At 45.9% G+C, this 54572-nt stretch carries 67 protein-coding genes, 1 pseudogene and 1 riboswitch (2 of these 69 cut by a window edge); of the genes and pseudogenes, 37 read left to right on the forward strand and 31 right to left on the reverse strand.

The window, feature by feature from the left end; genetic code table 11:
* From uvrA to BC343_RS30730, 3 genes are all read right to left on the reverse strand, one after another.
* Positions 1-1155: the beginning of an excinuclease ABC subunit UvrA gene (uvrA, locus tag BC343_RS09930; RefSeq protein ID WP_078347631.1), read on the reverse strand. It extends 1332 nt beyond the left edge of the window; only the first 1155 of its 2487 coding nucleotides appear in the window; the start codon lies at positions 1153-1155; the stop codon falls past the left edge of the window.
* A 30-nt stretch (positions 1156-1185) separates the two neighbouring features.
* The gene (locus BC343_RS09935; RefSeq protein ID WP_078347632.1) at positions 1186-1920 is read right to left on the reverse strand and encodes an SDR family NAD(P)-dependent oxidoreductase; all 735 of its coding nucleotides are present in this window, start codon (positions 1918-1920) and stop codon (positions 1186-1188) included.
* Positions 1921-2046: 126 nt separating this feature from the next.
* Positions 2047-2340: a hypothetical protein gene (locus tag BC343_RS30730; protein WP_143822133.1), complete on the reverse strand. Its 294-nt coding sequence runs from the start codon at positions 2338-2340 to the stop codon at positions 2047-2049.
* Here BC343_RS30730 and BC343_RS09945 point away from each other — a divergent pair.
* Together BC343_RS09945 and BC343_RS09950 are read left to right on the forward strand one after the other, a co-directional pair.
* Complete coding sequence (locus BC343_RS09945) at positions 2331-2687, forward strand: hypothetical protein (RefSeq protein WP_078347634.1); 357 nt, start codon at positions 2331-2333, stop codon at positions 2685-2687. The genes BC343_RS30730 and BC343_RS09945 overlap by 10 nt on opposite strands.
* 115 nt (positions 2688-2802) lie before the next feature.
* Positions 2803-3942 (forward strand): alpha/beta hydrolase, encoded by a 1140-nt coding sequence (locus tag BC343_RS09950; RefSeq protein WP_238381739.1) that lies wholly within the window; start codon positions 2803-2805, stop codon positions 3940-3942.
* A 96-nt stretch (positions 3943-4038) separates the two neighbouring features.
* On the opposite strand, the gene BC343_RS31955 is transcribed toward BC343_RS09950, so the two are convergent.
* The 8 genes from BC343_RS31955 to BC343_RS10000 all read right to left on the reverse strand — a co-directional run bounded on the left by BC343_RS31955 (position 4039) and on the right by BC343_RS10000 (position 12580).
* On the reverse strand, positions 4039-4260 hold the full coding sequence (locus BC343_RS31955; protein ID WP_078347636.1) for a helix-turn-helix domain-containing protein: 222 nt from the start codon (positions 4258-4260) through the stop codon (positions 4039-4041).
* A 1409-nt stretch (positions 4261-5669) separates the two neighbouring features.
* Positions 5670-6023 carry a hypothetical protein gene (locus tag BC343_RS09965; RefSeq protein WP_078347638.1) on the reverse strand — a complete coding sequence of 118 codons (354 nt, stop codon included), beginning with the start codon at positions 6021-6023 and terminating at the stop codon, positions 5670-5672.
* Between the two features lie 707 nt (positions 6024-6730).
* Positions 6731-6952 carry a helix-turn-helix transcriptional regulator gene (locus BC343_RS09975; protein WP_078347640.1) on the reverse strand — a complete coding sequence of 74 codons (222 nt, stop codon included), beginning with the start codon at positions 6950-6952 and terminating at the stop codon, positions 6731-6733.
* A 459-nt stretch (positions 6953-7411) separates the two neighbouring features.
* Entirely contained in the window at positions 7412-8701 is a 1290-nt protein-coding gene (locus BC343_RS09980) for a paraquat-inducible protein A (RefSeq protein ID WP_078347641.1), read from the reverse strand.
* Positions 8702-10006: a paraquat-inducible protein A gene (locus BC343_RS09985; protein WP_238381740.1), complete on the reverse strand. Its 1305-nt coding sequence runs from the start codon at positions 10004-10006 to the stop codon at positions 8702-8704.
* Between the two features lie 50 nt (positions 10007-10056).
* Positions 10057-10338 (reverse strand): hypothetical protein, encoded by a 282-nt coding sequence (locus BC343_RS09990; RefSeq protein WP_078347642.1) that lies wholly within the window; start codon positions 10336-10338, stop codon positions 10057-10059.
* Positions 10339-10351: 13 nt separating this feature from the next.
* Positions 10352-10576 (reverse strand): helix-turn-helix domain-containing protein, encoded by a 225-nt coding sequence (locus BC343_RS09995; RefSeq protein WP_078347643.1) that lies wholly within the window; start codon positions 10574-10576, stop codon positions 10352-10354.
* Positions 10577-10765: 189 nt separating this feature from the next.
* Positions 10766-12580, reverse strand: a complete 1815-nt coding sequence (locus BC343_RS10000) for an alpha-amylase family glycosyl hydrolase (RefSeq protein WP_078347644.1) — start codon at positions 12578-12580, stop codon at positions 10766-10768.
* 114 nt (positions 12581-12694) lie between these two features.
* On the opposite strand from BC343_RS10000, the gene BC343_RS10005 reads away from it, so the two are divergent.
* From BC343_RS10005 to BC343_RS10025, 5 genes are all read left to right on the forward strand, one after another.
* A complete protein-coding gene (locus tag BC343_RS10005) occupies positions 12695-13144 on the forward strand; it encodes a LexA family protein (RefSeq protein ID WP_078347645.1) in 450 nt (149 codons plus the stop codon).
* Positions 13128-14381 (forward strand): Y-family DNA polymerase, encoded by a 1254-nt coding sequence (locus BC343_RS10010; RefSeq protein WP_078347646.1) that lies wholly within the window; start codon positions 13128-13130, stop codon positions 14379-14381. The genes BC343_RS10005 and BC343_RS10010 overlap by 17 nt, the downstream gene beginning before the upstream one ends.
* Complete coding sequence (locus tag BC343_RS10015) at positions 14378-14800, forward strand: hypothetical protein (protein WP_078347647.1); 423 nt, start codon at positions 14378-14380, stop codon at positions 14798-14800. Before BC343_RS10010 ends, BC343_RS10015 begins: the two co-directional genes overlap by 4 nt.
* Positions 14801-14881: 81 nt before the next feature.
* A complete protein-coding gene (locus BC343_RS10020) occupies positions 14882-15496 on the forward strand; it encodes an SOS response-associated peptidase (RefSeq protein WP_078347648.1) in 615 nt (204 codons plus the stop codon).
* Between the two features lie 227 nt (positions 15497-15723).
* Positions 15724-16110 carry an ATP-binding protein gene (locus BC343_RS10025; protein ID WP_078347649.1) on the forward strand — a complete coding sequence of 129 codons (387 nt, stop codon included), beginning with the start codon at positions 15724-15726 and terminating at the stop codon, positions 16108-16110.
* 112 nt (positions 16111-16222) lie between these two features.
* On the opposite strand, the gene BC343_RS10030 is transcribed toward BC343_RS10025, so the two are convergent.
* Positions 16223-16459 (reverse strand): hypothetical protein, encoded by a 237-nt coding sequence (locus tag BC343_RS10030; RefSeq protein WP_078347650.1) that lies wholly within the window; start codon positions 16457-16459, stop codon positions 16223-16225.
* A gap of 189 nt (positions 16460-16648) precedes the next feature.
* Between BC343_RS10030 and BC343_RS31960 the strand changes: the two genes are divergently transcribed.
* Positions 16649-16867, forward strand: coding sequence for a helix-turn-helix domain-containing protein (locus BC343_RS31960; RefSeq protein WP_143822134.1), 219 nt, complete (start codon positions 16649-16651; stop codon positions 16865-16867).
* Between the two features lie 137 nt (positions 16868-17004).
* On the opposite strand, the gene BC343_RS10040 is transcribed toward BC343_RS31960, so the two are convergent.
* On the reverse strand, positions 17005-17514 hold the full coding sequence (locus BC343_RS10040) for a DUF892 family protein (RefSeq protein ID WP_078347652.1): 510 nt from the start codon (positions 17512-17514) through the stop codon (positions 17005-17007).
* A gap of 271 nt (positions 17515-17785) precedes the next feature.
* On the reverse strand, positions 17786-19477 hold the full coding sequence (locus tag BC343_RS10045) for an FAD/NAD(P)-binding protein (RefSeq protein WP_078347653.1): 1692 nt from the start codon (positions 19475-19477) through the stop codon (positions 17786-17788).
* Positions 19478-20013: 536 nt separating this feature from the next.
* Positions 20014-20114, forward strand: a riboswitch (TPP riboswitch).
* A gap of 101 nt (positions 20115-20215) precedes the next feature.
* Between BC343_RS10045 and BC343_RS10050 the strand changes: the two genes are divergently transcribed.
* From BC343_RS10050 to BC343_RS10065, 4 genes are read left to right on the forward strand one after another with little or no spacing between them, the layout of a single operon-like run.
* Positions 20216-20935 carry a class I SAM-dependent methyltransferase gene (locus BC343_RS10050; RefSeq protein WP_078347654.1) on the forward strand — a complete coding sequence of 240 codons (720 nt, stop codon included), beginning with the start codon at positions 20216-20218 and terminating at the stop codon, positions 20933-20935.
* Positions 20936-20945: 10 nt separating this feature from the next.
* Positions 20946-21989 (forward strand): AIR synthase-related protein, encoded by a 1044-nt coding sequence (locus BC343_RS10055; protein ID WP_078347655.1) that lies wholly within the window; start codon positions 20946-20948, stop codon positions 21987-21989.
* Positions 21986-22633: a thiamine phosphate synthase gene (locus tag BC343_RS10060; RefSeq protein ID WP_078347725.1), complete on the forward strand. Its 648-nt coding sequence runs from the start codon at positions 21986-21988 to the stop codon at positions 22631-22633. The genes BC343_RS10055 and BC343_RS10060 overlap by 4 nt, the downstream gene beginning before the upstream one ends.
* 2 nt (positions 22634-22635) lie before the next feature.
* Positions 22636-22896 carry a Trm112 family protein gene (locus tag BC343_RS10065; protein WP_078347656.1) on the forward strand — a complete coding sequence of 87 codons (261 nt, stop codon included), beginning with the start codon at positions 22636-22638 and terminating at the stop codon, positions 22894-22896.
* A gap of 516 nt (positions 22897-23412) precedes the next feature.
* On the opposite strand, the gene BC343_RS10070 is transcribed toward BC343_RS10065, so the two are convergent.
* The 3 genes from BC343_RS10070 to BC343_RS10080 all read right to left on the reverse strand — a co-directional run bounded on the left by BC343_RS10070 (position 23413) and on the right by BC343_RS10080 (position 27311).
* Positions 23413-25581: a sensor histidine kinase gene (locus BC343_RS10070; protein ID WP_078347657.1), complete on the reverse strand. Its 2169-nt coding sequence runs from the start codon at positions 25579-25581 to the stop codon at positions 23413-23415.
* 275 nt (positions 25582-25856) lie between these two features.
* Positions 25857-26828, reverse strand: coding sequence for a HEPN domain-containing protein (locus BC343_RS10075; protein ID WP_078347658.1), 972 nt, complete (start codon positions 26826-26828; stop codon positions 25857-25859).
* A gap of 177 nt (positions 26829-27005) precedes the next feature.
* Positions 27006-27311 (reverse strand): hypothetical protein, encoded by a 306-nt coding sequence (locus BC343_RS10080; protein WP_078347659.1) that lies wholly within the window; start codon positions 27309-27311, stop codon positions 27006-27008.
* A 140-nt stretch (positions 27312-27451) separates the two neighbouring features.
* On the opposite strand from BC343_RS10080, the gene BC343_RS10085 reads away from it, so the two are divergent.
* The 3 genes from BC343_RS10085 to BC343_RS10095 all read left to right on the forward strand — a co-directional run bounded on the left by BC343_RS10085 (position 27452) and on the right by BC343_RS10095 (position 31218).
* Entirely contained in the window at positions 27452-27838 is a 387-nt protein-coding gene (locus tag BC343_RS10085) for a helix-turn-helix domain-containing protein (protein WP_078347660.1), read from the forward strand.
* Between the two features lie 216 nt (positions 27839-28054).
* Positions 28055-28954, forward strand: coding sequence for a HamA C-terminal domain-containing protein (locus BC343_RS10090; RefSeq protein ID WP_078347661.1), 900 nt, complete (start codon positions 28055-28057; stop codon positions 28952-28954).
* Entirely contained in the window at positions 28921-31218 is a 2298-nt protein-coding gene (locus BC343_RS10095) for a helicase-related protein (RefSeq protein ID WP_078347662.1), read from the forward strand. Before BC343_RS10090 ends, BC343_RS10095 begins: the two co-directional genes overlap by 34 nt.
* An 87-nt stretch (positions 31219-31305) precedes the next feature.
* Here the strand turns inward: BC343_RS10095 and BC343_RS10100 are convergent, their stop codons facing one another.
* Both BC343_RS10100 and BC343_RS31205 read right to left on the reverse strand, forming a co-directional pair.
* Positions 31306-31737 (reverse strand): transaldolase family protein, encoded by a 432-nt coding sequence (locus BC343_RS10100; RefSeq protein ID WP_078347663.1) that lies wholly within the window; start codon positions 31735-31737, stop codon positions 31306-31308.
* Between the two features lie 77 nt (positions 31738-31814).
* Positions 31815-31958: a hypothetical protein gene (locus tag BC343_RS31205; protein ID WP_162276848.1), complete on the reverse strand. Its 144-nt coding sequence runs from the start codon at positions 31956-31958 to the stop codon at positions 31815-31817.
* A 76-nt stretch (positions 31959-32034) separates the two neighbouring features.
* Here BC343_RS31205 and BC343_RS10105 point away from each other — a divergent pair, with 76 nt between their 5' ends.
* Positions 32035-32463, forward strand: coding sequence for an energy transducer TonB (locus tag BC343_RS10105; RefSeq protein ID WP_162276849.1), 429 nt, complete (start codon positions 32035-32037; stop codon positions 32461-32463).
* A 197-nt stretch (positions 32464-32660) separates the two neighbouring features.
* Here the strand turns inward: BC343_RS10105 and BC343_RS31800 are convergent, their stop codons facing one another.
* Genes BC343_RS31800 through BC343_RS30985 form a run of 3 tightly spaced genes read right to left on the reverse strand, consistent with a single transcriptional unit; the run spans position 32661 to position 33408 of the window.
* On the reverse strand, positions 32661-32786 hold the full coding sequence (locus BC343_RS31800) for a hypothetical protein (RefSeq protein ID WP_262493372.1): 126 nt from the start codon (positions 32784-32786) through the stop codon (positions 32661-32663).
* 43 nt (positions 32787-32829) lie between these two features.
* Positions 32830-33195 carry a helix-turn-helix domain-containing protein gene (locus BC343_RS10110; protein WP_078347665.1) on the reverse strand — a complete coding sequence of 122 codons (366 nt, stop codon included), beginning with the start codon at positions 33193-33195 and terminating at the stop codon, positions 32830-32832.
* Between the two features lie 48 nt (positions 33196-33243).
* Positions 33244-33408, reverse strand: a complete 165-nt coding sequence (locus BC343_RS30985; protein ID WP_156088746.1) for a hypothetical protein — start codon at positions 33406-33408, stop codon at positions 33244-33246.
* Positions 33409-33584: 176 nt separating this feature from the next.
* Here BC343_RS30985 and BC343_RS10115 point away from each other — a divergent pair, with 176 nt between their 5' ends.
* The 4 genes from BC343_RS10115 (at position 33585) to BC343_RS10130 (ending at position 38410) form a co-directional block, all read left to right on the forward strand.
* Complete coding sequence (locus BC343_RS10115) at positions 33585-34373, forward strand: 2Fe-2S iron-sulfur cluster-binding protein (protein WP_078347666.1); 789 nt, start codon at positions 33585-33587, stop codon at positions 34371-34373.
* Positions 34360-35451, forward strand: a complete 1092-nt coding sequence (locus BC343_RS10120) for an FAD binding domain-containing protein (RefSeq protein WP_238381741.1) — start codon at positions 34360-34362, stop codon at positions 35449-35451. Before BC343_RS10115 ends, BC343_RS10120 begins: the two co-directional genes overlap by 14 nt.
* A 4-nt stretch (positions 35452-35455) precedes the next feature.
* A complete protein-coding gene (locus tag BC343_RS10125; protein ID WP_078347668.1) occupies positions 35456-37744 on the forward strand; it encodes a xanthine dehydrogenase family protein molybdopterin-binding subunit in 2289 nt (762 codons plus the stop codon).
* A gap of 111 nt (positions 37745-37855) precedes the next feature.
* Entirely contained in the window at positions 37856-38410 is a 555-nt protein-coding gene (locus BC343_RS10130; RefSeq protein WP_078347669.1) for a lipocalin family protein, read from the forward strand.
* 64 nt (positions 38411-38474) lie between these two features.
* On the opposite strand, the gene BC343_RS10135 is transcribed toward BC343_RS10130, so the two are convergent.
* Positions 38475-38732, reverse strand: a complete 258-nt coding sequence (locus BC343_RS10135) for an SDR family NAD(P)-dependent oxidoreductase (RefSeq protein ID WP_202909763.1) — start codon at positions 38730-38732, stop codon at positions 38475-38477.
* 23 nt (positions 38733-38755) lie between these two features.
* A pseudogene (locus BC343_RS31965) lies at positions 38756-39594 on the reverse strand (bestrophin family protein).
* 178 nt (positions 39595-39772) lie between these two features.
* Between BC343_RS31965 and BC343_RS10145 the strand changes: the two are divergent.
* Together BC343_RS10145 and BC343_RS10150 are read left to right on the forward strand one after the other, a co-directional pair.
* Complete coding sequence (locus tag BC343_RS10145) at positions 39773-40129, forward strand: DUF1330 domain-containing protein (RefSeq protein WP_078347672.1); 357 nt, start codon at positions 39773-39775, stop codon at positions 40127-40129.
* A gap of 394 nt (positions 40130-40523) precedes the next feature.
* Positions 40524-42134 carry a glycoside hydrolase family 76 protein gene (locus BC343_RS10150; protein ID WP_162276850.1) on the forward strand — a complete coding sequence of 537 codons (1611 nt, stop codon included), beginning with the start codon at positions 40524-40526 and terminating at the stop codon, positions 42132-42134.
* Positions 42135-42249: 115 nt separating this feature from the next.
* Here BC343_RS10150 and BC343_RS10155 read toward each other — a convergent pair whose 3' ends face one another.
* Entirely contained in the window at positions 42250-42672 is a 423-nt protein-coding gene (locus BC343_RS10155) for a winged helix-turn-helix transcriptional regulator (protein ID WP_078347674.1), read from the reverse strand.
* A 150-nt stretch (positions 42673-42822) separates the two neighbouring features.
* Between BC343_RS10155 and BC343_RS10160 the strand changes: the two genes are divergently transcribed.
* From BC343_RS10160 to BC343_RS10180, 5 genes are all read left to right on the forward strand, one after another.
* A complete protein-coding gene (locus BC343_RS10160) occupies positions 42823-43866 on the forward strand; it encodes an NADP-dependent oxidoreductase (protein ID WP_202909764.1) in 1044 nt (347 codons plus the stop codon).
* Between the two features lie 2 nt (positions 43867-43868).
* Positions 43869-44309 carry a nuclear transport factor 2 family protein gene (locus BC343_RS10165; protein ID WP_078347675.1) on the forward strand — a complete coding sequence of 147 codons (441 nt, stop codon included), beginning with the start codon at positions 43869-43871 and terminating at the stop codon, positions 44307-44309.
* Between the two features lie 516 nt (positions 44310-44825).
* Positions 44826-45269: an Hsp20/alpha crystallin family protein gene (locus tag BC343_RS10170; protein WP_078347676.1), complete on the forward strand. Its 444-nt coding sequence runs from the start codon at positions 44826-44828 to the stop codon at positions 45267-45269.
* A gap of 5 nt (positions 45270-45274) precedes the next feature.
* Positions 45275-45571: a hypothetical protein gene (locus BC343_RS10175; protein ID WP_078347677.1), complete on the forward strand. Its 297-nt coding sequence runs from the start codon at positions 45275-45277 to the stop codon at positions 45569-45571.
* Positions 45572-45638: 67 nt separating this feature from the next.
* Positions 45639-45872, forward strand: coding sequence for a helix-turn-helix domain-containing protein (locus BC343_RS10180; RefSeq protein ID WP_078347678.1), 234 nt, complete (start codon positions 45639-45641; stop codon positions 45870-45872).
* Between the two features lie 675 nt (positions 45873-46547).
* Here the strand turns inward: BC343_RS10180 and BC343_RS31970 are convergent.
* The 3 genes from BC343_RS31970 to BC343_RS31365 form a co-directional block, all read right to left on the reverse strand.
* Entirely contained in the window at positions 46548-46772 is a 225-nt protein-coding gene (locus BC343_RS31970) for a helix-turn-helix domain-containing protein (protein ID WP_078347679.1), read from the reverse strand.
* Positions 46773-46909: 137 nt separating this feature from the next.
* Complete coding sequence (locus tag BC343_RS31360) at positions 46910-47182, reverse strand: cyclic nucleotide-binding domain-containing protein (RefSeq protein WP_202909765.1); 273 nt, start codon at positions 47180-47182, stop codon at positions 46910-46912.
* On the reverse strand, positions 47176-47490 hold the full coding sequence (locus tag BC343_RS31365; RefSeq protein ID WP_202909766.1) for a Crp/Fnr family transcriptional regulator: 315 nt from the start codon (positions 47488-47490) through the stop codon (positions 47176-47178). The genes BC343_RS31360 and BC343_RS31365 overlap by 7 nt, the downstream gene beginning before the upstream one ends.
* A 232-nt stretch (positions 47491-47722) precedes the next feature.
* Here BC343_RS31365 and BC343_RS10195 point away from each other — a divergent pair, with 232 nt between their 5' ends.
* Together BC343_RS10195 and BC343_RS10200 are read left to right on the forward strand one after the other, a co-directional pair.
* Positions 47723-48328 (forward strand): SDR family oxidoreductase, encoded by a 606-nt coding sequence (locus BC343_RS10195; RefSeq protein WP_078347680.1) that lies wholly within the window; start codon positions 47723-47725, stop codon positions 48326-48328.
* 50 nt (positions 48329-48378) lie between these two features.
* Entirely contained in the window at positions 48379-48585 is a 207-nt protein-coding gene (locus tag BC343_RS10200) for a hypothetical protein (RefSeq protein WP_078347681.1), read from the forward strand.
* A gap of 110 nt (positions 48586-48695) precedes the next feature.
* Here the strand turns inward: BC343_RS10200 and BC343_RS10205 are convergent, their stop codons facing one another.
* Positions 48696-49514, reverse strand: coding sequence for an SDR family oxidoreductase (locus BC343_RS10205; RefSeq protein WP_202909767.1), 819 nt, complete (start codon positions 49512-49514; stop codon positions 48696-48698).
* Positions 49515-49626: 112 nt separating this feature from the next.
* Here BC343_RS10205 and BC343_RS10210 point away from each other — a divergent pair, with 112 nt between their 5' ends.
* The 5 genes from BC343_RS10210 to BC343_RS31560 all read left to right on the forward strand — a co-directional run bounded on the left by BC343_RS10210 (position 49627) and on the right by BC343_RS31560 (position 51698).
* Entirely contained in the window at positions 49627-49923 is a 297-nt protein-coding gene (locus BC343_RS10210) for a winged helix-turn-helix transcriptional regulator (RefSeq protein WP_238381742.1), read from the forward strand.
* A gap of 400 nt (positions 49924-50323) precedes the next feature.
* Complete coding sequence (locus BC343_RS10215; RefSeq protein WP_078347684.1) at positions 50324-50524, forward strand: hypothetical protein; 201 nt, start codon at positions 50324-50326, stop codon at positions 50522-50524.
* Positions 50525-50820: 296 nt separating this feature from the next.
* The gene (locus BC343_RS10220) at positions 50821-51060 is read left to right on the forward strand and encodes a hypothetical protein (protein ID WP_162276851.1); all 240 of its coding nucleotides are present in this window, start codon (positions 50821-50823) and stop codon (positions 51058-51060) included.
* 183 nt (positions 51061-51243) lie between these two features.
* Positions 51244-51588 (forward strand): DUF2383 domain-containing protein, encoded by a 345-nt coding sequence (locus BC343_RS10225; protein WP_238381743.1) that lies wholly within the window; start codon positions 51244-51246, stop codon positions 51586-51588.
* The gene (locus tag BC343_RS31560; RefSeq protein WP_238381748.1) at positions 51561-51698 is read left to right on the forward strand and encodes a ferritin family protein; all 138 of its coding nucleotides are present in this window, start codon (positions 51561-51563) and stop codon (positions 51696-51698) included. Before BC343_RS10225 ends, BC343_RS31560 begins: the two co-directional genes overlap by 28 nt.
* 57 nt (positions 51699-51755) lie before the next feature.
* Here BC343_RS31560 and BC343_RS10230 read toward each other — a convergent pair whose 3' ends face one another.
* Positions 51756-52037, reverse strand: a complete 282-nt coding sequence (locus BC343_RS10230) for a hypothetical protein (protein WP_078347686.1) — start codon at positions 52035-52037, stop codon at positions 51756-51758.
* An 837-nt stretch (positions 52038-52874) separates the two neighbouring features.
* Between BC343_RS10230 and BC343_RS10235 the strand changes: the two genes are divergently transcribed.
* From BC343_RS10235 to ssb, 3 genes are all read left to right on the forward strand, one after another.
* On the forward strand, positions 52875-53180 hold the full coding sequence (locus tag BC343_RS10235; protein WP_078347687.1) for an ATP-binding protein: 306 nt from the start codon (positions 52875-52877) through the stop codon (positions 53178-53180).
* 214 nt (positions 53181-53394) lie between these two features.
* Positions 53395-53748, forward strand: coding sequence for a helix-turn-helix domain-containing protein (locus BC343_RS10240; RefSeq protein ID WP_078347688.1), 354 nt, complete (start codon positions 53395-53397; stop codon positions 53746-53748).
* A 146-nt stretch (positions 53749-53894) separates the two neighbouring features.
* On the forward strand, positions 53895-54245 hold the full coding sequence (ssb, locus tag BC343_RS10245; protein WP_078347689.1) for a single-stranded DNA-binding protein: 351 nt from the start codon (positions 53895-53897) through the stop codon (positions 54243-54245).
* A gap of 96 nt (positions 54246-54341) precedes the next feature.
* Here the strand turns inward: ssb and BC343_RS10250 are convergent, their stop codons facing one another.
* Positions 54342-54572, reverse strand: partial view of a hypothetical protein gene (locus BC343_RS10250; protein WP_078347690.1) — the 3' portion only. 54 nt of this gene lie beyond the right edge of the window; only the last 231 of its 285 coding nucleotides appear in the window; the start codon falls outside the window, past its right edge; it ends in the stop codon at positions 54342-54344.

Genomic DNA, 54572 nt, shown 5'->3' on the forward strand with positions numbered 1-54572 from the left:
TCCGAACAAATTCGACCGCACCTGCGTGGCTAAGCGTAAGCGCTGCAATTCGCCGGGAGATAGGGTAGGCGTGCTGCGTTCAAGGGTTAAATATCCCAACCCTAAGTCGAGCATTACATTCACCCGGCCTAGAAAGTCAGCAGCGATCCTTTGCGTAACTATCGCTTTTTCGGGATGTGCCTGATCCGGAATAAGCGTGGCGTAGGGCTCAAAAATATTTTTTAATTGTGATAACGAGAGCCGCGCGAAATCGGCAATGTCGTACCCCGCAAATTTAACAGACAATGATTCGCGTTTCAACCGTTTGCCATGGCAAAGCGGGCATTCGCTGCTGAGCATATATTGCGATACGCGCTTCTTCATGAGCTGGCTTTGTGTATTGGCGAACGTATGCCGCACATATCGCCGGGCACCTGTAAACGTCCCCATATAATCGGGCTGTCTATTATCTTTAATAAAGCGCTGCACTTCCTCCCGGTTATAACCGGCGTAAACGGGTACGGATGGCGTTTCCTCGGTAAAAAGTATCCAGTCGCGGTCTTTTTTAGGTATATCCCTCCAGGGGATATCAATATCGTACCCCATGGTGGTGAGTATATCCCGCTGGTTTTGCCCTTGCCAGGCAGAAGGCCAGGCCGCAATGGCTTTCTGCCTGATGGTTAAGGAATCATCGGGCACCATGCTCTGTTCCGTAACTTCGTAAACACGTCCCAGCCCGTGGCATTCAGGACAAGCACCCTCCGGCGTGTTAGGGGAGAAGGCTTCTGCGTAGATGATATTTTGCCCTTTAGGGTAATCTCCGGCGCGGGAATAAAGCATGCGCAACAGGTTAGACAGTGTAGTTACGCTGCCCACCGAAGAACGCGTGGAGGTAGCACCCCGCTGCTGTTGCAATGCTACAGCGGGAGGTAGGCCCTCTATCTCGTCCACTTCAGGAATAGCCATTTGGTTGAATAAACGCCTTGCGTAGGGCGATACCGATTCGAGGTAGCGCCGTTGGGCTTCGCCGAACAGCGTGCCAAATGCCAGCGAAGATTTACCCGAACCCGATACGCCGGTGAAAACAACAAAAGCATCCCGCGGTATATCCAGGTCTACATTCTTTAAATTATGTTCACGTGCACCCCTCACTTTTACAAAACCACTGAATTTCATGATAGCGCAACAGCAGAAGCTGGGAACTGTTTAGGTGGTGGGCAAACTTAGGCCGGTAATATCCGCGCACGAGCGCAGAAATAACTCTTGTATATCCACATCGTCTGCTTTCAGTTGATAGTCGGCCTCCCGCTGGTGATGGAAGTACTTGCCGCTCACCAATGCTTTTGGGTCATCACTTACAGCCAGCCAAACCTGCGTTAGGTAGCCTTTTCTTAAATTATCAGGTGCGCCTTTTCCACCCATTTTGGTCGGCACCCAACCGGGATCCACCGAGTTGGCATAAACTTGCGGCCATTTTCGCGCTACGGCCTTGGCCAGGATGAGGTCGTGGAGTTTGGAGTCAGAGTAAGAAACAATTGGCGGGGCCGCTCGCAAGCCACCCATGGAAGTATCGCCGCCGGTATGCATACCCGAACTCAAATAAACCAAACGTTTTGGCGGGCGAATGAGGCAAGTAAGTATGTATGGCGCAATGGTGTTTACATTCAGTATTTGCCCGGGTGCCTGGTAAACACCGGCGTTGTGAATAATGGCATCAAAGGCACCCATTTTGTTCACCTCGCCCGCGAGGCGTTTTGTTTCGCTGATATCTGATAGGTCGGCGATCAGTACCGTGCCCGCCTTCGGGACTTTGGCTAATGCTTCTCTTGCACGTTGTTCGTTGCGGGCGTGTAATACTACCTGATGCCCTTGTTCAATAAGTTCAATTGCTGCAAGCTGACCCAGGCCATCTGCCGAGCCGGTGATAAATATTTTTGCCATTTATATTATATGCGTAACAAACCATGCAAGACGCTTTTTTGTTAGTTTCGCCGCATGAAAAATTTTGTGTTAGAGGTGGAGGGGACGACATTTCAGTTTATTTCGATGAACAGGCGGCGGGTGCAGTTATTCCAGGTACATGGGGTAGTTGACGATAAGGCCATACGTTTTCACATGCAGATAAACGAAGCGAGCGGAGATCTCAAGATCACGGAACCATCGCAATGCCCGGAACAATACCGTGGTGCGGAAAAGCTTTTTAGTGATGCCATCAAGATACATGGTAAAACGGAAAAGATACCTACCTGATAAATTGGCGGCCAGGATTTGGCTGACGATCTTGTTTTTGGCCGTCGATAAACCGCCCGGCCAGAAAAAAACTTTACCGTTTTTTTCCTGTTCATTTTTTAATGGCTTCATTTCACTACCGCCCCGAAACTTCATATTTGCTTGATGTACTTCAGTTAGCTGATGAAGCTACAGCAATATATACCGGCGAAGAGCTTACGATCCAATTTGCTAATGCAGCTATGCTGCAAAAGAATGGATGCCATTTGGTACTTAACGACAACGCCCATGTTAAAGGGAACTGGTCGGAGGCTTCCGGCCGGGGAGCAGAAGCCGGCCTTAAAAAATTCGCCTGGATATACTCGCCAAGTACTTTTAACCGCATTGCAGCAAACAAAAGTTTACCATCGGTATATGATGCTGTTCAGGTAGCATTTTTCAATGACCGAGAAGAGGCATTAAACTGGCTTCGCCAATAGTCTCATCCATTCATTCGATTATCGAATAATAATTATTAATAAAAATACTTAACTAAGATAACAAATACTTTTAGGGGGTGTTGCTTCAACAAGAAAACATATAACACTCCTACAAATGAAAAAGAGATCAATTACCTATGCGGCGCTATTTTGCATGATGGGCGCCGTAGCTTGTAAAAGCAGCTCATCTTCGTCCACGTCGGATAGCCTGGCTACAGATACCACCCAAATGGCGCCAAGCGCCGATACCGCCAAAAGTGCCGGGATAAAACCAAAAGGGCCGGCTCCTGCCTGGGCACCGGATATCAAACCTGAGATGCAGGCCGTAATAGAAAAATTAGCCAGCTATGGCGATAAACCGATACCACAGCTAAAGGCGGTTGAAGCCCGCAAGAACCATACGCCAACCGATGCGGTGATGGACCTGATGAAGGAAAATAACGTGCCAAAGCCGGTATTTAACGTTGATACGGTTGGTAAAGATATTACAGTACCCGGCGGCAGCATACACGCCCGTGTTTATATCCCCAAAACCGGTAAAAGCGCGTACCCGGTAATTGTATACTACCACGGTGGTGGCTTTGTAATTGCCAATCTGGATGTTTACGATGCCTCGGCAAATGTATTGGCCGATAAAACGGATGCGATCGTAGTATCGGTTGCTTACCGGCTGGCACCCGAGCGTAAATTCCCTACAGCGCATAACGATGCTTTTGACGCCTATAAATGGGTGTTGGCCAACGCTGCCTCGTGGCAGGGCGATCCTAAAAAGGTTGCTGTAGTTGGCGAAAGTGCGGGAGGTAATCTGGCCGTAAACACTGCTATCAAAGCCCGCGATACCAAAGTAATGCTTCCTGCCGCAATTGTTGCCGTTTACCCGGTAGCCGGGTCGGATATGACAACGGCATCATACGTAAAAAACGCTGCTGCAAAGCCTTTGGATAAACCTATGATGGAGTGGTTCGTGAAGAATTACCTGAACAGCATGGCCGAAGGAAAAGATCCGCGTATCAATTTAGTTGCTGCTAACCTGAAAGGCTTGCCGCCAACAACTGTTATCACTGCTGAGATAGACCCGCTGCAAAGCGATGGGATGATGCTGGTTGATAAACTAAAGGCCGCCGGTGTAACCGTGGATAGCAAGAATTGGGACGGCGTGACCCACGAGTTTTTTGGTATGGGAGCCATTGTACCACAAGCTAAAGAAGCAGAGATGTATGCAGTGGATGCTCTGAAAAAAGCGTTCGGGATATAAATTTGTTGTTGAATTTCTGGAAGGGACGGCCGCCTGCGAGGGTGGCCGTTTTTGTTTATGAAATTTCCGTAAAATTAATTGATCAGCAAAAAATATTTACGCCGACTTTATCGCGGGCTGTAAAAGATCATACAGATCGGTTTCCATGATAGTTGATAACTGAACCAACCTGTTTACGGAAACAACCGTTTGCCCTAACTCAAGTTTGCTGTAAGCATTTTGCGACATATTTAACCGGAACGCGATATATTCCTGCGTATAATTAAGATGAAGCCGCCTGGCCCTGATAGCCATTGCTAATGCTTTTGCGTTGAACATTTAGCGTGAGTTTATAATTGAAAATATTATGATATTTTATATCAAAGGTTTGGCGGACGGAAACCTTGAGGACCGTGATGATTCTATCTGTCATTTAATCAATTCATCGCAAATTTGAATAATGTTGTCATAATATCTTTTGATATTTGTCAAGAAATCAATGACGACCTCACCCTGCTTAAGGTTTCTGGCGCCATATTAAGATAAGAAGCAATGTGTATGCCGGCAACTTTCCTACAGATTTCCGGGGACATCTCGGAGAACGCCCTGTAGCGTTGTTTTGCAGTGGTTATTCGTAGAATATTACACCTGTGATCTGATCCTATCCATTCTTTCTCCATCAACCGCCTGGCAAGTTCATTTAACTGAAAGTTATTTATATAGGTAATTTTTGTTCTTAGTGAACTTACAGAAAAGACAATGCTTCTTTCGAGGAATTGTACATTGTAACTTGGGCCTGAAAGATCCGAAAATGGAAATATAAGGTTAAAGAAGTTGCCTGCCTCTATAAAACGGAGGGTTATTTGTTTGCCTTTAGAATTGATATAGTATGATCGCGCAAGCCCTTTTTCAAGAAAACACACACAGTTATGATCAAGGTTAGGCAAGATTGAAGATGCCCTTTTAAACTCGTTCTTTACGATCGTATTGCCGAAATGAAGTTGCAATTCGTTAAACGCTTTGACGTGAAAATCGTTATCTGTGTAATGACTGTAGCTTTTCATAGTACCGAAGTTAAAATTCGGGGACAAAAATTTAGTTTAACAAGTATTTCATTCCCCTTTTTCTTTAGCTTTGATCACCTATTATTCCTTAAATACGAGAGGTTTACGCAGCCAGGCCCTTCATTAGGGTAAAACTATCCTGTCCTGCTGCCGGTAAAATTTTATAAATATTACATGCAGCCTTAAGCCACGACTTGTATTTGTTCGCCATGGAAGAAAATACCGGAATAATATGCTGGAAGTGCAAAACACCTTCGCCATACCTGCTTAAAAGAAATTTGATCGGGAGGACTATTTTGAGTTACCTTCCCGTCAAAAAGATCTTCTGTACAAAATGCCTTACAACCAGGTATTCACTTCGTCCGTCGAAATAGCGGCATTTCATATGATGCTATCGAAAAGCTGTACGACCCTGTAATCAATATGGCGATAGGAGCAAAGTATATCGTGTAATGGTTATTTCGTGGGCTGGTTTGGAAAACGTGCTATCTGCGCTGCCAGGACAAGTATATTGATCAGGAACATTACAAGTGTTAAATTTGAATTCATTGCAATATTACTTAATATTTAACTTGATGTCGCTTCGCGGAAAAGTTTGTGCCTGTTTTCGAGTTGAATATTAGCTATTACAAAAGTATGAATTAGCCGGCAAATTCCCTTTAGGTACCAAGCGTTTGGCAGCACTCAACACAAATCCATCCAATAGGAACGCCAGATAAGGAAACAGGCGCTGAATAACATCGACCAAAGGCATATAAATGCGTAAGTCATAAGCCCTTTGTGGAAAAGATAAACCGTCAGGTAATTAAATAATGGAACAATGAACAACAGCACCTTATAACGTTGGTTAATTCTTGCCTTTCTTTCTTTTTTACTTAAGATAAGTTGCCCCGCTGCAACTGACGGCCTGTTTTTGTATGCCTCTTTCTGGACTTCCGCTAAACGGGCATTTTGCGCTTTACTTTTGAAAGCGTCATAAAAATGGCGTTCAATTCCGGCGTTTCCCTGCTTAAGTGCCTCATTTATTGCATTCTCCATGCATCTACAAGGCTCCGGATTAAAAATGGTTTTAATTTTTTTAATTAAAAGAAAACTGCTTGGAGCGTATGGTAAATTAATGCCGGGAAAATGGCATTGAACGACCGGGTGCGGACAAAGTTGTGTGAGAATTAAACTAATCACAGGAGTAAAGCCCCGGCACTCTCGCAGTTCCGGGGCTCTGGATCAAAAAATCTTATTTCCTAATGAAATGTATTATAATAACATTGAAAAATATAGTTTGTTTTCCATTCCACGTTAAAGCAGAGTTTGTTAATGGATATTGGTATGGAGTGAATATATTATGTAATAATATGTTCGGTTTATGATCCTGTTATAAAATGGGTTAGAATTCGAATTTGAACTCGTCCATAGGCAGGACATTTTGATAGAGCGTTGCAAAACTTGTGTTGTCAAGCTTATCACAAATGGATTGCTTCAATCTTTCGTCTGATAGCGCCCCTTTAAGAATGAACCATTTTCCCCGGGGATTGCGTTTCTCCAGCAAGATGGAGCCACCTCCCATTATCTGGACGAAAAAGAAGATCTTGTCATTATCTATATTGATCAATGTCGTTAACGTGAAGTTCAATTGGTGGCCATCCAACATTATTTGAAACAGCATAAAAATGAATTGCTTAGATAAGTGTCAAACGTAAATATGCCTCAGCGGTTTGAATTTTGCGGCAAAAAAAGGATGTCAGTGATCAAACAACGCCCCGGAATAATTCCGGCATGGCCATGTCCAGCGTTTTGGCAATGGCGATCAACTCTCCGACAGTAGGTTCGGACTTACCGCTTTCCAATTCGATGACCGTCAGCACATCCAATTTGCTGCTTTCAGCTAATTCCATCTGGGACATACCTTTTTCTTTCCTCAGCTCTTTGATCCTGTTGCCAATGGTTTGTGAATCGCCCTGTTTGCCCATTAGTTAAAATTAAAGCCTAAAACTATCAAACCTTTTATAATATTTAGCTATATTTGAATAACCAGTTTGCCGTAATAGAGAAGAGAGGCTTTAATTCTTATACTTCTGCTTATGACTTCGACCCCCACAACGAAAACGGCCGGTAAACCGTGCATTTGCGGCACCTCCCACTGGATCAGGGCACCACGCCCTGCCATTGTCAAATTCCTTTTTTGGTGGCTACCGCTCAGGCGCTACAAATGTTACCATTGCGACCGGGTCAGTTGGAGGATAGGAAGCCGCAACAATGGTTAAGTTATATTCCAAAACGAACGTTTTTACGGCTTGTAGCTGCGGGATCAAGCCGTTGGCAAGTTACAGGGAACTGGACTTGCCGATACTGGTGCGGGTGGTGTTTTTTTGGCTGCCCATAAAGCGTTACCAATGCCGCCACTGTAACAAAATACGATGGATGGTACCCTAGTTTTCGTGAGGAGTAATCTTCTTTAAGATGAAGGAGAGGAGAGAGGCAAAGGCCACATAACCCGCAAATATGAAAAAACCGGCTTGCAGGGAACTGCCGTTAGCGGTTACCACGTTCAACGATGGCGTATGAAAGTTTAACGCGGATAACTGGCTCTTCAGGATGCCGTTCAAGCCGATGTACGTCATCAGCATCCCGACGATCATCACATCCGCCATATCCCATTTGGCGGTCTCAAAAGTCAGGTAGCGCATTGCCGGGTGGCCGGCAATGGTTTTAGGGCATAGGATATAAACGCCTTTAGCGATCAGCCTGACGAGCGGCAAAATTAAAATGAACAGCATCACCAGGGAGCCGATGACGACCGCATCGGGCTTTTCCTGCCCCATTAACGTGCCCACGATGCCTACGATACTTTTACTTTGATAAAATAACACCTGGTTCTGAAAATTTACCTTTTCGCCCATCAGCAAAAGGTCCAGGCTTTCGATGCGCGCATCCACCTCGATCACCGGGAGGATGCTCCCTATGATAAGCAGCACCAAGGCAAATAGTAGTGCGAATATAAACAGCATCGTTTGCAGGTGGACTTGTTTTCGCAGGGCGAACCAAAGTAATAGTGCTGCCAAAACGCATCCCAGCATGCAGATCACCGACTGCTTAGACCGCGTATGGATGCCGGCGAGCTCATCGTTGATCTTTTTATTAAAAGTGATAGGATCCGAGACCCGGTATTTTTTATAAATATATTGCGTGACGGTGTAATTGGCCACCCTCGTGCTGTCATACGTTTGTGCTTCCAGTTGGTGAAACTTACTGCTGGCTATAGATTTTAGCCTTGCTTCGCTTTTCGGGCTGCTCACTTTCGTGACGATCGTTTTCGCAAAGGGCTTTACTTGCGCCTGTATTTCGGCGGAATCTGCCAGCGCGTTGAAAGCGATCTTCTTCAGCTTGTTCAATAGCCCTTTTTGAGGTTTATTGATCTCGGCCACGGTTTCGCTTACCAAGCCATGAAGCTGCTTTTCCACAGCTGCCTGCATAGCCTTACGCTGTTTCGGCGTGATATGGTAATCGTCGATCTCCCCGCCAATGACTTCCGATACCCGGTCGCGCCATTGGTCCACCGAGAACAGGCCGAAAGTTACGCTGTTGGATAAGCTGTAGTCTTCTTTGATGTTTTCGCGCTGCAAGGCAAGCCTGTGCAAGCGCAAGCCCGCCCAGCATGTACCTACGAGCAAAATGCTGAGCCCGGCAACGAGTAAGATATTTGCGGCAGTAGGTTTCATTTAATGTGCATCGTGCGAGGTGATATATTTGAGTATGGTCGACAGCACCAGGCCATATAATACAAAGCTGATGAAGATAATGTAGCCCGGCTGCAGCGCTGTATTGTTCGTGGTAATGATGGTAAGCGAATCGCTCTTGATGTTCAGCAATGCCAGTTGGCTGTCGAGCAAGCCGTTCAGCCCGATAAAAACCATCAGGATGGCGATGACGATCACATCGGCCATACTCCATTTGCCGGACTGGAACGCGAAATATTTGATGATCCGGTTTTCGGCGATCTTCCGTTTACTTAACAGGTGGATACCCGTGGACGCCAGCTTGGTAATGGGGAATAAGATGCTGAATGTTAAGATCAGTATGCCAACCGCAATGGAATCTGCCGCGGGCTGCTTTATCAATACTTCCACAACGCCAAGGATACTTTTACTTTCGTAGAACAAGACCTGATCTTTGAAAGATACCAGTTCGCCTAACAGTACAAAATCGAGTGTTTGGATGCGGCAATCTACCTCTATCATGGATGCACTTAGCCCCACGGCCAATAAAATAAAGGCGAAAAGCAGCGATAGGATGAAAAGCGTGCCATGCAATGCGGTACGTTTACGCAAAACCCACCACAGCGTCAGTACAACCAATATACAGGCGAGCATTCCAAAGCAATAGCGGTACATCAATATGTTGACATCTTCCAGGTCTTTAGCCAGCTTATGATTCAGTTCATTGACGTTGTTAACCTGGTATTTTTTATACATGCCATCTAATAACGTATACTTTACCTGCAGGGTGCTGTCAATGGTTTTGCTATGCTGCGCCTCTTTGAACTTGGCCATGGCCAAATTGCTGAGCTGGTTCTTTTGTTGGGGGTTATCTACCTTAGCAATAATGGTTTTCGCAAATTGGGGTACCCGGGCTTTTATCCGGTCCGTTTTTACAAAGGTTTTTACGGCGAATTTCCTGATCTTTCCTTTCAGGCTTTGCGGCTTTTGGTTGGCCATGGCTTCGGCCTTCGTGATGAGGGCGTAGATAACCTCTTCCACCTCGGTTTGGAGCTGGCGCTTTTGCTTTGCGCTAAGTTTAAAGTGCTTGACCTGGTGGTTGACAATGGCCGCGACCTTATCCTGCCATTGGTCTACCGATAAAAGGCCCAAGGTAATGCTGTTTACGCTGGAGTGGTCTGCTTTGGTTTGTTCCTGTTTTGCGGAGAGTTGGTGTAATTGTAGGCCGAAGTACCCCTCGCAGGACAGGAGCATCAGCAGCCCTAAGATCAGGGCCAGTTTTGCGGTATATTTTTTCTGCAGGGCCAAAGTGGGTATAGAACTTCAGCGCAACCCAAATTGTTTTAGATGATCCTTGATCATTGGCATTCCATACGAACGCCTGCGCTTTTGATCATCTGCGTTAATTCGATCTCGAAAAAGCCCCGGTCCATGATATCTGTCAGATGGGCGTCTCCCTTGCAGTAGAACTTCAACAGCACTCTGATAAAGGATTCTGTTTGCATTTGTAAGACAATAAGTTGCAGCAAGGCAGATCTGTCAACCACAGGTTGCGACCTAAGTTCAGCAACATCATCCGCAATTGAATTTAGTAACGTGCTTAGCTCACGCAACGTTGAAGCGATATCCTCTCTTCGCATGATATTGATCTTACTATATATTTAAGCCTTCGAATAAATGGGAAAGGGTGACGCCAAGCCGTTTGGTAAGCAATACCAGGTCAGTTAACGTTGGGGCCTTTAACCCGGCCTCGAGTTTAATGATCTCGGTTTCGGGTTCACCGATCGCTTCGGCAAGGTCGCGCGGCATTAAATTTTTTTCCACGCGCAGTTCTCTTAACCTGTTACCTAATGATGCAAAGATCAGTTCTTCTTTCATGATATCGTAAAAATACCATTCATAAATTATTTATGATATTTTAAGGCATAATAAATTTTAATTATGGCCACAGATACCCCCCAGGTCCCACATAAGAGAAGTGCTCATCTAAAATTCTTTCAGCTGTTCCAGTAATACTATTTATGCATAAGCCCCGGCGATCTGCCAGGGCATTACAAGAAACTTGCACTACTTATCCTGCGACAAAATGACCGCTGAATAAGCTCCTATGTTGATCTTGGCAGAAGCAGCATAACCATCGCATTCCAATTCCTCCGCTTCTGTGTCAAAAGCTTTAAGATCGCCAAATTCCTCGTCATACCCTCTCCAGTCACTATTGAACCGTACCTTCCAAAGCCCCGGCGCAGGCATACCGATACGATAGTCCTCATAAACCTGTCCCGAAAAATTCAGGACGATCACGGTAGTATCTCCCGGGCCGCCTTCCTGCCAACGCTGGTAGGCCAGGGCCTTCTTGTCATTATCTACCCGGATCACTTCTGAATGCTTCCCGCTTAAACCTTCTGTGTGCCCATCATAATTCAACCGTAAACGGATAAGATCGCGGTGTAAATTTACAAAACCATTAAAATCTTTTTTTCGGTTCCAGTCGATCGGATCGGTATCCGAGAACCACTGATCCTCCAGCAGTTCGTGGCCCTGGAAGATCATGGGAATACCCGGCGCGGTCAAAACCATCGCCATTCCGAGCGCAGCACGCTTTTTGGAGTAGTAATTATTGACATCGCCATCAGCAATCTCTTCGGCCACCCTTGCTTGACCATTGGCTACCTCGTCATGGCTTTCCGTGTATACGATCCGGTGAAAAGGATCGCCGCTATAACGCCTGATGAGCGCGGCTTCCATGGCGAACATATCACGGCCGCCGTCGTCCGGGGTAATGATGGCCTTGCGTACAGGATGGACAAAATCCCCATCCCATTGAGCACCGAAACCTAACCCGCCATCCTCGACGCTGTTCGTAATCTCGTCCAGCCCGTGCAGGTCTTCCGCGATCGTCAATTTCCAGGGGAACTTTTCAGCGATCTCCTTATTGATCCAACGCAATAAACTCATGCCATCTTCCAGCATGCTATCCGGGCTTTCATCAGCATGTACATTACGGATATAAGGGATCATATCCATACGCAGGCCGTCTACCCGGTATTCCTCGAGCCACATCATGGCATTATCACGCAGGTACTGGCGGACCTCACCGCGGCCATAATCCGGCCGGGTGTCTCCCCAGGGCGTTTCAGATCGCCAGTCATTATAAAAATAGATCCCGCCTTTACCATTTTCTGACCAGCCGTCAAATTGCCAAAGGTCAAGGTCACTGGGGCCGAAATGGTTATAAACTACATCCAGGATCACGGCAATGCCTAATTCATGTGCGGCCTTCACCAAGTTCTTAAAAGCATCGGGGCCGCCATATTCCGACTCTATCGCAAATGGTTGCGAAGGGTTGTAGCCCCAGGAAAAACCGCCCGGAAACTCAAATGGCGGCATGACCTCGATCGCATTGACCCCCATTTCTTTCAGATAGGGCAACTTTTCGATCACGCCATAGAGATCACCGGGTTTACCTTTTTCCTTTACATTGAAAGTGCCTACGTGTAGTTCATAGATGACCAGTTTGTTCCAGGACGGCATGTTATATTCCACGTCTCCCCAGTCGAAGCTGCCGCTGTCGTAGATCACCCCGTTACCCGCAGAATTGGTCATTTGCCGGGCATAAGGATCATTACGAAAAAACTCCCCGGAAGGCGTTTTCAGAAAGAATTTATATTCGTCGCCGGCTTTGGCATTTTCAGCATATCCCGCCCAGTATCCGTTGCCTTCATTTTCAAGCGGACACGCCTGCGTATCAAAATCATTAAAGCTTCCGGCCACAAATACGGCTTCGGCGTTCGGTGCCCAAACCCTGAAGTGAGTGCCATTATCAGTTATTACCGCGCCCATTCCGGCGGCTTTATTCTGCGGAGGTAAAGTATTAGTTTCCATATCGAGCTATAAAAGAGATCCGGCGATAAATTGTTTAGGCCCGGCCGCCATTTTTACAAAATGCTAAAAATATTAGTAATTTATGAAAATTCTATTTTATTTTTGATGCGCTAAATGAAGGGGGCAGATATGTTGCGATTGAAGAAACACCGGCAGAAAAGAGATGTATTAGGGTTCAGGTTGCCTATGCTTACGCATGAAGAACCAGAACTCGATATATCGGAGATCATCGTTATCGATCCCGATAATACTTTTTATATGCGGATGGGAAGCGATGCAATGCGCGGGCACTGCATCGAAGAAGGGCATGTGCTTGTTATCGACCGCACATTAAAGCCGGTCACGGGCAGCATAGTGGCATTTTTCCACGAAGGTAGCTTTTACGTCCGCGAGTACCAGCCTCAGCAAAGCAGGCTTTTGCTTAAAGCAGATAAACAAGAGGATACCATCAATATTGCAGATGGCGAACACTGGGTTTGCTGGGGTGTCGTGATGCTTACGTTGAATCCTGTGTTACAGCCACAGCACCGAACAGGGAGGTACGGCCGTGTTTGCGCATGTTGATATCAATAACTGCTATGTGAGCTGCGAGCGTTTATTCGATCCTGCGCTTGAAGGCCGCGTCGTGGTCGTCCTGTCGAATAATGACGGCTGCGTTATTGCCCGAAGCAACGAGGCGAAAGCCATCGGCATCAAAATGGCAGACGCGGAGTTTATGGTGCGGCAAAACCTCAAAGAAAACAACGCCGTTATTTTCAGCAGCAATTACCCGCTTTATGCCGATATGAGCGCAAGGCTCATGAATAACCTTGCACGGTTCACTTATATGCTGATGGTCTACAGCATCGACGAAGCTTTTTTAGCATTAGGTAATATTCAAAGCATCGACCTGGAAAAACACACCAACGCGATCAGTGAAAACGTGATGCGGTTTACCGGGCTACCCATTACCGTAGGAGTTGCCCCAACTATGGCATTGGCCAAGCTTGCCAATAAAGCCGCCAAGAAGCAGAAGCGTCCCTATATGGTGCTGGCTAATGAAGAAAAGATAAAAGCAGTCGTTAAAGATTTTCCCATCGAAGATGTATGGGGTGTCGGCCTGCAGTATTTCAACAAACTTACCGAACTTGGCATTAAGACCGCGCACGATTTCCGTGAACTGAAAGCTGACCTTGTCCGCCAGCACATGACCGTCCAGGGCTGGCGTTTACACCAGGAACTTTGGGGGAAACCCTGCAATGTTATTAAAGACGTTGCCGAGCGTTCTAAGGGTATCGAAAGCAGCCAAAGTTTTAATACCTATCAAACCGAATTGAGTGCTGTTGAAGAAGCCATCTCCATGCACGCGGCGACCGTCGCCTTAAAACTGCGGCAACAGAAAAGCATGGCGCTGCAATTAACGATCTACCTGCGCACCAACAAACATAATATTACACACGACCAGCATTACCCGAGCATTACGGTTAAAGTGCCTTTTGCAGCTAACAGTAACCATCAGTTAACACGAATTGCTGTTCAGGCGATCAGAGCGATATGGCAGCCCGGATACAATTACCTTAAAACGGGCGTCAGGGCGACTGGCATCATTCCCGCCGGCGAAGTGCAGTATAATATGTTTTGCGATTACGGGCACAGTAAAGAACAGCAATTATCGGAATTGATGGATAGCCTCAATGACCGCTATGGACGCGGAACACTGCGCTTGGCGGCAGATAGCTTCGAGCGCAAATGGGCGATGAAACAGGAATTTTTAAGTAAGCGGTATACGACGAATTGGAAAGAAATTATCGTGGCAAAATGAGTTACAGCACCGGCCGCTTTAATGATTTACTGAAAAAAGATTTGATGGATTGGGTTTGGAATAACCCCAAACTATTACACAAGATCACGAAACGCGAACTGGAATTTCTATTCGAGGTCGACCCCCAGCGCGGGCTTTCCATCGACCTGCGGCGTTTTGAGATCGATTATTATAAGGCTACTTTCTACCCGCCTGAAGAAAAGAAAAAGCATATTGACGAATTTGTCCGCAAGGTTTGCGGCGTTATATACAAAACCCTTAAAACTTCAGGGCGTGAGGATATAACCATCACGATTACCGTCCGGCATATGATCTCAGAAGTCAGCCATTGGAAAACGTTCTTTATTAGCGAGGCCTATGATAACAGTAAGCTATCACCGCTGAATAAAAAAGACCAGGACTGGTTTAATAAATTTTGAATGCCCACCGTCAGTAATTTACTACCAGGAAATTTTATTAATTACTAAAATAATTAGTATTTTTGTTCGTTTACTAAGATTATGTGCGGACACGTTGAAATAGGGGAGCAAAAGGATATTAAGATCATTAAGCGCGATGGCAGTGCTTACACTGCAAAAAACAGTGCGTCGGGAAACCCGGGTAGTATGCTACCCGTGGTCACTGATGCATTGCCTGACAAGGTTCAGGAATTCCGCTGGGGCCTGCTTACCGCCGATGATAATAACATCCACAGTAAAAATAAACATGCACGGGTCGAGTCGCTCTTCACCGTCGGCTTGTGGCGTGAGCGCGTCGGGCGCAAACATTGCGTTATTCGCATACAGGCGTATTTTGAATACAATCGCCAAGAAGAGCGCACGTACAAGATCGAGCGAACCGATGGTAAACCATTTTACATCGCTGGATTGTGGGAGCACTGGCTGGATGTAAAAACGAATATTTTATTGCCGACCTTTGTGATGATCACCATGCCACCGAACCGAACGGCAGCTGAGATCCACGACCGTATGCCCGCGATACTAGAGCGGGCAAATATTAAGCATTGGATAAACCCGCACCTCTCAGGCCCCGAGCGCGTGAGCTTTTTAAAGGGCCATCCCTGCCCGGCAGAAAGTTTGAACATCAGCCTGCATAAAGGCCATAAAGGCGGTTAATGTGAGTTATACGCGGAGGATTTTATTATCGTTTATGATCTTCCAGTGTTATAAGGCCGTAGTACAATTTCCAACTGTTGATGCTTAGCATCAGGCCAAGATATTTACGAGGCAAAGATCTTTCCGAACGGCACATTTTTTGTTAAGATGGCTGTGCTGCAAGTCGAAGCATTTACGGCAATTTCGATAGTCGGGCGTCAGCAAATTATTTTCAGAAACAACAAAACATGCGCATCATTCCCGTTCAACAGCGGTTCGATTTTCAGGAAGTCAGCAAAGAGGTTTTAGCTTTATCGGCCGCGCTTAAAATGCCCACGCTCAAACAAACCCAACTATTGACGGCCGCCAGCGAATTAGTCAATAATATGATCAGTTTTGCGAAGGGTGGACTTGTGTACGTGAGTACTCTTTCAGGTGGTTCGAAGGGGATCTTGATGGTGTTTGAGGATAAAGGGCCCGGCATCGATAATGTGGACCTGGCTATGGTAAAAGGATTTTCAACGATTGGAAATGCGGGGTTGGGGTTATCTAATGCAAAGCAATTATGCGATGAATTTCATATTAAAACAACATCAGGATCAGGCACCATCGTTACCATCGTTAAACAAGGGTGACACGTAAATCGGACATCTGGGCCATAACCGCCATATATTGTGGTAATTTCTCTACAGCGTAAAATATCCCGGGGTATTATTACCACTAAAGCTTCTTTCAGTGCATTCGCTATCATTCAAAATGCTGTGATAATTTATCGCTGAATTCTTTCACCGACCTCCGGATATATTCTAGGTCATTCTCTTCACTTGCTTTGATCATTTCCTTGAAAACCTCGGGATGATTTTTCCTTAGCCAGGCCAAGATGAAAGCTTGCTGCCGGGCGAACTCTTCATATTTTGTTTTTAGCCACCGTATCTCAGCATCAGGCCCGGATAGCGGTTCGTTCTTTTGCGCGCTTTCTTTCATTTTAAGATAATCGCTTAAAATTAAAGAAAATATTGTTAGTATGAATTTTCAATTCATACCTTGCGGTTTCTATTACTGGTATGTTTTTACCAGTTAATTACGATAAGGTTTAAGTGAATGCCCTGCAGCTGCGAGAGTGGCGGGGCTTTTATTTTGCTGCATTCAAGAAAACTAAAAGAATCAAATATTATGTATGACGAGGTTGCGATCGCCAAGGCGATACGCGAGCGCAGGTTGCAATTAAATTATTCGCAGGAGTATGTCGCCGGCGAGTTGGGCTTATCACAGAATGCCTATAGTAAGTTGGAGTTAGGATACACCAGCATAACTCTTTTCCGGTTTTTTGCTATTTGCCTAATTTTGAAGGCCGATACCCAAGAGCTGCTTAAGCCATGTTTACCATCGTAAAAGCATATCTTTGCGAACTCAAATAAATGGGGAGCCCTTCAAAAGGGACAGTCAAAGGCCCTGCAGCTGCGATAGCATCGGGGCCTTTATTTTGTAACTTAGTCAATTTCTTGTGTAGACATAGGCAGTGCCTGGTTCTACAAATAGTTTTCGGTGATCTGCCGGAACAGCTCCTTGTCCTCTTTTGCTTCATCGTAGCATTCTATCAGTAACTGTACAACTGCCTTATCGGGCAAATGATCCGCAACGCGCAGCATGGTTTCGAAGGAGGCAGTTTCGATGCTCTCTATATTATGCATGTAAAACAATATGGATAGGTCGCGCAGCCCAACGCTTTCACCGGGGGACCCGGCCGATTGAAAAGCTTCGTCCAGCATCCCGATCAGGCCCACGCAGCTTTCCGGCTGATAAAATGCATCCAATCTAATATAAACCTCCTGCATGCGCTTGATCTGCGATCTTACAACCTCGACCGTTTCACTGATCGCCTGCTGGAGGTCCAGGTAGTGGGAGCGGCTTTGCAATTGCGGCAGCTTTTCCACCAACTGGCTTTTAGCGCAATAGATACGGTTCAGGTGGGAGACAAAAAATTTGCGGAGTTCTTCCTCGCTTAAGACCATCAGGGGGTTGCGGCTGTTATTTTCCATGTAAAGAGAACCTCGAACAGCCGGGTTTTGTTTAAAGGCCTTGTAAGTACATAGGCCGCCATTTCCCCGGCAGGCCTTATCCGTCGTGTCAATGGCCAAAGCTCCACACTAAAGCTATATAAAGATAAAGCCCCGGGCTATAAAATTCCCGGGGCTTTCCAGATACTGTTTTCAAGTACCTGCTTATGCTCCCCTATGTTTAACACTATTAGGAATAAAATTGTTTGAGGCTCTACCTTTCACAGTATTTTGCCATCAGGCCACTCACGGGCTATGCGGGTTCTGTTTTCATACCGAGTAACCGCTCTATTATCTTACCCGAGGCTGCCTCGCCAAAATCCAGGCCCGAGTAGTCCGGGTTAAAACCGGCAATGAAAGGCACCGCCATAACGTAAATTCGTTCGTTAAGGCCATTGAACTCATCCATTAATTGGAAGTGGCCGTTAATGGCTAAGCCGGGAACAGTGAGGTAACAATTGCCCTGTCCATCCTCCGTTATCCGCTGGTCTCCGTCTTTGAGCAATTCCCGCCCGGCATTCGGGTCCCGGAAAGCCAGCCTGGCAGGGGCGCCGGCATCACGCAGGCCTTCGAAAGGAATATGGCCAAAAGAGATATGCGGCTGCCCGATACAGTCGATGAATACCGGGTAGTGTACTTCGGCATAATTTGCCCCGCCGTTCTCAGCAGGCTCCGGCTCTTCATTTGCATCTACCATCACCATTTCCAGTTTTCCGGCGGAATGCAGGGCCAGCAATGTTTCTACAGAGCTTTGCGGTACGAAAGCGATCACCACAGATATGAGCGGCATGAGCGTCTTTTGCAGCCGCAGCATATCTTCCGCCGAAAAGTATTTAGCAGGGTAGTTCATGGCAAAACTCAGGATGGCCAGCATTTCTTTCCAATATACCGAACGGCGTTTTTCAATGGATCTCTGTGCTTCCGCATACTCTGCTTTCAGTAATTCAAAAGGGTCACGGGCCTCCCGCTTGGCCATCATGTATTCCACAAAAGCCTCCATGTTCATCCCCCTGATCTCTTCATAACAGGCCGTGTCATGTTCGCGGATACCTTTTTTAAAATTTTCTTCGAAAACGTAGTCCAGCGATAAGAAGCCACCATTTAGCCGGCGGTTAGCTTCTATCTGTTTGGGAGACAATATGCTGTCTTTACCGAGGTGGGTGTCTTCCAGGTGGAAACGTACAGCGGGGAGCAAACCATTTCGGGTATGCATCACGATCTTAAAGTTCTCACTGCCCGGGGCCGCATAAAAATGCAGGATGCCTTCATCATCCTTTTCGAACCGGCCATTATGCCGCGCCAGCGTCTTGATCGCGTCGATTGCCGTCAGCGAAGCGCCGCGGACCGCGACCGGATGATTTGCCTGTTCAGCGATTTTCTCGGGTGGATAAGGCGAATCGAACCAACCGGCGAGTTTCCCTTCGTGTTTTCTGGGCCAGTGGTGCCCTGTGCAAATAACGGCCCGGTCATATTCCTGTCGGCCCTCGGCTGTAACCACAACAACGCATTCTTTTTCAGGCAGGTCTTGAATATCGCTCACCTCGGTATTAAATAATACCTTGGTGACGATGCCCTTGACCCGGCCCTGGTGTAGCAAGGTTTTGAACTGGGACGCGAGGTACTGCCCGAAAAGCAAACGGGGCAATACTTTATAATCATTGAAACGGTCAGGGTCGATGTGGTACTTGTCCAGTGTATCACGAGGGGCTTTTTTCACCCATTCGGCGACGCCGCCGGCCAGTTCGGGTATCTCGTTGCCCGAAACGTTGGTTACATGCTCGTCGGCAGCACCATTGTGGCTATAGGGCATCCCGCTGCCCAGCGTATCCGTTCTTTCGTAAATATCAACTACAAGATGCCCGGGGTAATTACTTTCTATCAGGCGTTTGTACATGAACAAGGCACTCGGGCCACCGCCGACCAGGGCGATGCGCAGTTCAGTCATAGTGAGTATTGGTTTTTAAGGTAATGGTTGTCATATATGCAATATAAAAGCGAAAGCCTCTTGAGAGGCTTTTGCTGCGCTTACTTCTTAGGTGAAGATTTGCTTTTAGTTTCGGTGCCGGTTTTTTTGGCGGCAGTTGTTTTTTTTGGTGCTTCTGATTTTTCTGATGTTTTTTTTGCAGTAGGCATGATGTTAAATTTTAAATGTAAATAAATAATTAATTAACTTTTTTTCTTACAATTAAAATTGTGCCAATTTTCGGAGTGCCCTGAACATGCGTATTGGGTAATTGCCATTGTTCAAAAAAATATTCATCGTATGCCGGATTTTGCTACACAGGGCTTTGGGAACTATTGTGAAAGAGGCCGATCGTCGTTCTGATGGCCTCGGCGGGGTCCATACGTTCTGCCATATGGAGGGCTTATGAAGCTTCCCGGAACCATTCATCTAGATGTCCGCGGTATTCGGGTAGGGAGAAGGTTTTGCATTTTAATGCTGGATAGCAATTTCCTCGAAAATTAGAATTACCTTGCCGTCATAATTGCACGGGGTGCTTTTGCTGAAAAGCAAGGCTGAGATGATACCCGAAAAACCTGATACGGATAATACCGGCGTAGGGATGCATGGCCGGTCTTGTCTATTGACAGCTTATGCTGTCCGTTCAATAGGAAAAAGCCTTGTTCCTGCTACCCTGCCGTAGCCTGGAAGCAAGGTTTTTACATTTAACACCTATTGAAAATGGAATTGAAAAAGCAAGGCGATTTTGGCCTGATGACCCAAAGCCTGGCCAACTGGCAGGGGCGCAAAGAATGGTTCTTCAACCGCGAACACACCGACACTTATGAGCAATGGTATGAAGGCCGGTACAAACGTGCGGAGGTCTGGCAGAAAAAAGTTATGGCGCAATTACTCGCCAAAGATCCTGAAGTAAAAGAACTGTTGGAGTTCGGTTGCGGGACGGCCCGTTTTACCCGGTGGTGGCACGAGATCGGCATCGAGGCCACGGGAGCTGACCTGTCACCATTCATGCTGGGCCAGGCGGTGCACCTATTTAAAGGCGGCCTGGCCAATGCGGATTCTCATTACATGCCTTTCAAGGACAATAGCTTCGATACGGTCGCCTTCATTACCACTTTTGAATATTACCGGGATCCTGTGCAGGTGATCAGGGAAGCAGCGCGGGTAGCACGCCGCGGTATCGCCTTTGGTATGATGAACCGGAATTCACCAAAAGTATTGCGCCGGCGGGTGCAACAGCTATTCGGTAAAAATCCTTTTTATGTGACCGCTACCTTCTACACACCGAACTTACTTATCCAAAAGATAAACGAGGCATTAAAGGGAAGGAATTATAGCCTGGAATGGACCTGTACCGGCTTGCCAAAGTGGTTCCCTGTACAACAATGGAGCGTACCGGTGGGGGACTTCTTTGGCTTGTATGTTAAATTCAACGACTGATCCGCTGGTTATGTCTCAGTTTTCAGGAAAAATATCCGGCGGAGGGTTCGATGAACTTATCTTGCCGCGCCTGGGTTTTGACAGGCCGAACGTCACCCAGGGGCCTGCATTTGGCGTTGATGTATCCGTTGTGGATATCGGCAGCGGTATGGGCCTGGCGATGACAAGTGACCCGCTGTCCTTGATCCCTTCATTAGGTTTAGCCGAATCGGCCTGGCTATCGGTACATCTTATGGCAAATGATATGGCTACCACGGGGCATTCACCGATGTATGCCCAAATGGTCCTCAATTTACCTACCACCTTGACGAGCCGGGATCTCACCACCTATTGGGAATATGTCCATCGCTATTGCAAAACGATAGGGGTGGCCATTACCGGCGGCCATACCGGAAGTATCGAAGGGCAAAACTCTACGATCGCCGGTGGGGGCACGATGCTGCTTACCGCGCCGCTGAACGAAATTTTGATCAGCAGCAGTGCAAAGCTGGGTGATGTAGTCATTGTCACTAAAGAATGTGCGTTGTCGGCAGCCGCGATCCTCGCCCTGAGTTTTCCGCGAACAGTCAACGATCGTTTAGGTAAAGAAGCCTATGATCAATGCAGCGAACTGTTTTACCAAACCTCGTCACTGCCCGATGGAATTACCGCGGCAGCGACCGGCGAGGCCAGCGCCATGCACGATGTAACAGAAGGTGGTGTCCTTGGCGCAGTTTACGAAATGGCTGTTGCATCAGGCTTGGGTGTCAGCATTTATAACGAATCCTTGCCTGTTGGCCATGCTCAGCAGCAGGTGGCCGGTTTGTTCGGTATCGATCAAAGATCTTGCATCGGTGCCGGTTCAATGGTCATTGCGGCCAAAAGAGGCGGCGAGGGCAAAGTATTGAACGCCCTCTCTGCCAAAAACATCAAAGCCACCGTGATCGGTGAATTCACGGAAAAAGCGGCCGGACGATCACTGATAACTGCCGGGCAAAAAGAGGAATTGCCTTATTATGAAAAAGATCCATACTGGGCAGCCTTTTTCCGGGCCTTAAAATTGGGATGGAAATGAAAACGAACCTAAAAATTACCGGCGGGGTATACCTGGTGATCGATCCGTCAATGGACAGGGACTTATTGCTGTCAAGGTTGGGCAAGGCATTGAAAGCCGGCGTGAACGCCGTGCAGTTGTGGGGTAACTGGCCACCCGGGGCTGACAAGCGATCCTGCATAAGTGCAATTGCCAACCTTTGCCGGGCTTATGGCGTTCCTTTACTGATCGATAATGACTGGGAGTTATTGATCGGCCTACCGGACCTCGATGGGGTGCATTTTGACCAGATCCCTTCAAATTTAAACGATATCAAAAAGATCGTTGGGAGGCCTTTTGCAACCGGCATCACTTGTTCAGGCGATTTAGAGGTGGTGAGGTGGGCCGCCGCGAATGGAATGGATTATATTTCTTTTTGTGCTATGTTTCCTTCACCATCCGCAGGGAGCTGTGATATCGTGACGCCCTCAACGGTAAAAGAAGCCCGGGAGGTCACCACTTTGCCCTTATTCGTTTCGGGTGGCATGACACCTGAAAATATCCTTTCACTTCGCCTGCTAACGCCTTTTGACGGGGTAGCTGTCATATCCGGCGTTATGAGCCATGCTGACCCATACGGGAAAGTTAAACTTTACCAGGACGCTTTAAACACGATGATCCAATAATTATGAAACTAAAAACGATAGAAAAACTTTGCTGTCCGTTCGACAAGCAGGAATTACAATTACAGATCCTTGCCCAGGACCTTGAACAAAATGTTATGGAAGGCATACTAAGCTGTGTTACCTGCCAGCGCAAATACCCGATCGTTTATGGCGTGCCTATCATGGCTCCGGATGAGTACCGCCAGCTCAGCCTTGAACAACCGGTTATCGAGCGCTGGCAACTGGAGTATCAGATCGACCCTCTAAAGTTACTACCGGAATAAAGTTCCATCGCCAAATACATCAATGAGTTCAATCGAAACAGTTCACAGGTTACTAAACAAAATGTTGATCTAAACCCACTGTAATGTATCATACACTTCCTGCGCTGCATTTAACACGCTCACCGCCAAAGCATCCAGCTTCTCCACCGTTTGTTCGTCCACTTCAAAGCTGCTCATATACCGCGAATGGCTGTAGGCCGACCGTAGTGTTTCAAAAAGCTGCGCGCCTTCCGTAGTTTCCAGTGCAATACCTCATTTTACCTGGTTGGTAAACAGCAGCGAGATACGCAGCATCCTAATTGGGTTATACACGCTTATTTTTATAGCCTAACAAGGCCCTGATGAGGGCGATGAAAAATACTTTCTATAGCCTGGTTAAAATTGAAGGCCGCTATGCTGTGATTTTTGAGTTTCTCGTAACAACGAGTGCCGCGCAGGGTATCCTGCCGCAAGTACCATTTCTTAATGTTGCGTTGCTTTTATTGGCTCCTTAGCTTTAAAACAGAATATTCATTTTTATTCTTGATCGGTAGCCTCACCAAACCTTTCTGTTTCAAATGTAATATTCATGGTGCATCCTTGTTCATTGCTGAACTCCAGCCTTGCGCCTAATTGCTTGCACAAACCGCGAATCAGGTTAAGCCCCATGCTGTCGGCTTGTTTAAGATCCAGGCTTGCCGGAAAGCCGGGCCCATTATCTGCTATCGTCAATTGATTACTGTCATTTTCGATTTTGACCAGGGTAATGTATATCGTGCCTGTTTCATCTGCTTTGTAGGCGTATTTGATCGCATTGGTCACGGCCTCATTCAGGATGAGGCCAAGCGGAACAGCTTGTGCTACATCCAGGCTGATCGGTTCCACATATTTTTCAAAAACGATACGGTTCTCTATTCCACAGCTATCTGCTAAAAAACGGGTCATTTCATCGATATATTCAGGCATGCTGATCAGGTCCAGGCTTTCTGACTGATATAATTTTTGATGGATAAGAGCAATGGCATGCATCCGGTTTTCGCTATTCTGAATAGCGGCAAGGGCCTGGTCGTTATTTATGTAGGCTGATTGCCTTTGCAAAAGCCCCGTCACTACCTGTAAATTATTTTTAACACGGTGATGTATCTCCTTAACCAGCCATTCTTTTTCAACAACCAGTTTTTTAAGTAATGTATTGTTATGATCTATGGCCTGGGCATTTTTTTTATTCACGCGGTAACTATACCCCAGCATTAACATCAGTATCAGCGTAGCGGCGAGGCCTGCTTCAGTGATATTCCGGATCAAATTGGCCTGCCTCACTTTCTCTTCTTGTACCTGCGCATCTTTCTGCAAAGCTCGGATGTCATTATGTTGCTGCTCGGATTCATATTGGATCTTAATTTCTTGAATTTGCTGATTCTTTTTAATGGTAAATAAAGAATCTTTAAGGCGTGTATATAACAAATGGTCATTTAGGGCGTCTGAAAAATTGCCCGCTAAGGAATCGACTTTATAGGCATACAGATAATAAGTTATTTTGCCGGCTATAACCTTCTTTTGAATAACCTTATATTTTTCCAAATTTATGCGGGCGTCCTTCACCTGCTTTGTAGCGATAAAATACCTGATAAGCGCGAGTTGTACCGAGGTGTCATCAAGTTTTAACGCCTCGGACAATTCCTGTATTTTTCTACATACCGGCCCTGCCTTATCCAATTGTTTGCCTACGACATAGGCGTTCAAATAAGAAGCCATTATCAGCACCCGGTCTCTTTTATCTTTTGTCGGGAATCTTTGGGAATAATAATTTAATTGACGGATGGCATCGGTTGGCTTGTGCATGGAAAGCAATGCCGATACATCGCCGATAAGAATAGTAACAACGCTGGCGGTATCTTTATACTTTGCCGCAATGTCCAGTGCCTGCTGATAGTAAGGTTCTGCCTGGCTATGGAGCTTTAAAGCACTATAAGTAAAAGCGATGCGATTGATGATCGTACAAAGCTGCAGGGTTGTATCCTGATTAGCCCTCGCCGTTTTCAAAGCAGATAAGCCGTACCGCAATCCGGTTTCATAGTCGCCTTTTTGGCTGGATACGAACGCGATGAGGTCATATAATCCCTGCAATGCCGTGTATTTCGTTTCTTTGTACAAGGCCAACGATTCTTTGAGCGCAGCAAGGGACTGGTCAAATTTATCCAGAAGCTGGTAATAATCACCCAAGATCTTTAAAGCATCTGCAAGGCGGTCCGTGGAATGCGACTCCCTGAAAAGTGCTATAGCTTTATCATAATAAGCTATTCGTACATGGATATCCTGGCCACCCGTAGCTATATACAGTTCTTCTTTAATTAACCAGGCCTCGGCCTCATCCCTTGCCAAATGAGCAGCATGCAATATGCTTATGGCCTGATCGATCAGGGTTTTGCTTTGATCAGGTTGTTGATGTTGCCTTCGATAACGTGCTATTTCCAATAAACTTAACCCTATTCCTCTGGAATATTTGAGCGACCGGCTTATACGATATGCTTGAAGAGCACATAACAAGGCCGAATCTTTTTGACGGTCAAGTTTTCCGGAAGTGAAATTATAATACCGGCCGATCGAAACCAATAGATTAACGCGACTCGTGTCAGCCTGGCTGGCCTTTAGCTGTACATAGAGGCTATTTACCTCCTTCGGTATACCATGTTGGCCGAAAGCCATAGTGTTGGCAAGGAAACAAAATACAAACGTTAATATTACTAGTTTTGACAAATTTGAATTGATAAAGTTGTGATCAAAAGGCCTCTGGTATTCATTGAGGTAGCCGGTAGAATAGGCAATTCATAAACCTTGCCATGAATTATGAAAACTTGTGTATAAAAGCCTGGCCACAAGATAAATATATTAAAATATATACTGTGATATTTTATCCGTCGTTATTTTGGATAATAACAACCGTATTTCGTTGCGCACCCCGAAATACAGCTGTTTCCCACCTACTTTAAAGTATCATACACCTCCTGCGCTACACTTAAAACGCTCACCGCCAATTCATCCAACTTTTCCACGGTTTTTTCATCCACCTCATAGCTGCTTACATACCGCGAATGGCTGTATGCCGAACGCAGCGTCTCAAAGAGCTTCGAGCCTTCAATAGTTTCCAGTTGTAATACTTCTTTTATCTGGTTGGTAAATATCATCGAGATGCGCAGCATCCTGGAGAGGTTATGCACGCTTATCTTATAACCGAGTACGGCCCTGATAAGCGCGATAAAAATACTTTCTACGGCCTGGTTCAAATTGAAGGCGGCAAGGTTGTAATTCTTTAGTTCTTTGTAATAACGCGCACCGCGCAGGAAGTCCTGTGCCTGTACGTTAAATTTGTTGAAGTCGAGTTGTGCTTTGGCTTTTATTTGTTCTGCAGACAGCGTAGGCAGTTCAGGCATCTCGAAGTCCTCTGCTTGATAAACAATTGTTTTTGTGGTCAGTGCATCGATGAAGAAACGCCTTTCGGACTGAAGGGCTTTTTTCAGGCCGGATAGTTTATGGGCAAAGATGAATACGCTGGCCATGGGTTTTAGTTTATCTTCTATCTTATTGGCTATCTCATGCTCCTGCAGGGCTTCGCCGGACGATACCAATAGCAACAGGTAATAGGTGAAAGGCTCCCTGTGGGTATGTATATGTACGATCAGTTTTACGGTGGGCATTGCTTTGACGATAAACCTGCTCACTTCTTGCAGGCCCAGGCCTTCTGCCCATGTTTTAGTTTCGGATTTTACCGGTACTATTTCTACAGTATTTGCTGCCGGTTTTTCCGGGGCGGCTGGTACAGCAACGGGTACGGGCTGAACAGTTTTCACATCTTTCAGGAATGGTGTACTGCGGTTCCGTTGGCAGATCATCCAGGCGGCGGCATACAGCCTGCGTATATTATCGTATACGCTGATGACGTCTGCAGGGTCCATGCGTTCGTGGGTATGGCGGGTGTATAAGGCTTCCTGGAACCATTCGTCTAAATGGTCGCGGTATTGGGGTAGGGAGAAGGCTTTGAATATTTTTTTGACGGCAAGAAAGGGGTCGAGTAGTTCTGCTGTAGATAGGTTCTTGGGGAAATGCTGCCATGTAGCTTTTTCCTTAACTAATTATTCTTCCAGAATTTTTTCGGGTTTCCATGCCGATTCATGTTCCAATAACAGCAGGTACATGGCTTCTAAAAGGTTGAGGTTGATCTTGTAGGTATATACCAGATTGCCCGGGCCGAACACCTTATGGTTGTAATGCTGTTTGCTGATAGCATATTTCCGCCATTGCTTTAATTTGTTCTTGTGCCCCTTGGGCCTGTCTGCATGGAAAAATTCTACAACAACACTGAAGGGGTTCTGCACTTCATAGTGGCGCAGGGTTTTAGGGTAATGGTCCCATGGAGCATATTCACCGCAATACATCATAACATTTGAATTATCGCCGACCGGTATTGAGCGGCAACACAAAAGAATAGCAGGGGAGTGCCGTACCGAACCACAGCGCTTTGTACTTTACATTATTGCGGTTGTTTTGTACCTTTACAGCAGACACCTACATTTGACCTATGGCAGAAGCATTACACATCGGAAGAAAGATCAGCAAAATACGCGAGCTACGCGGAATGAAGCAAGAAGCTTTGGCAGCGTTACTTGGTGTTAGCCAGCAAGCTATTTCAAAAATTGAACAAAGCGAAGAAGTTGAAGAACTTGCATTAGAGAAAATTGCGGTAGCGTTAGGGGTGACCACTGATGCAATTAAAAATTTTAGTGAAGATGCTGTGGTGAATTATTTCAACAATACGTTTCATGGCAGTAACCATGGCCCTTTTTATCACTGTACGTTTAATCCATTAGATAAGTTGATAGAGATGGTTAACGAGAATAAAAAGCTTTATGAGCAGTTGTTGGCGAGTGAGCGAGAGAAGTTGGAGATACTTAGAAATTCGAAGTGATATTTAAGATCGTAAATAGATTGGGCCCCGCGAAGCGGGGCTTTTTTGTTACTAGTACTGCTTTATACTATGACCTTTGAGCCGGAGCTACTTTATTATTATGTTAATAATAACACTATTTTTCGGTATGACCAACGATTTGGCATTCCTATCTATGATATAAAGTTTTGACCTATATAATGTTATCTTTACAAATTATGAATCCTAAATCTTCATATGAGACAAACATTAATAGATTTAATAAAAGAGACAATCATTTACGAGTATGATTTACCTAACGCAAAGGTCGGGACTTTAAAAACAATCTATTCTACTCATAACGATCAATGCTATAGCGCTAAAGATATAAACAACATTGCTAAAATAATTTACAACTCAATTGTGGATTATGCCTATAATGAGTTTGATATTGCTGGTAAAAATTTAGATGCCCTACATGTCGGGGCGTTAAAAACTAAACTTAAATATAATCCCTCTGCTGATGCCACTACCAAAATAAAATATGGCTTTTTTGGCGAGGTATTATTATACAGTATTCTTATAACGCTTTATCATGCCAAGCCCCTGATTGCAAGGGGGTATTTTTATAACCCCTTGGAAAAAGCTGAAACGAAAGGTTATGACTCCTACCAACTGGTGGATAATAACGGCAGTATAGAGTTGTGGTTTGGTGAAGTGAAATTTCATGCGAATCATACTCAAGGAATTGATAGCGTTATGGATAATATCGAGAAGGCATTATCTGATACTTATTTGGAGACAAATGTTTTAGCATTAAGTAATCATAGAAATAATTTGAACATTGCAGGTTCGGTTATAGAAACAATTCTGGATAACTGGGAAGCTAACCCGACCATTAGCATACCTGCTGAAATCAAGAAGTATAACATGACCTTGATTTATCCCATCTTAATTTTATATCAGCATGACGGAGGTGACTACAACGCCAATATCAAAAAAATCCCGGATTATATTACCTTGAAACATCCGTCTAAAACCTTTACGCTTTCGGTTTCCCACAAAGTATTTTTCATACTCCTGCCTTTAGATAAGGTTAAAGAAATCAAACAAAATGTAATTCAATGGATAGAATCAAAGAAGCCGCTGATCTTATAGTTGATATAAATAAATATCGAAGGCAACAAATACAGGATTACCAATTAATACGCTCTGCTTGCACGTATTTCGACCGGATTAAAAATGAGCAAATCACACAAGCAGATCTCAGGTTTTTAAGGTGCGTTGCAAATATTATCGGCGTGCCGCATTTCTACGACGTATTATCCAAATTTGGTAAAGAGTTGGAATTGGAAGAGCATGACTTAAGCACAATATCTTCCTTAATTTCAGAAGCAACGTTGCATACCAGTGATAGCAACAAAGTTCATCGATACCAAAAAATCATATTGGATAGGTTTCAACCATCTAAATTAAATCGCTTCTTTTTATCTGCAAGTACCTCGTTCGGTAAAACACATATTGTATTTGAGATTATCAAAAAATTAGCCTATAAAAATGTAGTTCTAATTTTTCCGACAATCGCCTTACTATCTGAGAATTTAGAAAAAGTAATTGACGATCCCAATTTCGAATATTTTAAGAATAACTATGCGATTCACACTTTAAGCGAGGTTGAATCTTTCGGAGAACGTAATCTTTTCATTTTTACACCTGAACGATTTCTTTCCTTTATTGATAAGAATGAACATTTGATCGATTTCGATTTTGCTTTTATAGACGAGGTTTATAAAATCGATAACGACTATCTTATTGATGACGAGGTTAGAGAGAATGAGCGCGACGTAGCATATAGGTTAGCGGTATTTTACACTTTGAAACCAAGTGTTAATGTGCTTTTGGCCGGCCCTTACATCGACTTTTCAGATGCATCTGCAAAAAATTACAACGCGTCTTTTGATAACTTTTTGAGTGATAATAACATTGAGCTGCTGGACTTTAATAACTATGAGATAGTCAACAAAAGTTTTACTGATATACGCGGGGCGAAAACAGCAGTAGCTGATGAAGATTTGAATTTTAAATTCGCAAGCAATAATAAAACTGCTCGTTTGGTGGACATTGTTAGAGCGATCAACGGAATCGGCGAAAACACAATTGTTTACTGTTCGGCCCGGAGTGCTACCGAGTCGTACGCAAAAACACTTATTAACTCCAATATTTTTTCTGACCATAATTACCAACCCTACGTTGATTTTGTCACTCACATCAAAAAATATTTTGGCGATGATTGGGTAGTTTATCGTGCTTTATTAAATGGTATTGGCATACATCATGGTTTAGTGCCAAAATATATTCAAAAAGAGATTATTAATCTGTTTAATAATGACCGGCTGAAAGTGTTAATTTCCACTACAACAATTACTGAAGGAGTTAACACTTCTGCTAAAAACCTAGTGGTACTTCACAATAAAAAGGGGGACAAAGATCTTAAAAAATTTGACGCTAAAAATATTGCTGGACGGGCGGGGCGCTTCCTTTATCATTATAGCGGCAGGGTATTAGTATTGCAAAACAAATTCATGGACGCTATTAATGCGGTTCCTGATGCCATTAAGCATAAGAATTATGATTTTGACTCCCCTAAAGATGAAATCGATATTTACTACACGAGCGATGTTTATCTAAAGCCGGAACACCGTGCTACCATTGCAAGTATTGCACAGCGACAAACTGAAAGAGCGATTCCAGACGAAGTGTTCAATATGTATAAAGTGATCAGCAGATCAGATAAAATAGCCATCTATGACCGGGTCGCCGCGCTAACGGCTAACCAGTTTCTGTCTATTAGGATGTTGATCAGCAAACTTAATTACGAAATGGATATTGACAGCGATGGGTTTCAGGTGGTAATTGACGTATTATTTCCAATCATTAAAAACCAGAAACTGATTTTTCTAATCGAAAGAAAAGATAAGAATAACCGTTATTCAATTTTGACACACTTTGTACACTTTTACTTAGATGGAGGTTTTATTGGCTCCATGAATTTTAAATTGAGAACCAAAGGAAAAACTAAAGACGAAGCCATTAAAGAAACTGCTGAATTTGTATACAATACGTTAAAATATCAGGTCGTAAAATATTTGGGCGTGTTTAATATCATGTACAAACTGTATCAATCCAAACAACAGCAGGTTGAGATAGATCAAATCACCGGCATTGATCGCTTATTGACAAAGCTTGAATATAATGCCCTAAGTGAAAATGGACGAATAGCAAGTGATTATGGAGTTCCATCAAATGTTGTCGAATATTATGAGAACTTAGAGCAAGGTTCGCGAATAAGAGCAAGTTTTGATAACTATGAAAATTCCGTTTTTGATAAAATCGAAAGGATTGTAAAAAAAGACAATAGGTAAGAGTTTTAACAGGTAATCTTTGACCGCCTCTTACGGCTATTTGAAATATGGTCCGACGCTACAATATCCCCCCCCCAAAAAAAAAACCTAGCCTGCACGTTTCTCAGCTATGGCGGCCAGCATTTTTTTGAAGGGCTGGTTAAATTTTTCGATGGCTTCTTCTTCCAGTTGCCTGCTGATCTGTTGCATGTCGATACCGGCGTGGCGTATTTGGTTTAACGTATCTTCCGCAGCGTCCAGCCCTTGTTCCAGGGTGTCGTTCACTATGCCATGGTCGCGGAACGCATCGATGGTTTCCACCGGCGTGGTGTTAACAGTGCCGGGCCCAATCAGTGCTTCCATATATTTGGTGTCCCTGGCAGCGGGGTCTTTACTGCTGGTACTGGCCCAAAGCAGGCGTTGCGGCCTGGCGTCGGCATCAGCCAGTTTTTGCCAGCGTTCTGAATGGAAGATCTGCTTATAGGTATCGTATGCTTTTTTAGCCGAGGCTATGGCAGCCTCGCCTTTCGCTGCTTGTATGGTTTAGTAAGATCGTGTATTTTGTCGTTTTGGTGCACGAAGAACCAGACGGACGCTGCCCAGTCGTCCATTGTTTGTCAGCCGGTGTAGTGGAGGTTGTTGCTTATGAAGCGGAAAATGGTATCTGTGGTGCTGAGTTCCATGTGGGCGCCTTCGCGCTTGCCTGTGGTGTCGGATATGATAGTGCCGATCAACGGGGCGGCTATAAGCGGGCGGGCCATAAAAAAAGTTGGGCATTTTCGATCAACGAAAAACGCATTTGAAAATTTAGATTATAAATACTATATTTTACTCAAAATGAAAAAGGCCATATTACTTCTCTGTATCTGTTTAAGCTCAATTGTTTCATTTGCGCAATCAACACCTGCGGGTCAGCAGCAGGCAGATACCTATAGGCCATCTGAGAGAAGGTTAAAAGCAGCGCGCGCCGTAAACTATGATGCTGAATTTGACGGAGACTTTGGCCAGTTTTTGTCAAGATCAGTGCGTTACCCTGATGAAGCACGGGCCAAAGGGATAGCAGGAAAAGTGGTCGTTCAGTTCACTATAAATAAAAATGGGAACCTGGAAAATATCCAGGTACTTAGTGGCCCCCCTGAATTACATGAGAGTGCTTTGAATGCTATTCGCAGATCGGATGGAAGGTGGATCCCAGGAAGGCAAAATAATAAATTCCTGGATCAGATTTATACTGTACCCATCAGGTACGCCGCCCCAAGGAAGTGATGGTAAAGCCTAATAGATACGAAGCACTACAACAGGCTAATAGGCGCTGGTAGGTTTTGGATAACAGGGCTATAAACCACGGGGTGATATGATAACACCAGCTTGGCAATATTTAATTGCTTAATATTGAAATCGATGTTGGTGGCTACGGCCGGGCAAGAACTGCTTGAATAAGTTTTCCTATATTTAAGGAATTATTACTGCTGATCAATGATCCCCTCAAGTAAAAGATCACCGCTGCCACCTTGCTCGTGCGGAACCGCGCATTGGGTGAGAAGCCCGCGTCCCGGAATGGTCAAGGCTTTGCTGTTTTGGTTGCCCATTAAATTTTATAAGTGTTATATGTGTGACCGGAAGACCTGGGTGTTAGCGCGGTAATGGCGGCTGTTCCTTTTCGAGTTCCTTTTCCAGGCAGTCGGCTTTGCGCTGCAGGATAGCGAGTTCTTCTTCGCGGACAGCGATCCGCCGTTGTATGATAGCGATCGGCTCGCTGTCGGGGTCCCTGGCATTGGCCCCGAACAATTGCAGTACATCTGCTGCTAAGGCAAGGGCGATGGCCTCGATGCGGGAAAGGCTTGGGTCTGTAGTTCCGGCTTCGATCTTGGAGATGGAAGCGGTGGATATCCCGGTCTTTGTTGCCAGCTCTTCTTGCGTCATGCGTGCTTTTTTACGGGCCTCTTTGATACGCAGGCCCACTTTTTTTCGCACATCGGTATTCAAAGGCTGTTTCATAAGGTTCGGAATAGAAAACAAATATAGCTAAAAGGAGTAAAGGTGGCGTTAGCGCATATTTCCGTTCAAATGAAGGGCGATCGTTGCAAGGGTTTCGTCAGTGTAGTAGCCATTACCCATGTGCCGGTAGGTGCCGTCTTTGCGGCGGGCGATATAGCCTTTGAAGCAGCCGTTTTCGCTGATCATGTAGCAGGGGCCGGTTTCGCCGGGCATGGCGTTTTTGCCTCACTGCAGTTCGGTTACAGATCTTGCTGATTTTTACTTTTGTTCGCTGGCCTCATGACCAGATAATTGGCCAATGCCCTCAAAAACATTATTGATCCACAGCTGTTTAAATTTTTGTAACTTACGTTGCACTCCAGCATGACATATTCCTTTAAACATTCGTTATGGAAGAAAGATCTACATTTCCTGACCTATCGGAAGCCGAACGTAAGGCGTTAGAAGAATTGATGCCCGATGAAATGGGCGAGATCATCTCTTCAGGGATCAAACGCCGGCATTTTTTAAAGCTGTTCGCCGTTACCGGTACAAGCCTGCTGGCCGCCAATCTGTTAGGTATCGAGCAACTAATGGCGCGCAGCGTGCCGATCGAAGAGCAGCCGCCCGTGCTGATCGAGAACGGTATCAATGTTTCGTTCCAGGTCAATGGCAGTACCCAAAAGCTGACGGTAGATTCTCGGATGACGCTATTGGATACCCTCAGGGAACGTTTAGGGCTTACCGGTTCAAAAAAAGGGTGTGACCACGGGCAATGTGGGGCTTGTACGGTTATTGTAGATGATAAACGTGTGCTTTCCTGCCTTACGCTTGCTGCTACCTGCGAGGATAAAAAAGTGACCACGATAGAGGGGCTGGCCATTGGTAATGAACTGCACCCCATGCAGGCTTCTTTTATTAAACATGACGGCTTTCAGTGCGGCTATTGTACACCCGGGCAGATATGCTCGGCCGTGGCTTTAATGGGCGAAGCAAAAAATGGCGATGCCAGTTACGTAACCGCCAACGTGCGTAAAAAAGAGAAATCTGTTAAACTATCGAATGAGGAGATAAGGGAACGTATGTCGGGCAATATCTGCCGTTGCGGCGCTTATCCAAATATAGTAAACGCGATCCGCGAAGTGCATGGCGACCAAGCGGTAGCTCAGGTTTGGCAGTTTGCCGATGGTACTATCTAACCGGGTTTTAACGAATTTCCTTTTATTTAAAAACAAAGCGTGTGATATGAGGCCATTTAAATACTCAAATGCATCCGGCCCTGCAGCGGCGATCAAGGCCGTAACGGCTAACCCCACAGCCAGGTACCTTGGTGGCGGCACCAACCTTGTCGACCTGATGAAGGAAGATGTGATGCGCCCTTCCGAACTGATAGAGGTTACCCGTTTGAAATTTTCAGCAATTGAAAAAAAAGCGAACGGCTTATCCATCGGCGGCACGGCTACTAATGCAGTTACGGCCAACCATGGACTGGTCCGTGAAAATTACCCTTTGCTTTCAATGGCGATACTGGCGGGTGCAAGTGCCCAGATTAGGAATATGGCGACCAATGCCGGCAACCTGAACCAACGCACCCGTTGTACTTATTTCTACGATGTGAACATGCCCTGTAACAAACGGGAGCCGGGAACGGGTTGCGGAGCATTACACGGCATCAATAAAAACCATGCGATATTAGGATGGTCGGAAAAGTGCGTGGCCACTTACCCTTCTGATATGGCGGTGGCCCTGGCAGCACTTAACGCGGTAGTACACGTTGAAGGGGCAAATGGCGCTAAGCGAAGTATTCCCTTCGCGGAATTCCACCGCTTACCCGGGAACCATCCGGAGATCGATAATAACCTGAAACACGGAGAGTTTATTACATCGATAGAGCTGCCGCCTAACCACCTCGCCGACAAGTCCTATTATTTAAAGATCCGCGAACGGTCGTCATATGCTTTTGCCCTGGTCTCGGTCGCGGCGGCTTTAGAAATCAACGGGAATAAAATTAAAGATGTAAGAATTGCCCTCGGGGGAGTGGCTCATAAGCCGTGGCGCGCCACGATAGCTGAACAGTTGCTTATGGGCAAAGAAGCTACAGAAGCCAATTTTAAAGCAGCGGCATTAGCTGAATTAAAAAACGCGAAGCCCTTGGGGCAAAATAAATACAAGGTAGGTTTGGCCGCCAAAGCAATTGTGCGAGCCCTTGAGGGCGCCATGCAGGGCGGCACTTACGGTGCCATGGAAGCAGGTTCGACGACCACTAATCAAAATTAAGACCATGAGTGAAACCGGTAAACCCATTAGCCGCATTGATGGCCGCATGAAGGTTAGTGGCAAAGCAACATATGCTGCAGAGTTCAACCAGCCAAATATGGCTTATGCCTTTCCTGTACGGGCTACCATAGCCAAGGGAAAGATCTCCTCCATAGAAGATGCCACTGCCCGGAAAGAGCCTGGTGTGATAGCGGTGATCAGTTATAAGAACGCCTATAAACTCAAACCGCTTGATATGCAGGCGCAGATGAAAGCAGGTGCGGCCTTCCTCGGCGAGAACCTTCCGCCTTTGCAGGATAACTTGGTACACTATCCCGGGCAGTTTGTTGCGGTAATCGTAGCTGAAACTTATGAACAGGCCCGCGCAGCAGCTTATAAATTGCAAGTGAAGTATATTGCAGATAAGGCTGCTGTTGACCTGAAGACGGAACTTCCGAGAAGCACAAAACCCAAAATGTTCATGGGCGAAGAGGCCCAGGTCAATGAAGGTAAAGCTGCCGGCGTGCTCGCTGCCTCAGCCCAAAAAGTAGATCATACCTACTCGACGCCGGTTGAGCATCATCATCCGATGGAGCCCCACGCGACGGTTGCCGTTTGGGAAGGTACTGATAAACTCACTTTATATGATGCCACCCAGGGTGTTGGCCTCACCAGTGCCATCGCTGCCTATTTTTTCGGTCTACACCAGGAGAACGTACGCGTTGTAGCGCCATTTGTTGGCGGAGGCTTCGGTTCCAAAGGCCTTTGGCTGCATACTTTGTTGGTTGCCATAGCTGCCAAGGCGGCAAACCGTCCGGTAAAACTGGCACTGACCAGGCAAATGATGCAGACCAACGTCGGCCATCGCGCAGCAACTATTCAGCGTGTGGCCATGGGCACCGATAAGGCCGGGCAATTAAATGTACTGCGCCATCATACAGATACCTACAATAACCTCACGCAGTTCTTTGAACCCAGCGGAAAACAAACCCTGGTTTTATATAAGGCACCGCTTCGAGAGGTTACTTACAACGTGGCTCACCTGGACCGCAGCACGCCGACTTTCATGCGCGCGCCGGGCGAAACCCCTGGTACTTTCGCATTGGAATGTGCTATGGATGAAATGGCTTACCAGCTAAAAATGGACCCTGTTGAGTTCAGGATCAAAAATCATACGGCCAAAGACCCGGTAAAAGGCCATGAATTTTCGAGCGAGTTCCTGGTAGAGTGTTACCGTACCGGCGCGGAACGTTTCGGTTGGGCATCCCGCAGTATGGAGCCGCGTCAAAAGAAACATGGCAAATATTTGGTAGGTTATGGAATGGCTACGGCAACATATCCCGGCGGCCGAAGCGCAGCCTCTGTTAAAGTAGTGATGAATGATAAAGGCAATGTTACGGTAATGACCGCATCGATCGATATCGGTACCGGGACTTACACCGTGCTGGCCCAAACCGCAGCTGATGCGCTTGGTGTACCCGTAGAAAAAATTGATGTAAAGATCGGCGATTCCAGCCTTCCGCCCGCCCCATTGGCCGGTGGTTCGCAAACGACAGCGAGCATCCATCCCGCGGCATTAGATGCCTGCATATTGCTGCGAAAAGAACTGGCCTCGCTTGCTATTGCCGATCCGGGTTCCAAGTTAAATGGCAGTAAACCTGAAGATATCGGTTTTGCCAGGGGTACGCTTTTTGTAAAGGGCAATGAGGATAAGTCAGACACTTATTTGAACATACTAAACCGTGCAAAGCGTAACGAGATCGAAGCTTGTGCAACAACTTTGCCGGTTTCAGGTGCGGGCCTGACGGTTCCCAGCGCACTTTGTACCCCAAGCCAAACCCCTCCGGAACAAAACAGCGATATCAAACAATATGCCTTCCACTCTTTCGGTGCGCAGTTTGCAGAGGTTTGGGTAGACGAAGATTTTGGCACCATACGTGTTAAACGGGTGGCCAGTGTACACGATGTAGGCCGGATCATGAATGAGAAAACCGCCCGCTCGCAGATCATCGGCGGCGTTATTTTTGGAATAGGAGCAGCATTAATGGAAGCAACGGAGTATGATAAGCGTTGGGGTAATCCTGTAACCCGTACCCTTGCGGATTACCATGTACCGGTGCACCTGGATGTGCCGCCTATCGATGTGCATTTCATCGGTAAACCTGATCCTCACATATCGCCTATAGGAGCCAGGGGGATCGGGGAGATCGGGATCACCGGCGTATCTGCAGCGATAGCAAATGCAGTGTTCAATGCTACTGGTAAAAGATTACGGGATCTGCCATTAACGCCGGAAAAGTTTTTGGAAACATAAGTTTTAGGCCTGCCGGCTCATTTTTTTAGTATGGAATACCTGTGGTTTTAGTTGAATTATTTCGATCTTATTTATGCTAACTAAACATACCGCCCTTTCGATGGTTACTTCATGATGAAACTAAAAAGCTGGGAGACCGGCCTCGCTGCTGGCATCAGCGCTGTGGCCGTTTTGGTATTATTTAATTCCTGCGCCACCATCCCAAAGGGGGCGAGCGCAGTGCGCCCTTTCGATCAAAAGCGCTATCTGGGTACCTGGTATGAGATCGCGCGCATGGACTTTGAGTTCGAAAAGAATCTATCGGATGTGAGCGCGGCCTATTCGCTGAACGCCGACGGCTCGATCCGGGTGGATAATAAAGGCTATGATTACGTCCGGCAGAAATGGAAAGAAAGTATCGGCAAAGCAAAGCCGGCCAAAGACGCCGGCACAGGCCGCCTGAAGGTATCTTTCTTCGGCCCGTTCTACGCCGGTTATAATGTGATCGCCATCGATCCGGAATACCGCTATGCTTTGGTGGCGGGAAATAACCTGGACTATTTGTGGTTGCTGTCGCGTGAAAAAAGCATTCCTGCTGCGATTCGGACGGCCTATCTGAAACAGGCAAAGGCCTTAGGCTACGATGTATCCAAACTGGTTTGGACAAAGCACGCACAGAGCAATTGAAGAGTTGCTTTTGGCAGATTATCTAAGCGGCCCAGCCTTCCACATCGATATCTTTCATAAAATATCACCGGCTTATCCCGGCATTATTGATCATCACATCAAGTTTACCGAATCTTTCTACCGCCAGTGCCTTAAGCTCCGTTCGGTCGCCCCGGCGTGTCACATCCACTGCCAAGAATGCGGCCTCACCGCCGTTCTGCTGAATCTGATAAACGATCCGTGCTAAATGATCGCTCCTGCGCGCGCCGAGAACCACTTTAGCGCCAATGGCAGCTAATAGTTCTGCTGCCCGCACCTGTGATAGCAACGACTTTACCTGCAATTCTGTTTTCCATGATGCAAAGGTCAGGCAATGGACCGGAAATCATGAAGCCGATATGGCCATATGTGTAGCCCTTTTGGAAGCGATAGCGAAGGACATCCCGGACCCTGATATCCGCACGGTTTTATATACCGCTGTCTTTTCACATCATAATCAGGAAAGCCGGTGTCCCAATGTAGCTTGCAGTATGTTTTTTGGGCTATCGATAACGTCACAACGAAAATATAGATAAAGAAATGAAGGAACAGCCGATAAGTCTGCGGGAATACCGTGCTTTTGATCCGCTCTGTCATTCCCATCGCATTAGAAAAATTCACCTGCGTTGAATTGATCTGTACATGGCTGAATAATTCCAGGCTTCCTTCATCCCGCAGCTCTGTTAATTGCAGCGCATTAAGCTGCAAAATTGCCAGCGGTTTGTTATATGCGTGTTGATCTTCTCCAGCTCGGCCGCTGACAGGTATTTATGAAGGTTCGCGGTAGGGTCGAGGCCGCGCAGGCTTTGCCCTAAACTATAGCACCACGCGATCTGCCGGTGGGCCATCATCCTGATCGCCTCTTGCTTGTCCTTAGAAACAAAAGATTGCAACTGTAAGATGAAGTTGCGGCTTTCATTGACGATACTTCCCCAAACTTTCCGGGCCTCCCACCAACGGTCGTAGGATTGATTGATCTTAAAGGAAAGGATGACCGAGATCGCTGTACCGATAAATGTAGGAATAGCAATGGGCATTATCGGGATCAGGTTTTTATAATGGCTCGTCAGATAGTTGACCAGCAGGCCTACCACCAGCACGTAAGGGAGTTCGTTCTTAACTTTCCCAAGGATATAATGTACAGGGATGCGTTTCTTTAACAGCATGTATCTTCAGATTTTTAGCACATAACAAAATGCGGGAAAGTGGTTTGGCGTTGTAATGGCTTTACAAGGGGCAGGTAGCGCTGGGAGATGTATAGCGCTCGATTCAGGTCGCCTCTTATTTTTCAAATTCTTCAACTAGTTGAACTTTTTTCCGATCCAGGCAGGGGACCTTTGCGCTATGCAAGAGATCAAATTTCCCGATATCACCAAAGGCCAGGGGCCTGTGGTGATGCTGAACCTGATCAGGTTCAAAGATAAAAAAGTTTATTTTGAGCAGTACATACCAGCATTCGGCCAGGTGGTCAAAACGTTAGGTATAGAGGGCGTAAAGGTCAGGTTCGTCAGCGAAGTCGTGGCCAACATTGTAGCCGATGAGCACGAACAATGGGACGAGGTCGTTCTGGTGGAATACCCCAGTGCAGAAGCTTTTATGTCCATTGCACAAAGTGAGGCCTACCAATCCATCGCTAACCCGCTCCGCGTCGCGGGTACGGCAGAACTCAAATTGATCATGACCAGGGAGGCCGGCTTTTAAAGTTTAAGAAATGATCCCGCTTAATTTTAGTTTACGTGTTGTACCTGCTCCTAAAGAACAGGAGCAGGTACTTGCTTCATGCAGCGCCGGCTGAAATAGAACGGCACGTTTACTTTGTTGGCAAGATCTATCAGTTAACAAGCAAACAGATTTGAGCTGCGCTGCGATAGCTGCACATTTAAAGGCTTGACAATGGCCGAAATATCAACGGGCCAGCATAAATATTGCGTGTGTACATTTTAATTTACAAGGCGTACATTTCCTTTCTTTAGACTAAAAGATTTAAGTTTTCTTTCTCTACTTCGCTCCGGGATCACCAATTATCCCGGCCCGTTCTCGGATGCGCTACGCAAAGCGAGCCTGATGCCATGCATTAACACCTAAAATGAATATTATGAGAAAGAAAAACTTTTTGAGGAAATGCGCCGGCGGGATCACGCTGGCTGCAATGGTCTTATGGTCGGCCAGTTGTAAAAAGAATGATCCTGTTGCCGGGCAGTCACTAAGCGGCAGTTCCGCTGAGGCCACTCAGCCAAAGTCCAAACTCAGGGCAAATGAAATCAATTCTCAGGCAGATGCCGCTTTCAATGCGATCACCTCGGCCTTCCTGGTCACCTCCGGATCGGCCCAATATTTTAAGGCGGCATTGAACAATAATGAGAAGGATTACTTTTGGCAGCAGGCGCTGGATATCCAAATGGTTGAAGACACCTATCTGCGGACCAAAAGCGCAGCACACAAGACACTGGTCACTAATTTGCTTAACACGTTCATTCAGCAGAACCAGGGTACCGGAGGGGCGTTGGATTGGTCATGGAACCAGTACAATGACGACTTGCTTTGGGCTGGTATCGCATTTGCAAGAGGATACCAGATCACCGGAAATGCGGCATTTCTCACTCAAGCAAAATATGCATTTAACTATGCTTATGACCGTGGCTGGGATAGTGCATTAGGTGGAGGGATCTGGTGGAATGTGGGCCATAAAGATAAATCAGGACTGAGTAATAATACGGCCGTTATCCTGGGTTGTTATATTTACGAAGCCACTAAGGAAATCGCCTACCTGACAAAAGCAAAAGCTTGTTACGACTGGGTATGGGGCCATCTTTACAATAATTCGACAGGTGCACTTGCTGAGAATATGCTGGCAGATGGCACATTATCGTCCGCGACAAATGTTTATAATGCAGGTGCGTTCATCAGTGCTGCCAACCATATTCACAGGCTGATGGGACTCACATCGGTTTACAATGATGCTAAGCGGGCCGTAGATTTCGTTAAAAATAATCTTAACACAGGTGGTATCCTGAATAATAATATTGATAACGGGACCTGGGCTTCGGAGTTTGCCCGCGGACTCGGTGAATTTGTGAGAGACAATAACCTATGGAGTATCTATTATCCCTGGATGAAACAAAATGCGGATGCTGCCTGGGCCAAAAGAAGGACTGATTACAACATAACCTGGAACAATTGGCTATCCAACACACCAACGGTTAATAACACCATGGCCGTTGCGTGTATCAGCGCAGTGGTCATGCAGCAAGTTACCCCGGCCACACAGCCTGGCTTAACTGAGAATGGCATCTATCGCCTGACCCCCAAAATTGCTACCGGAAGCGCATTGGATATCGCCATGAGCACAAGCCTGGCGGACATATGGGGTTGGAATGCCGGTAACAATCAGAAATTCAAGATCGTTCCGGTCAATTATGGTTATTACCGCCTTGTGCCGCAAAGCCTAACTACTTCCTCTTTGGATGTTAATGGTGGCAGTAACGCGAACAACACACCGATCCAGATCTATGCGGCCAACAATAATGCATCGCAATACTATAAACTTGTTTATGATTACGATGGCTATTATAAACTTAAACCTCGTTGCGCCCCGAGCAGTTGCGTTAATGTGCAGGGAGGCGCGACCGCCAATGGCACCAAATGCGTTTTGTGGCAGGAAAGTTTCGGCGACAATGAACGCTGGTCAATGCAGTTGAACCCCTAATTTGACCGGTCCCGGGATAAACCCGTCCCGACATCAAGAGGCTGCCTCATTTCGTTCAGCCGATCGCGGAGCATAGCCCCCGGGGATATCCCGGGGCTTTTGTAGTTGAAGTCACCTATACCGTTGCAGGCCGATCTGTTGGGCAAACGGCTTTACAAGCTTCGGAGGCAGCATGCGCCAATTCCATTCCAAAGGACTGCGCCTCCAGCATGATCTGTTTTTTACCCCAGGCATGAAGATGAGCGATGAATGGGATCAATTCCTTTCCGGTTTCGCTCAGCGAATACTCAACTTTGGGCGGTACTTCATGATACATTTTTCTGACGATCAGCTTGTCATCTTCCAATTCCCGCAAAGTTTGCGTGAGCATCTTTGTGGTTATGTCAGGGAGCGTACGGCTCAACTCCCCATACCTGAGGATACTTTTCATGTCAAGATACCACAGTATTCTCGCCTTATACTTACCACCGATACGCTTAAAGGCATAATCGACTGCGCAAAGCTGGCTGCTTCGCGTCACTGCGTGATCATTTTTCATTTACGATCAATTTGTAATTCGTTGAAGATCATTAATACATACTTTTTGGTATATAAGATACAAAAAAGTACATACTTGTCAAAAGTAAGTATTTGTTCGACAATTGTGCCATTATTAACAGGCCAAAAATAGCCATTAACTATATACAATATGAAAGATCAACAAATTGCGGCCGGACATACCACAAGAGCTCTTATGAAAGCAGTCAGGTTACACGAGTTCGGCGGACCGGAAGTTTTACGATATGAAGATGCGCCGATGCCGGAAATAAAAAAGGGTGAAGTTTTGGTAAAGGTCCACGCATCCGCCTTAAACCCGCCGGATTGGTATCTTCGCGACGGTTACCGTTCCCTGCCGCCTGAATGGCGGCCAGAAGGTGATTTCCCAATGATCCTGGGTACAGACATTTCAGGCGTCGTTACCGCCGTTGCAGAAGATGTTAAAGATTTCAAGGTAGGCGACGAGGTTTATTCTATGGTTCGATTCTTTAGCATCGGCGAAAGTAAGGGCTATGCAGAGTATGTAAATGTTCCGGTAAGTGACCTTGCGATCAAACCAGGCGGGATAGATCATATACACGCTGCAGGAGCGCCTATGTCATTGCTTACTGCCTGGCAGTTCCTTGTAGAAGTTGGCCATGGCCATCCTAACCCGTTGCAGGATCATCCTCATGTACCCGTGGAACTGAGTGGAAAGACCGTACTCGTTAATGGTGCCGCAGGTGGCGTAGGCCATTTTGTTGTACAAATAGCGAAGCTTCGGGGCGCTAAGGTCATCGGTGTAGCTTCGGGTAAGCATGAGTCCATCGTACGTGGCCTTGGAGTGGACGAATTCTTTGATTATACTCAAACAGCGGCTGAAGATATTGTCAGCGGGCTTGATCTCGTAGTTGACACCATCGGCGGGCCATCGGCGGGCAGATTCCTCAAAACGCTTAAGCGCGGCGGAGCTTTATTCCCGATATACCCACTTGGCTTTGCTGACGGAGAAGCGGCGGAAAAACTTGGCGTTACCGTTTCTTCACTTCAGGTGCGTTCCAGTGGTGCGCAACTGGCGCAATTAGCCGGCCTTTTAGATGATGGCAGCATCAAAGTTATCATAGACAGCACTTTCCCATTATCAGCTACGCGTGAGGCACATGAGCGAGCTGCGAAAGGCCATATTCAAGGGAAGATCGTCCTAACCGTAGCTTAAGTATGACGAATGAGCAAAATATTGCGGACCATCTTGAGCTAAGGGCCCTGGTGGACCGGATATCCGTATTGGCAGACCAAAAGGATTATAACGCGCAAGTGCCGTTATTTACGCCTGACGCTGTGATAGAGATAACCGTAGATGGAGAAATTATAATGCAGTTATCCGGGCGGGCCTCCATGGTGGAAGCTTTCAAAAGTTTCAATCAGAGCTTTACAGCATCCTATCACCTCAATGGGCAGCACCTGCTCAAAATAAACGGCGACGTGGCTGAGGGTACGCTGTATACCCAGATCTCACTGTCCAGCCTGAAGGATGGCAAAAAGGCCAGGACGATAATCGGCGCGGTTTATCAGGATGAGTATACCAGAACAAGCGGCAAATGGCTTATAAAAGTCAGGCGCGGGGCCTTTCTTTGGCAGGAAAAGGCTATCATCGAGTAATTACTTACAAGTGCGGCATGACAATAATGGCTATTTCGAAAGTTTATAACTGCACCTCCGGCAAAGTTATCATAGTATACATACCGTATGCTAACATACCGTATGCTGTCAAAATACCTGTTTGATCATGATGCCCATAACGGCAGCTATTACAATGACATGCGGCTTGATGGGTTGGCTATTAGCCGGAGACCAGGTCAGTAGCGGCCAGTTGGGGGCGCTGGCATTGATATTGACAGGTGTTCTGATCACGCAAAAAAAGCAGGCTGACCGGCCGCAGGTTTGATCACGGCATTTCACCGCTAACAGGGGAAGCAAGCTTGTATAAATATCGAAAAGAACTGCGAAGCCCAATTAAAGAAATTCTGACACGGGAAAACTGAAAAAAAATCATATTTTCTGCAATTTTTTCAGCCGAAAATACGCACAGGTCAATTGGCACATAGCTTGTTCTTCACAATCTGGTTTAATTAATCATTTGTTCAATCATTAAAAAACATTTAAGGAGGACAACCCATGACACTGGTTAAATTTGATCCCGCCAACAAAAACAATGGTTCATTACTGCGAGGCTTTAATGACGTATTCGATTCGATCTTCAACGACACATTCTTCAACGACCGAATTTTAGCTCGCGTCCCTGCGGCCAACATCAGCGAAACCGAGAACAACTACCATGTGGAACTGGCGGCGCCGGGCTTGAAAAAGGAAGACTTTAAGATCAGCCTTGATCGCCAGTTACTGAGCATTTCGGTAGAACAGCGTACCGAAAACACCAACGAAGGAAAAAATTACAGCAAACGTGAATTTAGCTACAATTCATTTGTACGTTCATTCACGCTGCCGGAAAGCGCCAATGCGGAGCATATCGAAGCCGCATACGCCGACGGCATCCTGAAGATCGATATTGCCAAGCGGGAAGAAGCTAAACAGGTCCGCCGCCAGATCGAGATCAAGTAAACAGTATGAAAGCTGAGTTCGATCTGATGATCAGCTTCCGGACGCCGGATGGGTTCAAACAATGCGGCCAGTATTTCTTAGGCCATGACCGCGAATTCGCAGATTCTGTATTCAAGCGGCTGGCAGGTGATGAAGATATTATGGATAGTGCGGTACTCCATATCGACCTGGTGGAGACATCAGGTTCATTGCCCGCAAATATCGTCACTATTGGCTGCAAGTTAAGCGAGTTGAGCGCGAATTGCGAATTGGTTACCCGTGAACTTTTCCGTAAGCATGCGATCCGTGAAGATGAAACCTGATATGAACGGGGCATCCGCCCCGTTCATATTTCTATAACAGCGATCTTTAGTATTAATATTTGGAACAATGGCCTACAACGAGGAAATAATACTTGCCAATATACGTAAGCGGAGACTAAAGGTAAATTATAGCCAGGAATTCGTGGCGGCTGAATTGGGTATTTCTCAAAACGCCTACAGCAAAATAGAACTCGGGTACACCAAACTAACGCTCTTCAACTTTTTTGGGATATGCGAGGTCCTTCATATAGGATCGGATAAAATGCTACGGGAGTATTTTGAGCAGGTCCGCCGTAACTAATAGGTATGGCCGGGCGCTTATGTATGCCGCCAAACGCCTATAGCCGCCTGGCGTTAGGCCACAACTCGATCACACCTGATCGCTTGGCCATGATCTGCGGAGTGTTAAATACTGATATTTCGACATGCTTAAGCCGGGGTCACGAATAGCTTAATTATATTTGCTGCTATATTACTCAACACCTAACTGGCGGCTACGCTGTATTTGAGAAGGTCAGTCAAAAGCCCCCGAGCAGCGAGTGCTAGGGGGCTTTATAGTTAAGAACAATATTTTACCTTTTAGTTATCAATCGGCCGTCCGACCTGCGAATAGCATTTAACGCAATTTTGATGGTGATCGAACAACCACATTCCTGCTGCGCCTTTAGGCATATTTCGCAGGTTTAACGGTCGGTCAGGTCTGTTAATTGAGCCTGGATACCTACAAAGCAAATAGGGCCAAGCGTTCGTTGGCGTTGCTGGACCGGTTCTTATTGCCGGCTCTAAGATCGATCGGTTGTTGGGCTTGGTAGGGGGAAGTTACTTAAGGCGTTCATGATAAAATACGAAACACCCCACACTCGCTGCTCGGGGGCTTCAAACTAAACCTTATCACAATTAACCGGCAAAGTAATCACCCGTAATAGATGGTGTGAGTTAAAACAAAAACCGGTTAGCTGTCAAGTAAGCTACTATTTCAGGCAACTTTTAATACCGGCCGCAAGAGTTCGGCGAGATCAATGCCCAAAATTTCACAGACGTGCAAGGCACGTATTAGTGTAATATTACATTGCCCCATTTCAAATTTACTATAGGCGTTTTGGGAAATACCGAGTTGTTCGGCCACGTACTCCTGTGAATAATTTACTTTCAGCCTTCTTTGGCGTATGGCAGCGGCGATGGTGTATCCGTTATATGGCATAAAAAGAATGAAGCAGGTTCTAAAGTTTTGAAACCTGGTTGTTTTCTATATACGCTTTTGCGGCATGAATGGTTCAGTTAAGATCGCATTTATTAAATGGGCGGGATAAGGGCCTGTTTTAAGATGAGCAAGCGCCCTTAGGGAATCGAGCTCGTTCGTTTGCGGATGCGGCTGAGTGTTTCCCTGGAAACGCCCAGGAAAGAAGCGATCATATTCAATGGTATCCTGTAGAAGATATTCGGATAGGTATTCATAAAGTTCAGGTACTTTTCTTCAGCGGAGTAGCTGATATTGCTGAGTATCCTTCGCTGGCTTGCGTCAAAACTTTTGGCCTTCAGCTCTTCGATCAGCTTTCTGAATTTTGGAATAGTGGCCTGCAGGCCGAGGTGATCGGCTTTACTGATCAGCACCACCTCTGTCGCTTCCAGCGCATCGATATTAAACGCGATGGAGTACCATTGTTAAGGCTTTCCTGGTCGCTCATCCACCAGTTCTCCGCCGCGAATCTGAGCATGTGTTCATTACCGTTCTCATCGACATGGTACATCCTCAGGCAACCCTTTGCCACAAAGCAGTTGTTAATACAAATATCCCCCTCCTGAAGCAGGTAGTGTTTTCTGCGGAGTTTTTTCTCCACGCTGACCGCACGGACGGCAGCTATCTCCTGCTCGTCCATTCCGGCCTTTTCGATCAGGTATTGTTTAAATTCTTCGAACATCTTTTGCGTGTTGAACAAAAATATCTTAAATACCGGATGATGTGAAAGATCCTAAAAAAATGCGATCGCAATGACCGGTGCTTACTGACAATGTAGTTTTTCTGCGTATTGATCGGGCACGCGTGATAAATGTCACAGGTATTTTGCGCCAAATGCCCTCTTTCGGGGCTTCGCGCTAATACCACATTGCGTAGCAGGAGGCCTGCGATCATTTAATTAAAATGGAGAATATATGTCAAAAACAATTTTGATCACCGGCACAAGTGCCGGATTTGGAAAACTAATGGTATTGGAACTGGCCAAAAAGGGGTATAACGTAGCGGCAGCTATGAGGAACGTGGAGTCAAAAAATGCCGCGGCGGCAGCCGAACTGGATGCCCTGCCGAATGTGACGGTCGTGGAAATGGATGTTACCAGTACGGCGTCTGTCGATGCTGCGGTAAAGCGAACCATCGCGAAGTATGGTACTATCGACGTATTGGTGAACAATGCAGGCATTACAGGTTTCGGTCCCCTGGAAGCTTTTTCAGTGGAACAGATGAAGCGGATGTTCGAGGTCAATCTTTGGGGAACCGTAAGAGGCTATCTGGCGGTATTGCCGCATATGCGTGAGAAACGCTCGGGGCTGATCATCAATATTACCAGTGGCCTGGGCCTTATTTCCGCACCGTATATTGCGCCGTACATAGGCACAAAGTATGCTGTTGAAGGAATGACGGAATCTATCCGTTATGAAGTAAAGGAATTCGGTATTGAAGCCGTTACCCTTCAACCGGGTGCATTTCCGACCGGCATCACGGAGAAAGAGGTGCACAGGCGGACCGCCCGAAAGTACTAACCGCATATGGCGAAGGATCTACTGATAAACTGGCCAAGTTTGGCAGTATCATGTTCGGAAAGATCGATGAGTACAAAATGGACCCGCAGGAAGTTGCGGACGCCACATTAAAACTGATAGAGATGGCTCCGGGCACCAGGCCACATTTCACAACGGTCAATCGCGTGACTGATAACTTGGAACAGGAATATGCAGATGCCAAAGGCCCGTTAAGCGTAGAATGGATGAAGCGGATGGGTTGGGAAGAATGGTTATAACTCCAATGACATCATCTATGCTATTCTGAACTTACGCGATACTTACCTTATCAAAAGAAATGGCGGCCTTGAAAAAGGCCGCCATTTCTTTTAGTGTGCAAAAGTGATGCCTACAACTGTTGCCAGCCGCCGTCCATCACGACCTCTGCACCTACCATGAACGATGAATCCTGGCTTGCCAGGAACAGGTAGCCATTGGCCATTTCTTCAACGGTGCCGCCGCGTTTAACGGGCACCGTATTCGCCAGGTTCGCCCGCAGTTCTTTGACCTGCTCATCAGACAATCCTAAGCGTTCGTGGATCGGTGTTTCCACATGGCCCGGTGACAACACATTCACGCGGATACGCCGCGCTAACAGGTCTGCCGAGATATTTCTTGCCAATGACCTCACGGCCGCTTTACTGGCCGAGTAAGCGGACGCACCTTCCAGGCCGGCTTCTGACGCGGCAGAACCGGTGATCACTATCGAGGCACCGTCGTTAAGATAAGGCAATGCCTTTTGGATCGTGAAGAAAGTCCCTTTGAAATTGATATCCGAGATCTCGTCAAATAATTCCTCGGTGTAATCTGCCAAAGGTATGCCTTTAAATATTCCGGCGTTCACGATCAGCACATCAATGTTGCCAAAACTGTTCTTTACCTGCTGGTAGGCACTGTCCAAAGTGGCCAGGTTTCGGATGTCCGCCTGTATGGCAAGCGTTCCTTCCCCGATCTTTTCGGCTGCTTGTTTTAAAGTGCCGGTATCACGGCCGGTGATGGCAACTTTGGCTCCTTCACGCGTAAATAGTGCAGCTGTTTCCAGGCCTATACCACTATTGCCACCTGTGATCACCGCTACTTTGTTCTTTAATTTTTCCATTTTCCTGATCTGTTTATTTGCCGGTAAAATTAACCATGATCGAAAAGGCGAACAAAAAGTAGGGTACATACAATTTAGTTCGTGTAATTTTCGTGCGTATATTTGCCCCATGCGTAAAACAAATTCGACCAATAGTTTAAATGAGCAAGTGTTGGCCGCTCATTGCGGCGTAACTTTTGCCATGACCCTTTTGACCGGGCGCTGGAAGATCAACGTCCTTTGGATGCTGAAGAACGGTGTGAACCGATATGGCCAGTTGAAGAATAAGATAGCGGGCATTTCTGAAAAAATGCTGACGGAGCGCCTGAGGGAACTTGAAGCGGAGGGCCTGGTGATACGCAAGGATCTTCAAACCATCCCGCCACACGTGGAATATGAACTAAGCGAGGCAGGCCGCTTACTTGCGCCAATACTGGACCAGCTTTCGGACTGGGGCGATGAAGTCAGGTTTCTGGTTCCAGCCCAAAGTACTAATTAGCCGGTCTTAAATGTACGTACACCGGGAAGGCTACATATCAAATATTGCGGCTACATGGCTTTCCTTGGACACGCGGCCGGAAAGCGAGTAGCGCTTTAGGAGCATCTTGAATTCAAATCGAGCAAGTTATTACAATTATCAACTCCGTGTTAGAAGCGGAACAGCGCAAAAATGATCTTGTGGCCACGGCCAGCCACGACTGAAGCCCCCGCTGGCCTTACTCAACGGCTTTTAACAGGTGCTGGAGATGCAGGCAAAAAAGAACAGCAACAGAAAGGCCTTGATATTGACGGATAAGGCCAGAAAGCAGATTTGGAAAATGACCACGATGGTCAACGGCTTTCTGAATGTTTCCCGTTTGGAGGCCGGCAAGATGTAGATCGAACGCCAGCGGTTTGATATGAAAGAACTGGTCCGGGAGATCGAGGAAGATGCCGTGACTGCCAATTCCACGCGATCTGTTGTATTTGATCCGGTACTCACCACTTGTATAGAGGGCGGCCGGAATGAGATCGAGCAGGTGATCTCCAATTTTATCAGCAATGCCCTGATCTTAGGATTGATATTCTACTCCGCCAAAGGATATTTTTTCGGCCTATGAAGGATAATTTTGATCGGGTAAGAATCGATGCAAAGCGCATGGGATCCAGGGTGTATCACGTATAAAGAACAAAGCCCCGTTACTCTCGCAGTTTCGGGGCCTTCTGTTTTGGAATCTTATTTATAATATGAGTAATATCACCACAATAACATGGAAAAAAAAATGTTGTTTAGATTCGCTGCAAAATTTTTTACTAAAATAAAGAAGTATTCGGCTTTAGAAAGCTAAAGCATTACGTATCCTTTACGTGCGGATTTACACCTGTTGACGCTGCAGAAGGCCAGAAGGTGAGCGAGATGGCCTTTAATGGTGCCGATCTGAAGATAAACCCGAAAGTCATTGAACGGTTATTTGGCATTACGCCTATGAAGTTTGTCCATCACATCGCAATTTGGTTATGCTTGCAGATCATTGTGGATACAGAGATCGGATCAATTTTATGCAAGAAAACAATTTTGGGTAAACATACAAGTGAAATTACTGCAATTAAGGTTGCCATAGAAGGCCCCGCTACACTCGCTGTATTGGGGCTTTAACCTAAATCTTATCACCATGAGCGGCGGACGCCACACGTGTATATGCCCTAAATATTGAGGTTTATTATTTTCTTTCTAATTAAAATCATTCAAACTTTCAATTGCAGGCAAGTTTTATGATCGATCTAATATACTGGCACGATTTAGTGGGTTGTTGTTTCTTCTACAAAAACGAAAAACATTATGACGGCTACCGAAAACGCAATAGGGGTGATCAACGGCCTGATCGAAATTAACAACGACCGCATAGCGGGAATTGAGAAAGCCATCGCTGATATTAAAGACGAGAACATCGACCTCAAACAATTATTCCAGGGCTATGCCGAGCAGAGCCGGAAGAACGGGCAGGAACTTGCCGCCATTGTCGGTTCGACCAAGGAAGTTGAGCCCGGTAATAGTATATCAGGCACCTTGCACCGGGCATGGATCGATGTAAGATCGCTGTTTGGCGGCAGCGGCCGTAAAGTATATTATCGGAAGCGGAACGCGGCGAAGATGCCATTAAAAAAGCTTACGATGAAGCTTTAAGCAGCGGTGATCTCCCTGCAAATGCTGTACAGGTAGTGACTACCCAGGCAATAGATATTAAGGCAGCGCACGACCAGATCAAAGCGTTACGTAATACTGCGAACCTTTAACTATCCTAACTTTTCTTATCAAGAAAGCCGCGTCACTGCGGCTTTCTTGTTACCGGCTCATCGCAGCGGCGGCAGGTGAATATTCATTTCATGAAGGAGATAACCGATCTTCAACTGATGCAGGTGTTCGTCAAATTTTTCGATCTCATCGGCAGATGAGCCGTAAGTGATCAATAGGTTACGCAGTTCGGAATAGAGTTGCAGTTGGTGCTCTATCAATTTATTTAGAGGCAGCGGAGTTTCGTTACTGCAACGTAGTTCAATGCTGATGATAGCAGTAACAGCAGCGACTCTTTTCCTCAGGTCGATAATTGATAAATAGAGTTCATCTCGGTTCATTGCTAATATCAGGAATCGAACAATTTTACGCAAAAGTCTGTGTTATTGGAACTGCTAAAAATAAAATGTATTTAGTTCTAATTTAATAGTATCACTTCGCCCAGAACCATCTTTTCCCGTCACAGGCATCGCATTTGTAGTATTGAGCAAGGAGAAAGAAAAAAAGCGTTTCGAGCAATGACGGCCTTGGTTGTAGGGTTGGGGGACTTTGACATGAGAAACACTTATTTGTTTCTCACAATTTTGGCTTTGATCGGTATCAAACATAAAAATAAGTGGCGGCAAATAAATTAAAAGTTAATTTTCCATTTGATCGTTTTCTTAACATGCCTACGATGATGCTATAAATTACTGTATTTCTTGAGGCCAACCGAGGTCACGCGCAATGATTCGCCATGATGAAGGCCATTACTACAGAAATATGAGTGCGGCCCTTTGTCGGAAAATTATTGCCAATTGCTCATTAAACTAGATTTGGAAGCGCTGTTATCCCGCAACGATTTGACGCTGCAACCGCCATCTAAACCTGTTATAATAGCGTTCTTAGCGCTAGATTATGCTCAAAAAAACAATTTTCATTAGCCTGAGGAGTAGGCGCTATAATTGCAGAAAAAAATTTCAAGTCTATGCTCATATCATCTAGGTAGCGGCACATTTTTTGTTCCCGGACGATTGTTTTTTTGGGGGAGTAATTGCTTGTTTGCCCCGAATAGGTTTGATATTTTTTAAAGTTTAGTTTGATCAGATACGTTATCATATGCGCGTTATAAGTGTTACTGAAAGGGCAGATTTCCAACTCATAAAAACCGAAGTTTCAAGATTGACGGCGCGCTCCAAATGACGGCGCTAAAAGAGACTCAACTCTTGACCGCAGCCAGCGAATTGTTGGCCAACATGGTCTTGTTCGCAAAAGGCGTGCATGTTTTTATCAGTTCAGTTGCAGAAGGGGCGAAAGGCATTGTGATCGTATTTGAAGACCGGGGACCGGGAATAGAAAATGTGGCACAAGCGATGGCTAAAGGCTTTTCCACAAATAAGGGGCTGGGGCATGGATTGCCAAGCGCTAAGCAGTTATGTGACGAGTTCTACATCAACACTTCGGTAGGCAAAGGCACAACCATAACGATCACCAAATATTGCTAAAATTTGCAGGGCTATAGGCAGCTATTGAGTCATCTCCATTCAGCGTAATTACCTGAATTCCCTGCGCATTTGTGGCTAAGTCGTGCTGCGCATTTTTTGTTTAGGATGTCTTATGATGTGAAATACATTACAGCGGAAAGCAGTGGATCACGTATAAGCTACCGCAAAAGCATTAACTTTAAGTTATTATCTTTACGTCCCTTATTAAATAAACATGGCAAATCATAACAGCGCAACTGTAAGGCATGTCGGCAAGCGCATACGTGATACCCGAAAAGGTAAAGGATTGAACCTTCACGACGTTGCAAGGTTGATGGGCATCTCCGTTCCTGCGGTCTCAAAGTTAGAAACAGGTACGACTGACATCAATCTTTCCCGGTTGCAACAGATCGCAGATATCTTAGAAATAGATATTTGTTTTCTCCTGGCTGGAACTGAGAATGCAAAACTTGTTAACCAGCGTATCCAAACAGAGGCGGCAGAGAAACGCCTTGCCTTATACGACGAGGAGATCGTGCTTTTGCAACGCAAGGTTATCACTTTATATGAGGAACTGCTTATGAAATGATCATTATTTTTGTTTGCACGGCATTAGTTTGCCTGACTGGTGGAATTTTCAGTTGATTTTTGCGGTCAGCAAAGCAGATATCAAATTACCGTAGCTATTGTAGGCATTGGAAAAGAAATCGTATATCTTCGCTTTTTTTCTGAAAGTTGGGCTTAAAAAATTCTTCCGTAAACAGGGTATTCCTGATTGGCAACATCATCGGTGATCGTCAATATGATCCGCAACAGGCAATGTTTAAATTCAGTTTTGTTACAACCGAAAAGATAAATAATGGCGCTGGATTCGACATTCACAAAGAGCATCATAAGATCGCAATTATCGGCGCTAAAGCGCATGTTGCCAAAGAAAAGCTTAAAATCGGCGACCTTGTATACCTTGAAGGTAAGGTAATCACAAGACGTTATAAAGATAGCGATAACGTACTTCGTTACGATACCGAGATCAGTGTAAGCCACTATGAAATTTTAGCCTCCATTGATACATATTGTACAACTTGAACTTTTCGCCTAAGGAAATCGATATTGCTATTTGATAAAGTTCTTGCTCAATTTTTTTTGAGCAAGAACTTTTCGTTGCCGGCTTGTTCACGATCTTTAAACGGCCACCTTTAGCACATTTCCGCTAAAATTCTGCATGTGCGATTTTTTCTCAACGATATTACCCATACGGTCCATTTTGGCGGTTGCATAAAATAATTGCCCGTTTACACGATAATAAGCCTTTACTTGGTATTCTCCCCATTTCTTCACTTTAAGTATATAGCACTCGGGTTGGTAATGATCGGCTATAGATAGCGATGCCCGTATAGCATCGGCCAGTGGCAA

This window comes from Mucilaginibacter pedocola, assembly GCF_002013915.1.
GTDB lineage: Bacteria > Bacteroidota > Bacteroidia > Sphingobacteriales > Sphingobacteriaceae > Mucilaginibacter > Mucilaginibacter pedocola.

What these genes read in the sequence shown, in the direction of transcription:
- BC343_RS09935 (WP_078347632.1), bottom strand. Translation starts at nt 1,920, where the DNA reads ATGGCAAAAATATTTATCACCGGCTCGGCAGATGGCCTGGGTCAGCTT.
- BC343_RS09945 (WP_078347634.1), top strand. Translation starts at nt 2,331, where the DNA reads ATGGCTTCATTTCACTACCGCCCCGAAACTTCATATTTGCTTGATGTA.
- BC343_RS30730 (WP_143822133.1), bottom strand. Translation starts at nt 2,340, where the DNA reads ATGAAGCCATTAAAAAATGAACAGGAAAAAAACGGTAAAGTTTTTTTC.
- BC343_RS09950 (WP_238381739.1), top strand. Translation starts at nt 2,803, where the DNA reads ATGAAAAAGAGATCAATTACCTATGCGGCGCTATTTTGCATGATGGGC.
- BC343_RS31955 (WP_078347636.1), bottom strand. Translation starts at nt 4,260, where the DNA reads ATGTTCAACGCAAAAGCATTAGCAATGGCTATCAGGGCCAGGCGGCTT.
- BC343_RS09965 (WP_078347638.1), bottom strand. Translation starts at nt 6,023, where the DNA reads ATGGAGAATGCAATAAATGAGGCACTTAAGCAGGGAAACGCCGGAATT.
- BC343_RS09975 (WP_078347640.1), bottom strand. Translation starts at nt 6,952, where the DNA reads ATGGGCAAACAGGGCGATTCACAAACCATTGGCAACAGGATCAAAGAG.
- BC343_RS09980 (WP_078347641.1), bottom strand. Translation starts at nt 8,701, where the DNA reads ATGAAACCTACTGCCGCAAATATCTTACTCGTTGCCGGGCTCAGCATT.
- BC343_RS09990 (WP_078347642.1), bottom strand. Translation starts at nt 10,338, where the DNA reads ATGCGAAGAGAGGATATCGCTTCAACGTTGCGTGAGCTAAGCACGTTA.
- BC343_RS09995 (WP_078347643.1), bottom strand. Translation starts at nt 10,576, where the DNA reads ATGAAAGAAGAACTGATCTTTGCATCATTAGGTAACAGGTTAAGAGAA.
- BC343_RS10000 (WP_078347644.1), bottom strand. Translation starts at nt 12,580, where the DNA reads ATGGAAACTAATACTTTACCTCCGCAGAATAAAGCCGCCGGAATGGGC.
- BC343_RS10005 (WP_078347645.1), top strand. Translation starts at nt 12,695, where the DNA reads ATGAAGGGGGCAGATATGTTGCGATTGAAGAAACACCGGCAGAAAAGA.
- BC343_RS10015 (WP_078347647.1), top strand. Translation starts at nt 14,378, where the DNA reads ATGAGTTACAGCACCGGCCGCTTTAATGATTTACTGAAAAAAGATTTG.
- BC343_RS10020 (WP_078347648.1), top strand. Translation starts at nt 14,882, where the DNA reads ATGTGCGGACACGTTGAAATAGGGGAGCAAAAGGATATTAAGATCATT.
- BC343_RS10025 (WP_078347649.1), top strand. Translation starts at nt 15,724, where the DNA reads ATGCGCATCATTCCCGTTCAACAGCGGTTCGATTTTCAGGAAGTCAGC.
- BC343_RS10030 (WP_078347650.1), bottom strand. Translation starts at nt 16,459, where the DNA reads ATGAAAGAAAGCGCGCAAAAGAACGAACCGCTATCCGGGCCTGATGCT.
- BC343_RS31960 (WP_143822134.1), top strand. Translation starts at nt 16,649, where the DNA reads ATGTATGACGAGGTTGCGATCGCCAAGGCGATACGCGAGCGCAGGTTG.
- BC343_RS10040 (WP_078347652.1), bottom strand. Translation starts at nt 17,514, where the DNA reads ATGGAAAATAACAGCCGCAACCCCCTGATGGTCTTAAGCGAGGAAGAA.
- BC343_RS10045 (WP_078347653.1), bottom strand. Translation starts at nt 19,477, where the DNA reads ATGACTGAACTGCGCATCGCCCTGGTCGGCGGTGGCCCGAGTGCCTTG.
- BC343_RS10050 (WP_078347654.1), top strand. Translation starts at nt 20,216, where the DNA reads ATGGAATTGAAAAAGCAAGGCGATTTTGGCCTGATGACCCAAAGCCTG.
- BC343_RS10055 (WP_078347655.1), top strand. Translation starts at nt 20,946, where the DNA reads ATGTCTCAGTTTTCAGGAAAAATATCCGGCGGAGGGTTCGATGAACTT.
- BC343_RS10060 (WP_078347725.1), top strand. Translation starts at nt 21,986, where the DNA reads ATGAAAACGAACCTAAAAATTACCGGCGGGGTATACCTGGTGATCGAT.
- BC343_RS10065 (WP_078347656.1), top strand. Translation starts at nt 22,636, where the DNA reads ATGAAACTAAAAACGATAGAAAAACTTTGCTGTCCGTTCGACAAGCAG.
- BC343_RS10070 (WP_078347657.1), bottom strand. Translation starts at nt 25,581, where the DNA reads ATGGCTTTCGGCCAACATGGTATACCGAAGGAGGTAAATAGCCTCTAT.
- BC343_RS10075 (WP_078347658.1), bottom strand. Translation starts at nt 26,828, where the DNA reads ATGGACCCTGCAGACGTCATCAGCGTATACGATAATATACGCAGGCTG.
- BC343_RS10080 (WP_078347659.1), bottom strand. Translation starts at nt 27,311, where the DNA reads ATGATGTATTGCGGTGAATATGCTCCATGGGACCATTACCCTAAAACC.
- BC343_RS10085 (WP_078347660.1), top strand. Translation starts at nt 27,452, where the DNA reads ATGGCAGAAGCATTACACATCGGAAGAAAGATCAGCAAAATACGCGAG.
- BC343_RS10090 (WP_078347661.1), top strand. Translation starts at nt 28,055, where the DNA reads ATGAGACAAACATTAATAGATTTAATAAAAGAGACAATCATTTACGAG.
- BC343_RS10095 (WP_078347662.1), top strand. Translation starts at nt 28,921, where the DNA reads ATGGATAGAATCAAAGAAGCCGCTGATCTTATAGTTGATATAAATAAA.
- BC343_RS31205 (WP_162276848.1), bottom strand. Translation starts at nt 31,958, where the DNA reads ATGGCCCGCCCGCTTATAGCCGCCCCGTTGATCGGCACTATCATATCC.
- BC343_RS10105 (WP_162276849.1), top strand. Translation starts at nt 32,035, where the DNA reads ATGAAAAAGGCCATATTACTTCTCTGTATCTGTTTAAGCTCAATTGTT.
- BC343_RS31800 (WP_262493372.1), bottom strand. Translation starts at nt 32,786, where the DNA reads ATGGGCAACCAAAACAGCAAAGCCTTGACCATTCCGGGACGCGGGCTT.
- BC343_RS10110 (WP_078347665.1), bottom strand. Translation starts at nt 33,195, where the DNA reads ATGAAACAGCCTTTGAATACCGATGTGCGAAAAAAAGTGGGCCTGCGT.
- BC343_RS30985 (WP_156088746.1), bottom strand. Translation starts at nt 33,408, where the DNA reads ATGCCCGGCGAAACCGGCCCCTGCTACATGATCAGCGAAAACGGCTGC.
- BC343_RS10115 (WP_078347666.1), top strand. Translation starts at nt 33,585, where the DNA reads ATGGAAGAAAGATCTACATTTCCTGACCTATCGGAAGCCGAACGTAAG.
- BC343_RS10120 (WP_238381741.1), top strand. Translation starts at nt 34,360, where the DNA reads ATGGTACTATCTAACCGGGTTTTAACGAATTTCCTTTTATTTAAAAAC.
- BC343_RS10125 (WP_078347668.1), top strand. Translation starts at nt 35,456, where the DNA reads ATGAGTGAAACCGGTAAACCCATTAGCCGCATTGATGGCCGCATGAAG.
- BC343_RS10130 (WP_078347669.1), top strand. Translation starts at nt 37,856, where the DNA reads ATGATGAAACTAAAAAGCTGGGAGACCGGCCTCGCTGCTGGCATCAGC.
- BC343_RS10145 (WP_078347672.1), top strand. Translation starts at nt 39,773, where the DNA reads ATGCAAGAGATCAAATTTCCCGATATCACCAAAGGCCAGGGGCCTGTG.
- BC343_RS10150 (WP_162276850.1), top strand. Translation starts at nt 40,524, where the DNA reads ATGAGAAAGAAAAACTTTTTGAGGAAATGCGCCGGCGGGATCACGCTG.
- BC343_RS10155 (WP_078347674.1), bottom strand. Translation starts at nt 42,672, where the DNA reads ATGAAAAATGATCACGCAGTGACGCGAAGCAGCCAGCTTTGCGCAGTC.
- BC343_RS10160 (WP_202909764.1), top strand. Translation starts at nt 42,823, where the DNA reads ATGAAAGATCAACAAATTGCGGCCGGACATACCACAAGAGCTCTTATG.
- BC343_RS10165 (WP_078347675.1), top strand. Translation starts at nt 43,869, where the DNA reads ATGACGAATGAGCAAAATATTGCGGACCATCTTGAGCTAAGGGCCCTG.
- BC343_RS10170 (WP_078347676.1), top strand. Translation starts at nt 44,826, where the DNA reads ATGACACTGGTTAAATTTGATCCCGCCAACAAAAACAATGGTTCATTA.
- BC343_RS10175 (WP_078347677.1), top strand. Translation starts at nt 45,275, where the DNA reads ATGAAAGCTGAGTTCGATCTGATGATCAGCTTCCGGACGCCGGATGGG.
- BC343_RS10180 (WP_078347678.1), top strand. Translation starts at nt 45,639, where the DNA reads ATGGCCTACAACGAGGAAATAATACTTGCCAATATACGTAAGCGGAGA.
- BC343_RS31970 (WP_078347679.1), bottom strand. Translation starts at nt 46,772, where the DNA reads ATGCCATATAACGGATACACCATCGCCGCTGCCATACGCCAAAGAAGG.
- BC343_RS31365 (WP_202909766.1), bottom strand. Translation starts at nt 47,490, where the DNA reads ATGTTCGAAGAATTTAAACAATACCTGATCGAAAAGGCCGGAATGGAC.
- BC343_RS10195 (WP_078347680.1), top strand. Translation starts at nt 47,723, where the DNA reads ATGTCAAAAACAATTTTGATCACCGGCACAAGTGCCGGATTTGGAAAA.
- BC343_RS10200 (WP_078347681.1), top strand. Translation starts at nt 48,379, where the DNA reads ATGTTCGGAAAGATCGATGAGTACAAAATGGACCCGCAGGAAGTTGCG.
- BC343_RS10205 (WP_202909767.1), bottom strand. Translation starts at nt 49,514, where the DNA reads ATGTACCCTACTTTTTGTTCGCCTTTTCGATCATGGTTAATTTTACCG.
- BC343_RS10210 (WP_238381742.1), top strand. Translation starts at nt 49,627, where the DNA reads ATGACCCTTTTGACCGGGCGCTGGAAGATCAACGTCCTTTGGATGCTG.
- BC343_RS10215 (WP_078347684.1), top strand. Translation starts at nt 50,324, where the DNA reads ATGAAAGAACTGGTCCGGGAGATCGAGGAAGATGCCGTGACTGCCAAT.
- BC343_RS10220 (WP_162276851.1), top strand. Translation starts at nt 50,821, where the DNA reads ATGGCCTTTAATGGTGCCGATCTGAAGATAAACCCGAAAGTCATTGAA.
- BC343_RS10225 (WP_238381743.1), top strand. Translation starts at nt 51,244, where the DNA reads ATGACGGCTACCGAAAACGCAATAGGGGTGATCAACGGCCTGATCGAA.
- BC343_RS10230 (WP_078347686.1), bottom strand. Translation starts at nt 52,037, where the DNA reads ATGAACCGAGATGAACTCTATTTATCAATTATCGACCTGAGGAAAAGA.
- BC343_RS10235 (WP_078347687.1), top strand. Translation starts at nt 52,875, where the DNA reads ATGACGGCGCTAAAAGAGACTCAACTCTTGACCGCAGCCAGCGAATTG.
- BC343_RS10240 (WP_078347688.1), top strand. Translation starts at nt 53,395, where the DNA reads ATGGCAAATCATAACAGCGCAACTGTAAGGCATGTCGGCAAGCGCATA.